The organism is Candidatus Cloacimonadota bacterium (assembly GCA_020532085.1).
Lineage (GTDB): Bacteria > Cloacimonadota > Cloacimonadia > Cloacimonadales > Cloacimonadaceae > Syntrophosphaera.
The window spans coordinates 1-57,671 of record JAJBAV010000005.1 but is presented as its reverse complement, the minus strand read 5'-3'; the positions used below and the strand labels follow the sequence as shown (position 1 = coordinate 57,671).

Here is a 57,671-nt window from a genome sequence, read left to right as displayed (position 1 = left end):
CGGTTTCGAGCGGGTGTTCGTGGCCACGGAACCTGCTGTGCGGCCATGATCTCCTTTCGTGACGGCTACCACCGCTCGCTGGCGCTCTCGCTGCTGCTCCACGCGCTGTTGCTGGTTTTTCTGGCCATGTATGTGATCAAGCCCATGCTGGCACCCCGCTGGTATGAGTTCGAGCTGGCGCCGCCGGAGCTGCTGCCAAATGCTTTGGACACCACGCCCGGTCCCGGCGCAGCGCAGCCCCAACCCCAGGGCACAACCCTGAAGCCAACCATCTCCAAGCCAGAGCAGCCCAAAGCTCAGCCCAGCCAGCCGGAAAAGCCGACCGTCAGCACACCCCAAACCCAACCGCCAGCACGGAGCGAACTGCTGGAAACTCCAGCTGTGGCTTCCACCACCCCCGCCAAACCGGCCGCCCTGCCCAACAATCCTCTCAATCCTCTGCGCGGGATACCCACAAACCGCCCTGGAGGGGCAGTTTCCGGAGGTAGTGTGAACTACTCGCTCAGCGGAGGAGGTGTGCGGTTTCAACTGCCGGAGGGCTACAAACACGATCTGGGCGCCGCGGGCAGGGTGATCATCACTTTCAAACTGGACCAAAACGCACGCCCCGTGCTAAGTAGTGTGGAAAGCACTGAGCAAACCGGGCCCCGCTATTTCGACGCCGCCAAAAAGATGCTGCGTGACGGCAAATTCAGCTATACCGGTGCGCCCAGTCCTGGTGTGGAATACACCCTCACCGTCAATTTTCTCTAACATGGACGGTTTCCCTCTGTTTTCCACGAATTTCAAGGCACCCCAATTGATGGGCATCCTGAATGTTACCACCGATTCCTTTTCTGATGGAGGAAAGTTTGCCGATCCCGAACAGGCTTTGACCCAAGCCCAAATACTGGTGGATGCAGGCGCGGGCATTCTGGATGTCGGGGGTGAATCCACCCGTCCCGGAGCGCTGCCAGTTCCGGTATCTGAGGAACTGCGGCGCGTGCTGCCGGTGCTCTTGAAAGTAAGGGAAAAGTGGCCGCACCTGCCCGTCTCCGTGGACACCCGCAACAGCGCGGTGGCAGAGGCGGCAATAGATCTGGGGGCCACTTACATCAACGACATTTCAGCCCTCAGCCACGATCCGCGCATGGCGGAGATTGTAGCGGCCCGGCCAAAGGTGAAACTGGTGCTCATGCACATGCGTGGCCAGCCGGAAACGATGCAGGCCGATCCCGTTTACGCCAACCTGCTGGCTGAGATCAGCTCCTTTTTCGCGCAGCGGATAGAATTCGCCGTCACACGCGGAATAGACCGCGCCAACATCATACTCGATCCTGGGATCGGGTTTGGCAAAACCGCGGAACACAATTTCCGCCTGCTGGCCCATCTGGGCGAATTCCGCAAACACGGCTTGCCCCTGTTGCTGGGAGTGTCCCGCAAGCGTTTCATCGCCTCCGTGGATGCATCCGGACCCCAGGAAAGGATCGGCGGGACCCTCGCCGCCGCTGTGCTGGCGGCCTGGCAGGGCGTGGACATCCTGCGGGTGCATGACGTGCGTGAACACCGCCAGTTTTTTGCTGTTTTGCAAGCGATCGGCAGGGAGGCCGGCCCATGGAAGTTCTAATCCCCACTTTCTCTGATCTGGTGGACATCTTCATCATCGCGTTCCTGTTTTACCAAGGGCTCAGCGTTCTGCGCCGCGGTGGAGGCTGGCACGTCCTGGCGGCCATAATCGCCCTGGTGCTGCTGTCAACGGTGGCTGAAGCCCTGAACCTGAGGATGGTAACCTCACTGCTGAACGCCGTGCGCAACTTCTGGGTGCTGGGCCTCGTTATCATCTTCCAGCCGGAAATCCGCGCGCTGCTGGCCAAGATCAACCTTTCCCGCGAACTCAACCTCAGCCTGCGGAAAAAGGAAAGCAACTCCTTTTACATGCCGCTCATCGACGCCATCTCATCGATGTCCTTCAGGAAAACCGGCGCTCTCATAGTGATCGAAAACCGGCGCAAACTAAGCGAGTATATCAACAGCGGTGAACTCATCGATGCCACCATGTCTCTGCGCCTCATCCTCACCATATTCAATCCCCGTTCCGCGCTCCACGATGGGGCCATCATCATACGCGGAGACAGGATCATGGCCGCCAAGGTGGTGCTGCCTCTGTCCAAAAGATCCGACCACGCCAAAAGATTTGGCACCCGCCACCTGGCCGGCATTGGCATCACGGAAGTCACCGATGCCCTCGCCATCATCGTTTCGGAGCAAACATCCCAGATCTCCGTGGCCCGCAACGGTGAGATCCAGGTGAACGTGGCTTACGAAGAATTACTCCAGATCATCACCGACGCTACATCCTAGCAAGGAGCATCATGGCTACAGGACCAATCCTCATCGGCATCACGGGCAACATCGGCAGCGGCAAGAGCGCTTTTTGCAGGCTGCTGGCGGAACAGGGCTTCGAAGTGATCTTTTCCGACGAGATCGCCCAACGGCAACTGGACGATCCGGAATGTTTGGCGCAAATAATCAGCCGTTGGGGAAGCGAGGTGGTTTCAGACGGCAAAGCCGATCGGAAAAAAATTGCCTCCATTGTCTTCGGCAATAAACCGGAGCTGGAATTTTTGAACAGCCTGGTGCATCCAAGGGCCCTCACCGCCCTGCAAAACATCGTGGACAACGCCGAGCAAAAATACCTCTTTTTCGAAGTGCCGCTGCTCTTCGAGGCAGGGATGCAGCATTGTTTTGACTATATTGTTCTGGTGCAGGCCAGCCGTGAGAAACGCCTGCAGCGCCTGCTCAAGAAAGGAAATGAAACCCGCGCCCAGATAGAAGCCCGCATGGACGCCCAAATCGAAGACCTCGCCAAGATCCCCCTCTGCAACTTGGTAATCGACAACAAAGGCTCTCTCAACGCCCTCAAGGCCAGCGTTAAGGAATTCATGAGCCGCCTCGATTCCATCCGTCACAAAGACAAGATCCCTTTTTCCAGTTAGGTCCATTTGAGGCAGCGGAGTTCAAATCCGCCCAAACCAATATTTAACTGATAAATGTCTGTATGTGTCAGCGGGAAGCGGATCCGACCCCGGAAGAGGTTACCAGCCTGCCATCCACTGATCCACCAGGCGGGGCAGGATCTCGCCTGCCCGACCTTGGTGAAATTCATCGAAGAAATCCAGTCTCTCGGTGGGATTGAGGTTCACCGCGATGGTTTTCGCCCCCAAATAGCGGGCTGTCTGCACAAAACCGGCAGCGGGATAGACCACGCCGCTGGTTCCCACCATAAGGAAGACATCGCAGTTTTGCAGCAAGGTGTCTATCTCCTGCAACCGGTAAGGCACTTCACCGAACCACACAATATCCGGCCGCAACTTCCCTGAACATTTGGGGCAGGCGGGGAGTTCGGGGCTGAGGTCAACTTCCTCCTGGTAAAAGCGGATGCCGCACTTGGTGCAAAGGCAGCTGCGGAGAGCGCCGTGCATTTCGATCACGCGGTTGTTGCCGGCCGCGGAGTGAAGTCCGTCCACGTTCTGGGTGATGAGGTGAAAATTGCCCCCCAGCCATTCCTCCAGCCTTGCCAGGGCCAGATGCCCTGGATTGGGAGCGGCCTGTTGGGCTTGTTCCCAACGTGCTTTGTAGAAACGCCAGACCATTTGCGGATCGCGCCGCCAGGCCTCGGGAGTGGCCACATACTCCATGCGGTGGTTTTCCCAAAGCCCATCGCTGTCGCGAAAGGTTCTGAGCCCCGATTCGGCGCTGATCCCTGCTCCGGTTAGTACCAGCAGTCTGGTGTCCGGCGTTACCTTGATCATTTCATCAACATCATCTTGCGGGTGAGTTCGCGGTTACCGTCACTCAGCCGGTAAAGATAAACACCGCTGGAAACGGGGTTGCCGGTGGTGTCGCGGCCGTTCCAAACGGCGCTGTGTGCTCCGGCGGGAAGATCGGAATTGACCAGGGAACGCACTTTCTGACCGCGCAGGTTGAAGATGTCCAGATTCACAGATGCGGCCTCAGGCAAATCGAAACGGATGGTCGTGGTGGGGTTGAAAGGATTGGGATAGTTCCCGTGGAGCCTGAACACGAGGCTTTGAACCAAGTCTTCGGAAGCGGTGTCGAAATCGCTTTCCACATAGACGTCATCTATGTACCAGCCTTCACCGCTCACATAGCCATCGGAACCGAACACGAAACGGAATTTGGCCAAGCCGGTGAAGTTGGCGATGTCAAACTCAGCCTGGGTCCAGTCGAAACTGCCGGAGTAGACGTTGGTGTTGGCCGGGAAAGGCGAAGCGTTGTTGTTGTAGATGCGGTGCGAGTAGCCGCCGACGGGAGAGATCTGGGTCCAGGGCCCTCCATCCACCGAGATCTCAACCATGCCGCCATCCCAGGCGTAGATGGGGTCGCTGTGGGCCTCGGCATCCATCCAGTGGTGGAAGAAAAGACGTCCGTTCTGGCCCAGCGGGATCTCCGGGCTTTCCAGGGCACCATAGGCGGAGCCGGAATAATCCGCGGATCCGGGACCACCGAACTTCATCGACCAGCTACCGTCAGCGGTGTGGTTGCGCTGGTTTTCACGGTGCCACTGGTTCACGAAGCTGGTAAGAGGGGCCAGGCTGGTCCAGCCGTTGGAGTCGTTCTCGAAAGAGTACTGCTGGTTGCCAATATAGAGCACGAAATTTCCTTCCAGAGTGTTGCCGTTTTCCGCACCGAGCATATAGCCAATGTTCACGGAACTGCCGATGGGGGCGTTCGGGGAGATCAGCGCGCTGAAAGCGTTTTCATAGAGGGTGAAGCTGTCCGGACCCACCGGAGTGAGAATGGCCTCAAAGGCGGAAAGAGTTACATTGGGGTCGTCGCAGAAGATGATGATCATGGGGTTGAAGGCGTGGCCGGAACCGCTGTTGCTCACGATCATGTTCAAAGCGGGATTGTCGCCAGGCATTATCTGGGGATTGGCGTTCACGAACTGGTAGGTGTCCAAATGCAGGTCGGGAGCGTTCAGGACGAGGGCGGCGGGGGTGGAGGAGACATAGGAGTCGAAGTTCGCTTCAAAGCTCAGATAGGCGATCTGGTGGTCGGGATAATTTCCCTGGATCCTGACCTGGAAAAAACCGTTGATGGCAGTGGAATCCGAGGCCGCGAGGGGGTTGAAGCCATAGGAGCTGCTGAGCACATGGAGATTGGGGGAGTTGCTGATCAGGTTAAGGGTGCCGGGCTCGGTTTGGTCCACCATGCCCACGTTTTTCAGGGTCACATTAAGGTCGATGACTTCGCCGGTGTGGTAGAGTCCGTCGGCGTCACCATACTGCACCTGGGTGGCCACAATGTAAGGCTGGTTGCTGGCCTGGACAGTGATCACACCATGGTAGGCGATGAAATCGGCCGCGACAATGCTGACAGCGAAATCGCCGGGGGTGAGGCTGGCATCGAGATTGATGCCGATGAGGCCAGTGGCGTCGGCAGTGGCTTCACAGAGGATGTCGTTGCCGCTTTTCAGGCGCAGGGTGGCGCCCGGAGCGTTGGTTTGCACCTGATAGTTGTTGAGGCCAACGGTCCAGTAGGTGGGAAGCTGGACGCTCATTTGCTGCGGGGTGTCGCCCCAGACCATCAGGCCGGGATCGCCCAGCAGGTTTGTTTCGTAGGTAACCCAATACATCACGGGGGAGTTCTGGATGTAGGGGATGTTGTCAATTTTGGCATCCACCAGGGTGAAGCCGAGTTCGCGGATGTTTTCTCCGAAGATGGCGTCGATGTACTGGCGGTTGATCTTCTGGGAAGCGCCATCGGTGGATCCCTGCATTCCCCATCCGTAACGGGAGTGGGCGATCATGGCCACGGCCGCAGTGGGTAAGGAGGTGAATTTTTCGGTGATGCAGTCGGCGGTGTAGTCGCCGTAATTGGTGTCGCGGTTGTCGAAGGACCCGGCGTAGCAGCCCTGGGTGAAGATGATGGAGAGGTTGTGGTTGAGGCCGTCGTTGGTGATGCTGGTGGCGGTAACGTTGTTATTGGACATCCTCATGGTATAGGTGGTGGCGGAATGGCCGAGGTGGTTCACGAGGTTGGGACCGTTGCTTAGCAAAGGCCGGAGCTGGCTCCCGGTCCAGGATTCAGCTGCGCCGTAGGTGCGGTCATACATGGTGCTGATGTTCCAGGAAGTGGGCACTCCCACGGTGGTGTAGCCGTTGGCGGAACTGCCGCCTATCATTTCGTCCATGTAGTCGCCGCCCCAGGTGGGACCGTCCCAGAGCCATTCGCCCACAAAGAGGGCTGTGGTGGCTTCGGAGATCACAGGCTCATTGAGGTAGTGCTGGGTTTTGGTGATGAAATTGGCGATCTCGGCATCGGAATTGTAGCAAACGCGGCCGAGGGAAAGTTCCGGCACCAGGTCGGTTTCCATGTGTTCGCCCCAGTAGCTGTCGCCGTCGTTGTTCCAGTTTCCGTCTAGGCAGCTGTAATACATGTCCGCGGGGATGTCGTTATCCACCTGGCTGCCGCTGCCCATGTTCACATAGAAGCCGCGATGGGGTATCACGTCGGTATCCCCGGCCAGCAGAACGTGCTTCAGGGGATTGGTGTTGTAGATGTCAATTATATAGTTGCGGATCTTTTCCTGGGTGTCGGCCCCGGCAGTTTGCGAGGTGATCTCCTGCACGGATTTCAACAGCACGTTCTGGCCGCGTTCTTCATACAGGGTTTGGAAGGGCTGCCACTGGGCCAGTTTGGCTTCATCGTATATCACGAGGTAATCCCAGCCGGTGGTGCGGTGGTCATAACGGGGCAGCGCGTCAGCGTTGTCCACTGCTTTCAGCAGATACCCGAAGGTGGCAAAGTCCTGCTTCAAAAGCTGCAAAGAAGCCGCGGCGCGTGCTGTGGTTGTGGTTTTCACCCGCAGGCTCAGCTGGCGGTAAAAGATCAGTTCGTTGTTCAGGGGATCGTAGCTGAAAGGGCAAATCGCGCTGAAATTGACTGGATGACCAGCCAGGAACTGGGTGTTGAGGCCATTGTGCGGGGTGGCCGGATAGGGGTTGGCGCTTCCGTAAATGGTTTGGTCCGGGGCCTGTCTGGGATGGATCACCGGGCTGGACAGCGGGTATTGCGGCTGCAGCGGGGCCACCGGAAAAGTGAGGGCCAGAGTCTGGGGGGAGCTAAGCTCCACCTGGATGTCCACGGCTTCTTCACCCGCGGGGAGCAGGATCTTGGTGCCAAACCACGGCAGGTCCGGGCTGCCGGGAGTTCCCCAACTCTGCGCTCCATCCAGTTTCAGATGACTGTATTCTGTGGAGGTCGTGAGTTCAGGCTCGTTCAAAGTGTAAGAATAAACCACATCTGCGGCGAGGGCCGCAAGGCCTGCCACCAGGATCAGGGTTAAAAGTAGATGCTTCATATCCGCCAACTTGTTTAGATTTATTTACGGTTAAAGGCATGCAAGCGTCATTCCAAAGCTTGATATTTTTGTCCATCAGAAGCTGAGCTGAAGATTCTGCTTGACTATTATCCGCCATATTGGTAAAAGGAAACAAATACATTTTCCCGGGAGGAAAAATGGCCATCAACAAGAAACAAAAGACCGCCATCGGTGGCGTGATAGGGGCTGTGTTATTGGCCGGATTGGGCTATCTGGGAATAAACGGGTTGGGCACCCCCAACCAGTTCACATCGCCCACGGGCCAGCTTCTCACCACTGAAAACCTGCTCAGCAACGTCACCGGGCAAAACCAAACGGTCTATGTGACCAAGTCCGGCGATAAGTACCATCTGGAAGGATGCCGCCATCTCCGCCTGCGCTCCAAGATCCCGATTTCGATAGCCAATGCCATCGAGGAAGGTTATGAACCCTGCAAAACCTGCAAACCAGACCAGGAGATAAACTACAACCCCCTTCCCAGCTACCCCCAATCCACTGTGCCACAAGGAAACACCACTCCGCCGCAAGATCAAAAACCCTCAAGCTCCACCCGCAAAAATTCCGAACCGATAGTTGACGACCCGGATTGAACAATCAGTTAACTGCTCAGAATATGGGGTTGAGTGATCAACCCCGTTTTTTTCTGAAACCTTATCCCGGCTTCCATAATGAAACGGACATTGGCAGCACATTTTCATTGACAGGGAATTCCGGCCGGGGTTATTTGGAGCCAGGTGTCCTGATCGCTGTTTTAAGGCACTTTCTGAACCTTGGCGCAAGGCTTGGGTTGTTGCCCGGCGTTTGACGGGAGACGGGAGAATTGAACAATGAAACACATTTATGTCGTTACGGGTGCGGCAGGTCATTTGGGCAGCCACGTGGTGAAGGAGTTGCTGGACCGCAGCGAGGAAGTTCGCGCTTTTGTGCTGCCCTGGGAGAAGGTGCCATCCTACGTTGACCACAACCGCCATCTGCTTACCCGTTTCGCAGGCGACGTGCGTTATCCCCAAACCCTGGACCAGCTGTTCGAATCCGACGAACCGGCGGAGTTCACTTTGATCCACTGCGCGGGGCTCATCACGATCAGTCTGGGAAAGGATCCCCGGGTTTACGCCGTGAATGTGGAAGGCACGGCCAACGTGATTGCCACCTGCCGCAAACACGATGTTCGCAGGCTTGTCTATGTGAGTTCCGTGCATGCCATTCCGCTGCTGCCGCGGGGGCAGGTTATGCGGGAGGTTTCCTTTTTCAGTCCCGACCGGGTTATAGGTTACTATGCCAAAACCAAAGCCCTGGCCACCCAGCAGGTCCTCGAGGCAGCCAGATCCGGCTTGGACGCCCTGGTGGTGCATCCTTCCGGGATCATTGGGCCAAACGCCCAGCAATCAGGGAACATCGCCCAGATGATCAGCGCTTTTCTGAAAGGCAGCTTCCGCGCCGTGATCAAGGGCGGATACGATTTTGTGGACGTGCGGGACGTGGCGTCTGGGATCATTGCGGCAGCGGACAAGGGCAAGGCCGGCGAGTGCTACATTCTTTCCAACCGATGGATCGGCATGGGTGAACTGCTGGACGAGCTGGCCGAGTGCAGCGGACGCCCCAAACCCCGGATCCATCTGCCGCTCTGGGTCGCCAAGGCAGTGGCCCCCTGCGCGGAGCTATACTACAAACTGGCCCGCAAAGCACCGTTTTTCACTCTCTATTCGCTGCATACGATCTCCAACAACAGCCTTTATTCAAACGCCAAGGCCGTGGCGGAACTCTCTTTCAAAACGAGGTCGCTCAACGAAACTGCCAGAGATATCGTGAAAACCATGGCGGGGAGCCTGACCAGGAAGAGATAACCTTCGCTTCCGGCGCAGCATTTCCGGCAGTGACCTTGTGTCCGTGCTGATTTCAATCTGGACCACCACAGGCATCGCCTTTTTGCCACCTGTCCCCTGCGGAGGAGCGAAGTGGTGCCCCTTTGGCCATTAAGGCCATTTCCCGGGGCCCGGACGCGCCTCCCGCCTAATAGCCGCGTTTGATGCGATGATCAGGCGGGGAGCGTGGGAGGGGAATGGAAGCGAGCGCTCAAGGCGTGGCTGACAGGACATGGCGGTGGGTAAGCATTGCTGTCGCCTCCAGGCTTTACCCTCCCGGTTTGGAAGTGAGCCCAAAAAAAATCAACGGGCAGGGCAAGGTACCTGGATCTGGTCAAGCTGCCCTGCCCGGATGGCGATTGATCAAGCCGCCCAGGGCGGAGCCGCAAAAGTCAGTTTTGAACAAAAGTCTTGACGTTTTAACCGGACTCAGATGTTTGGTTTGAAACGTCTAAAAAAGGTATCAGCGCGGCCACGACAGGGAGGCTGAGCCCTCAAACCCGTGGTGCAGCCGCGCAGAAACCAGCCTATTATTGTATTAGGGAGCATAGATCAATGAAAAAGTACTCCTGGTTGACACCCGTGTCCATACTGATCTTCGTATTGGTGACACTGGTCTTCCTGTCTCCGCTGGTGGTCCCCGAGGGCATCAGTTGGCCGATAAAACAGAGACTGAACCTCGGCTTGGACCTCAAGGGCGGCACCCAGATCGTTCTGGGGGTCAACACCGACGAACTGCCTGAAGATGAAAAGGCTGATGCTGTGAAAAACAACATCGAGATCATCCGCAACCGCATAGACCAGTTTGGCGTGGCCGAGCCCACCATCCAGAAAACCGGCGAAAACCAGATCCTGGTTCAGCTTCCCGGTGAAGATGACCAGGTGGAAGCCGAGAAACTGGTCACCAAATCCGCCGTGCTGGAATTCAAGCTGGTGGCCAAGCCTGAGGACGCGGAAAGATTCCTCAATCAGTTGGACGGCATCATGCAGGCCAACCTGTCCCGTTTCCCCGTTTTGGCCAAACTTGACGCCGAAGACAGGAAACTGGACACTGAGGCTTCCGCCGCCACCGACACCACTGAAACAGGGGAACCTGCCCAGGCGGGGATTTTCAAATCCCTAATCACCACTGCCGAAAATGAGTACGTGGTACGCCATGACGATCTGGAAATCGTGCGCGCCATCCTGGCCGACAGCGTTTATGCCGGCTTGAAGCCCAAAGGCTATGACCTGGTTTTGGAAAGCGTGGACGAGCAGAAACGCCTGGCCAAGGAACCCACTGTGGTCTATGTTCTGAAATCCAACGCCGAGGTGAAGGGTACGGACGTGGACGGCGCCAGCATGGAGATCGGCTCCACCGACAGCCCCAATCCCCAAATGGCCGGCAAACCCTATATCTCACTTACTTTCACCCGCAAGGGCGCCCGGCAATTTGCCAACGTCACAGGCGACAACATTCAGGAAAGGCTGGCCATCGTGGTTGACAACGCCGTTTATTCGGCACCCGTGATCCAGGACCGGATCCCGGACGGGAAGGCAACCATCACCGGCATATTCAGCACTGAGGAAGCTCGATCCCTGGCGATCCTTCTGAACAACAAGAGCCTCAGCGCGCCCATCGAACCGCAGTATTCCAAAAAAGTATCCGCCACCTTGGGTTCCGACAGCGTTAGGAGCGGCCTTCTGGCTGGGTTGATCGGCATCATTGCCGTGGCCATCTTCATGCTGATCTATTACAAGCTGTGTGGCTTGGTCGCGGATTTTGTGCTGATCTTCAACGTGGGCTTCATTCTGGCCATGCTCACCGCTTTCGGTGGAACCCTCACCCTGCCGGGTATAGCTGGTATCATCCTCACCATAGGCATGGCGGTGGACGCCAACGTTCTGATCTTTGAACGCATCCGTGAGGAACTGGATGCCGGCAAAACCCCGCGTTCCGCGGCTGATGCCGGGTTCAAACGCGCCACCGTGACCATCTGGGACGCCAATCTCACCACCCTCATCGCGGCCTTTGTGCTCTATCAATTCGGCACCGGCCCCATCCGTGGTTTCGCCCTCACCCTCACCATTGGTATCGTGGGTTCCATCTTCAGCGCCATCGTGTTCACGCGCTTCATCATGGATAAGACGATGCTGGCCGGAAACCGGAAAACCCTGAGTATCTGAGGAGAGAAAGATGAGACTGTTTAAAAATACCAACATACCTTTCGTGCAGAACCGCAAGGTTTTCTACGTGATCTCCGCCCTCTTGGTGCTTGCCGCCATCGCGGGCATCATTGTGAAGGGCTTCAACCTCAGCACGGATTTCAAGGGCGGCGTTTCCGTGATCGTGAACATGCAGCCCAAGAAAGCCGGCGTGAATGCCCTGGACATCGACCAGCTGCGCAAAGTGATCAGCGATGGCGGCTTCAAGCAAGCTGAGATCCAATACATCGGTGAACGCGACGACGCCACTTTCCAGATCAAAGTGGGCGGCAAAGACGCCAACAAGATCAAGGACGAACTCACCGACCTGCTATCCACCCAGCTAAGCGCTTACACGGAAGGCCGGGACATGCAAAAAGACGTGTTCCAGGAATTCAACACCGTGGGCGCCAAGGCCGGCGCTGAAATGGGCAGCAAGGCCATTCTGGCCGTCGTGGTTGCCCTGCTGCTCATGATCATCTACATCTGGATACGCTTCGAGTTCACTTTCGGCCTGATGGCTATCCTGGCCCTGTTCCACGACGTGATCATCATCGTGGGCATCTTCTCCTGGACCGGCAAGGAGTTCACGATGTCGATCGTGGCAGCGCTGCTGACCATCGTGGGTTACTCGATCAACGATACGATCGTGATCTTCGACCGCATCCGTGAAGACCTCAAGATCTACCGCAAGGACCCCGTGCCCGTGATCTTCAACCGCTCGATAAACGAAACCCTCAGCCGCACCGTGATCACCTCCGGTACCACCTTGCTCACCGCTCTCGCCCTCTACATCTTCGGCGGCCCGGTGATCCACGACTTTGCCTTCGCCATGAGCCTGGGCATCATCTTCGGCACCTATTCCTCGATCTTCGTGGCCAGCAACCTTGTTCTGGATGCCATCAAGAGCACGCATCAGGAAAAGCAATCCATCAAGAAACTCACCAAAAGATAGAAGCCTTAACGCAATAGGAAACAGAAAGCCGCCTCCCCGGCGGCTTTTTGTTCGGGGTGGAAAACCTGATCTTCTAAAAGAATGCCTGCCTATGGAAGAAAATTTGCATTGACAGCTGGGCGGGGGTTTTCAGCATGGTCGTTAAAGCGAATTCAGGTGTAATTTATGAAACATGGAATAATTGGTATCATATGCCTGCTGATGGCGTTCTCCACCCTTTGCGGAGACGACATCAAGGACAACCAGAAGAAACTGGACAAGATCCAGAGGGACCTGCAGGCTGCCCAGAAAAAGATCGAACAGAACGAGCGCACCAAGAAGAAGAACGAGACAGAGATCAGTAACAGCCGCCGGGCCAAGCAAAAGACAGACGCGGAGTTGAGCAGGACCAGAGAGGTGGCCCGCGAGAAACTGCAGGCCCTGAACTCTGTGAGAACCGAACTTCGCACGGTTGAAGAACAGATCCGCGACCTTCGGGCGGCCCAGATATCCCAGCTGGACAAAATGGTACGGGTTGCCCGCCGCAACAAAAGCCTGAAAATGGTCCACAAGGACGAGCACTGCCTGGCCATCTTGGCATCCCAAACCCGAAACACGTTGCTCACCCTGGGTGATATGCAAAGTGAACTTACTTACGAGCAGAATCGGAAAGGTCAGGAATACAGCCTAGCCAACAGCGAGTTTCAGAACAAATCCTCCTCCAGCCAGACCCTGGCCGCCAACGTCAAGAATCTGGAAGCCCAGCAATCCAGGCTCAGCAAGGAACAAAAGAATCTGCAAAATCAGATCGCCAAATTGAAAAAGGACGCCTCCAGGCTTGAAGGGCTGATCGCCAGCCTGGCCTCCAAACCCAAGCCCAAGGACCAGGAACCCGCATCGTACAAATTCAGCGCCCGCACCATCGCCTGGCCGCTGAAAGGGCGCATCATCCGCAGCTATGGCCAGGAAACCCGGGCTTACGGCACCTCGGTGGTGAGCAACGGGATCGACATCGCCACGCCCGAATACACCACCGTCGCGGCGGCAGATGCTGGTGTGGTCATATATTCCGGTGCCTACGGCGGACAGGGCAAGCTGTTGATCATCGACCACAAGAACGGATTTTACACTGTTTATGCCTACAACAACGATTTGCTGGTATCCACCGGCACCAACGTGAAGAAAGGCCAGGCCGTCGCCAAATCCGGCATGACCGGCTCGGCCAGCGAACCCTCGCTGCACTTTGAAGTGCGCAAAGACGGCAAGGCGGTTAATCCGCTGTCATATCTGGAATAGGAAAGAGGAGGCGGTACTTGGTCCTGTTGAAACAACCTTCCCTGCGGAAACTGGAAAAGCTGATCCGCGGCGGTGATCTTAAGAACAAGACCATCCTTCATTTCACGGGTGGGATGTATGGCATAGGCTGCACGGTATCGTCTCTCGAGGCGATCGACAGGATCCTGAAGCTGAAGGGACGCTCGGACCTGAAGGGGCTAATCGTCCTGATCCCGCACCTGGAATGGTTCGCGGATGAGGGGGTGGCTGTCCCCGAGAGGATCCTGCCCCTGCTGGAACAGTATTGGCCCGGAAACCTCACCGTGGTGTTCAAATGTGATGACGACAGGTTCAAACATCTGGCCGTGGACGGCAAAGTGGCCTTCCGGGTGCCGGATGACGCCTTGCTGCGTTTGGTGATCGAGCTCCTGGATGAGCCTATCATCAGCACCAGCGTGAACATCGCCAGCCTGCCTCCGGAGAACGATCTCAAGCGCCTAACCGGGATGTACGCGAATTGGTTCGACTACGGCTTTGTGCCCTCTGGGGTGAGTGTTGAATACGACGCCCAGCCCTCCACCATAGTGGAATACGTCACCAGCCGGGAAAGCCTGAACCAGAGCGGCTTGGATGAGCTCAGGTGCCTGCGGGAGGGTTCCATACCTTTTTACGGGATCAAGAAGTCCTTCGCCGTGCCCACCATCCTCTTCGTTTGCACGGCCAACATCTGCCGCAGCCCCATCGCGGAAAAGCTTTTCAACCACTACGTCCGGGAAGCCGGCCTCAACTACATCGGCGATTCCTGCGGCCTCTTTCCCGGCGGCGAGCCCATTTCGGCGGGATCGCTGCAACTGCTGTTGGAAAAGGGCATCCTGGAAGCCCAGGAGCATTACTCCAAGCAGTTCACGCCAGACATGATCAGCGGCAGCCGCCTGGTGCTCACCATGGAGGAACGCCAGCGGGATTTCCTGCGCGGCAACGCCCCCAACAGCAGCGCCAAGATCCTCACCCTGAACGAATATCTGGGCGAACCGGGTGACATCGGCGATCCCTACGGTTCCGGGATCGACACTTACCGCAAAACCTTTGAGATCATCGACGACCGGATCAGACGCCTGATCCCCAAACTGCGCACCCAAGCCAACCCGGCGGGATGACATGGAAGTTCAGATAACCAGCGAACTGATCGCCCAACACGGCCTTTCAGCAGATGAATACGCCAGGATCCGAACCATCCTGGGCCGCGCTCCCAGCTACGTGGAACTGGGCATTTTCAGTGTGATGTGGAGCGAACACGCCAGCTACAAGAATTCCATCAAACTCATCAAAACCCTGCCCCGGGAAGGAAAGTTCCTGCTGGCCAAAGCCGGGGAGGAAAACGCTGGGGTGGTGGACATCGGCGATGGTCTGGCAGTTTGCTTCAAGATCGAAAGCCACAACCATCCCTCCGCCCTGGAACCCTATCACGGCGCGGCCACTGGCGTGGGCGGCATTCTGCGCGACATTTTCACCATGGGCGCCAGGCCGATCGCGGCGCTGAATTCCCTGCGCTTTGGCGACCCCCGATCTCCCCGCACCCGACATCTGATCCGCGAAGTGGTGCGCGGCATCGCCGATTACGGCAACTGTTTCGGCGTTCCCACTGTGGGCGGGGAAGTGTTTTTTGATGAAGCCTACGAAGGCAACCCGCTGGTGAACGCCATGGCTGTGGGCCTGCTGCGTCACGAGGATCTGGCCCGTTCCGCCGCCTCCGGGATCGGCAACCTGGTGGTCTATGTGGGCGCCAAAACCGGACGCGACGGCATTCACGGCGCCACTTTCGCCTCCGTGGACCTCAGCGAGGAATCCGCCGAAATGCGCACCGCTGTTCAGGTGGGCGATCCCTTTTACGAAAAACTCCTGCTGGAAGCCACCCTGGAGGTGATCCAGGCCGGTTTGGTGGTTGGGATCCAGGATATGGGCGCCGCCGGGCTCACCTGCTCCAGCTCCGAAATGGCCGGCAAAGGCGGAGTGGGCATCGAGCTTGACCTCGAGCACGTACCGATCCGCGAAAGCGGCATCACTCCCTACGAGATCATGCTCTCGGAATCCCAGGAACGGATGCTGCTGATCGTGGAGCCCGCTGATCTCGAAGCGGTGCTGGACATCTTTCACAAATGGGATCTCGACGCCAGCGTGATCGGCCTGGTTACCGCGGATAAACTTTTGCGGGTGCGCCTCAGGGGCGAGGTCCTGGCCGAAATACCCGCCGAAACCCTTGTTTTGGGATGCAGCGCGCCAGTTTACGAACGCGAGCAAAAAGCCCCCATACGTCCACCGGACCCAGATCCAGGCAGCTATCCTCAACCTGCGGACCCGGGCAATGTCTTGCTGAACCTTCTCAAAGAGCCAAGCATAGCCTCCAAACGCGAGATTTATTCCCAATACGACCACATGGTGCAGATCGGCACCCGGGTGGAGCCGGGCAGCGACGCCGCGGTGATCGCCATCAAAGGCACGCGCAAAGCCATCGCGCTGGCCACGGACTGCAACGCCCGCCATTGCTGGCTGGATCCTTTCGAAGGGGCCAAAGGCGCTGTGGCTGAAGCCGCCAGGAACGTTGCCTGCAGCGGTGGCCGCCCGATTGCCGTGACCAATTGCCTCAATTTTGGCAATCCCTACAACCCCGAAGTCTACTGGTCCTTCTCTGAAGCCATCCGGGGCATGGGGGAGGCCTGCCGGGCCCTGGAAACCCCCGTAACCGGAGGCAACGTCTCTTTCTACAACCAAAATCCCGCCGGCGCCGTCTATCCCACTCCCGTGATCGGCATGCTGGGCCTGCTGGATGACATCGGCCACGCCACCACCCAGTGGTTCAAGCGCCCCGGCGACCTGATCGCCCTGCTGGGCCAGCCCTGTTCTTCGTGCGGTGGCTCCCAATATCTGAAAACCCTGTTTGGCCAGGTGGCCGGACCCGCTCCCCGGGTGGATCTGGTGGCCGAAAAGAGGATCATCGAGCTGCTGCTGGAACTCATTGCCGGCAAAAACCTCGCTTCCGCCCACGATGTTTCCGAAGGCGGCCTGCTGGTTTGCCTGGCGGAAAGCTGCTTCCAGCCCGAAAAACTCTTGGGAGCGCGGATCCAATTCAAACTATCCCATCCCGCCGAGGCCGAATATTTCGGCGAAAGCCACGGCCGGGCCGTCATCAGCTTCGCCCCTGCCAAACTGCAGGCGGTCGAAGCACTCTGTCGTAAACACGCCACGCCCCTGCTGCCGCTGGGGGAAGTGGCTTCCGGCCGCGAATTCACGGTCAACCAACATCTCAGCCTGGATACGGAGGACCTGTACCGGGCCTGGACGAACGGGCTAAAACTAAACTAAGGAGAAGGAGATGAAAATGAGTTTCCTCTTTGGTCACATTTTCTGGGGCATTTTGCTGCTGTTGTGGGGAATTTCCCTGATCCTCAAAGGCTTCAACATCGTTGACCTGCCTTTGGTGAAGATCTTCATCGCCGTCATCATCATCCTCTTCGGGCTCCGTTTGCTTTTCGGGGACTGGAGTTCGCACCACAAGGACGGCTCGCGCGTGAGTTTCGTTACCGCGGGAAGCGACGAATACACCAGTGTGTTCGGCTCCCAAACAGTCGATCTCACCGGCCTGGATCCCGATTCTCCGCCCCTGGAGATCACCGCCGTGTTCGGCTCTTCCTATGTGAAGCTGCCCAACGACATCGATTTCAAGATCCATCCCACCGCCGTGTTCGGCTCCGCCATCGTTCCCACTCTGGCCTCGCCGGCCCAACCTCCGCTCGGCACCGTCAAGATCGAAGCCAACGCGGTTTTCGGCAAGATCGAATTTGTCTATAAGGAACCCAAACGCGATCACCTGCGCGCCAAAGCCTCCGCGGATTCAACTCAGGGAGCGCCAACTGACAGCCTCTAAGAAAGTGCTGGCCGCCCTTCCGGCCATCCTGTTACTCAGCATCGCGACGCTGCCCGGGAAGGGGCTGGGCTATGTGTTCAGCGGCGGCGGAGCGAGAGGTTTTGCCCAGTTGGGCATGATCAAGGTCCTCGAGGAAGAGGGGATCTATCCGGATCACGTGATGGGCTCCAGCGTGGGTTCCGTCCTGGGAGGGCTCTACGCTTTGGGTTACACGGCCGCGGAGGTGGAATCCCTGATGGTCACTCTGGACATGGCCGACATCATCAATGAGAATCAGGCTCGTCCGGATCTGCATCCCGGAGCCAGGCGCTGGCCCAGTTACGGCAATCTGCGCCTCGCGCTAAGCCCCAAAGGAATGCCGAGGGCTCCGGCGGGAGCCATCACCGGGGCCAAGATCGATCTCGGCTTGGCCGGACTCTTCATGCCAGCCGCCGCCTACCGCGATTTTTCCCGGTTGCCGGTTAACTTTGCTGGACTCACCATCGACATGCACACCGGCGAGCTGGTGATCCACCGCGAAGGTTCACTGGCCCAGGCCGTGCGCGGAGCCGCGTCGATCCCTGCCGTGATCTCGCCTTTCACATACGATGGGCGCACCCACATCGACGGCGGCCTGCTGCAAAACCTGCCCGTGCCTCAGGTGATCGACCTCGGCGCGGACAAGATCCTCGCCCTGAAGATCAACACCTCCATGCGGGGGGCCGATCCCAAGGACTTGTACAGCATCCTGAACCACATCATCAACATAGCCATGCACACCAGCATCGACGCCAATGTTGAGCTCTGCGACCTCATACTGGAGCCTGACCTCACCGGGATCGGGAACCTGGCCTACCCCAAAGCCCATGCCATCACGCAGATCGGAGAGGATTACGCCCGCGCCAACATCGATGTGATCCGGGCTTTTCGCGATTCCCTGCTGGCTGAGGGCTATGTGTTCACCAAGCCGGAGCGGATCACCGAACTCACCTCGGTGCCGGTGACAGAGATCGTTACCCGCGGGAACAGCCGCGTGCTTACAGACAAGATCATCACCTGGTCCGGGCTGCGCGAAGACACGGAGTACCTGCCCAAAGAGATCTTGGACGCCTGCAGCCGGGTTTGGAATTCGCAGAAATTCCACACCGTCTATCCCGTGCTGGAGCCTCTGGACAGCGGTTACCGCCTGGTCCTCTATGTTAGCGAACGCGAACCGCGCTACCTGCACATCAACACCAGCTATTCATCCGACGAGAAATTCTGCCTGGGCGCGGCAGCGGAATTCAACGACCTGATCCTGCCCAATTCCAGATTGCTGGGCGGTTTCACCCTCGGAGGCAGGAACGAACTCAATCTTGACTTTGTGAAGGATTTCGGCGACTTCCATGCCCCCTACCTGCGCCTCCATCCCTGGCTTCGCCAGAGCCGCGTTTACCGCTATGATGCAAGCGGCCAAAGGACCGCCAGCCTCGATTCCCTCGAATACGGGGTTGTGCCCGGGGTTGGCTTCTTCGCGGATAAACTCTTTAGCCTGGAGGCCTTTGGCTACTTTTCCCGCGCCAAAACAACCGGGGTTGTACCTGACGGTCTGCACGACAGCACCTGGCAAAACGATTCCGGGCTGGGTTTGAAGCTGTACCATGAAAGCCTGGACACGGATGTCTTTCCCCGCTCCGGAGCCCGCTTCTTCGCCAAGGCCGAGCTGTCCCCCTGGCCTGCCCTCAGTGCCAAAAACTACACCCGCCTCACCGCGAACCTGGATGTGTACGCGCCTTTGGCAAAGTACGTTTCACTCCGCGTCGGTTTTGCCTACGGCTCCCATTACGGCAGCTTTGCGGACAATTCCACGGACCTGATCAATTTCGGCGGTTCCGAGGGTTTCTCCGGATACCGAAAGGGCCAGGCCCCCTCGGCTGAATACAAGTACGGGACCCTCAGCGCGGTCTTTGAGCCGCTAACCAACCTCTTCCTGGAAACCGGCGCCCAAGCTCTCAACACAGCCGGAAACGCTGACTGGAGCCTCGACAACAGCCTCTTCTTCAGCTATTATGCCGGACTGGGCTACCGCTCTCCGGTGGGCCCTCTGGGAGTTAAACTCGCCCTGCGCGAAGACGGCAAAGCCAACTTCTTCTTCCATATCGGCTACACCACAGACCTGTTCTGGTTCTCGCGCAAATAGTCATAAATACTTTTTTTCGCCCGGACCCGCCCTTTACCCCAACCTACTCACATCCGAGTAGCATCCCGCTTAGTTCCCAATGGCTGGATGGGAACTAAGCGGGAAGTGAATGGGATGTGAATGGGAGAGGGGAAAGGGGGAGTCAGTTACGTAGTTTGACCGCTCCCGGCTTGGTAGTGGCAATTTTCTACTCCCCTGATCCAGGCTGATCAAGCAAGGCTCTTTGCAAACCGGGTGGGCCAGCCCGTGGCGTCAAGTAATGGCGGAGTTGTGAAGTTGCCGGCGACCTTGTGGAGCAGCGGAGCGCTTCCGTCTGGCTCAGAAGGCACCATCCCTGGTCCCGGGCGCGCCTCCCGCCTGATAGCCGCGTTTGATGCGAAGATCAGGCGGGAGGCGGGGGAGGGGGATGGACGCGAACGCTCAGGGCGTTACTGACAGGGCATTGCGGTGGGTGAAAAGGGCAACCCGTTATGAACTTATCCCGAAGGAACAATCCCGCCTATGGTCCTGCACCCCTCTGTCGAGGGGGTTTCTCCGGTCATCACCTACTCGGTTTGAAAGAGAGCCTCACTTTTTCTCCAGTTCCGAGATCTTGTCGCGCAGTTCGGCGGCGCGTTCGAAATCGAGGCGGGAAGCGGCGCGCTTCATCTCTTTCTTCAGCAGGTCCAGCAGCTTGTCGCGGTTGTCCAGTTCCAGATACTGGTAGAAATCCTCTTTGTCGGGTTTTTCCTCTTTGGGCTCATCTTTATCGATGGAGGCATAGCCTTCGGCGATGGCGGTGGACTGCATGATCTGGTCGATGGTTTTGCTGATGCTTTGAGGCGTGATGCCGTGTTCCTGGTTGTAGCTGAGCTGTTTGGCGCGGCGGCGGTTGGTCTCGTTCAGGGTGGTCTGGATAGCGTCGGTGATCTCGTCGGCGTAGAGCACCACCTTGCCGTCAACGTTGCGGGCGGCGCGTCCGGAGATCTGGATGAGGGAGCGGGCGGAGCGGAGGAAGCCGGTTTTATCGGCATCGAGGATTGCCACCAGCGAAACTTCGGGAAGGTCGAGGCCCTCGCGGAGGAGGTTCACGCCCACGATCACGTCGTATTCCCCGAGGCGGAGGGCGCGGATGATCTGGGCGCGTTCGATGGAATCGATGTCGCTGTGCAGGTATTTGGCCTTGATGCCGGCGTTCTGAAGGTAAACGCTGAGGTCCTCGCTCATGCGTTTGGTGAGGGTCATCACCAGCACTTTGTGGTTTTTGGCGATGCGCTGGCGGATCTGGGTGATGAGGTCGTCCACCTGGTTGCGGATGGGTTTGATCTCAATTTCGGGATCCAGCAGGCCGGTGGGGCGGATCACTTGTTCCACGATCTCGCCGCTGGTGAGTTCCAGTTCGTAATCTGCGGGAGTGGCCGAAACGAAGATCACGCTGCGCATATAGCTTTCAAACTCTTCGAAGCGCAGGGGACGGTTGTCGAAGGCGGAGGGCAGCCGGAAGCCGTAGTCAACAAGGTTTTTCTTGCGGGTGTAGTCGCCGCCGTACATGCCGTGCACCTGGGGGATGGAGACGTGGGATTCGTCGATGATGAAGAGGAAATCCTCGGGAAAGTAGTCCAGCAGGCAATTGGGGGGCTCTCCGGGTTTGGCCCCGGTGAGATGGCGGGTGTAGTTTTCGATGCCGGAGCAGAAGCCCAGTTCAGCCAGCATCTCGAGGTCGAACTTGGTGCGGGATTGCAGCCGGTCGGCCTCCACGTAGCGCTGATTGGCCAGATACCAGGCCACGCGTTCGTTCATCTCGTTTTCGATGGAGCCCAGGGCCTGGTTCAGCTTTTCCTGGCTCATGATGAAGTGGATGGCGGGATAGACGGGATATTGGGAAACCTCGCCCAGGCTCTGGTAGGAAATGGGATGCAGCTTTTCCAGGCGGTTGATCTCGTCACCGAAGAATTCCACCCGCAGGCAGTGTTCCAGATAGGCGGGATAGATATCCACAATGTCGCCCCGCACCCTGAAGGCGCCACGCTCGAAGGCGATGTCGTTGCGGCTGTAGTGGGCCGTCACCAGCTTGGCCAGCAGTTCCTCGCGGTCCATCTTCATCCCTGTTTCCAGGCGGATGAGGGCCTCGCGGTATTCCTCCGGCACGCCCAGCCCGTAGATGCAGGAAACAGAGGCCACGATGATCACGTCGCGCCGCTCCATCAGGCTCATGGTGGCGCGGAGGCGCAGCTTTTCGATCTGGGCGTTGATGTCGGAGTCTTTTTCGATGTAGATGTCCTTGCCGGGAATGTAGGCCTCGGGCTGATAGTAGTCGTAATAGCTGATGAAATACTCCACCGCGTTGTCCGGAAACAGCTGTTTCAGCTCGCCGTAGAGCTGGGCGGCGAGGGTTTTGTTGTGGGAAAGCACCAGCACGGGCCGGTCGAGCCGGGCGATCACATTGGCAATGGTGAAGGTCTTGCCGCTTCCGGTAACGCCGAGAAGCACCTGAAAGCGTTTTCCGGAGCGGATCCCAGCCTCAAGTTCGGCGATCGCTTCCGGCTGGTCGCCGCTGGGCTGGTAATCGGTCTGCAGTTTAAAGATTCCCATCTCTTGGGTCCTCATTTTGGGCTTGGTGAAAATTCCTCAAATCTTGGCGGATCAAGGCGTTCAACCTTTTCCGCGGCCTCCGGGTGGCTGCAGCCGGCAGTTTTTGCTTGACTTTTAGCTTTTCCCCGAAAGCGTGGACACCAGAATACAGGGACCCCTGTTTTTGTCGAGAAAATAAACACTGGAGAGATAAAATGGCCAACTTCGAAGACTTTCAGGTCAATTACGAGAATCTGCTCAAGCTCGGTTATGCCGTCGTGGACATCCGCTACAAGGAATACGACATCTGCAACGACAGCCAGAAGCTTGTCATCGCCAGGGTCGATGCCGACCGCGACGAGTTTTACCAGGACATGCTGAAACAGTACACCACTGTGGAATTCAAGCCTGGGGAGATCTACGAGATCTGGACCGATATCCTGATGCACAAAGTGAAAATGAGCAGAGTGCTCAACCGCGACATCGCCATCAAAGTGGCCGCTCTGGATTACATCGAGACAGTCTATAGCTCCAGATGATCCAACAGACCCTATTGCTGATCAAGCCCAACGCATTCAGGAACCACCATGTGGGGCACATCATTTCCATCCTGGAGGAAGCGGGATTCAAATTGCTGCGGATGAAGGAGTTTCAATTCACGCCTGCATCCGCGGCCGTTTTCTACGACATTCACAAAGGCAAGGAGTTTTTCGAACGCCTGGTGGCCTTCATGTGTTCCGCTCCCACCGTCGCCCTGCTTCTGGAAAAGGAAAATGCTGTGGAGGAGCTGAGGGAACTGATCGGCGAGGTTGACCCCGGCCTCCGCAAGCCGGGAACCATTCGTGACCTCTACGCCGAAGGGGTCACCGAAAACGCTGTCCACGCCTCGGACAGCCTGGCCAACGCGGAGCGGGAGACGGGTCTGATCTTCGGCTGAAAGCCGGTTTAAAGCAGTCTGAAAGCTTCGCTGGCCAACACCAGCTCTTTGATTTCAGCCGTGCTTTCCGCCCGGTTTATCTTCTGGCGCAATTCCGCGCTGCCGACCAATCCCTTCGTGTAAAAGCAAAGCTGCGAGCGCATTTCCTTGTTCACCACCCGTTCCGGTTTGTAGCGGAGCGCGAGGTCGATGTGGCTGAAGATGGTTTGCAAAAGCAGATCGCGGGTTGCAGGGCGGTAATCGCCTCCATCCCAGAGCTGGCGGATCTGGGCGAAGATCCAGGGCCGGCCCAAAGCCCCGCGGCCGATCATCACAGAATCGCAGTTTGTTTCAGCCAGCATTTTGGCCGCGTCCTCGGGGCTGTGGATATCCCCGTTGCCGATCAGGGGGACACTCAGATATTTCTTCAGTTCTGCGATGTGGGCCCAATCCGCCTGGCCGGAGAACATCTGGGCCTGGGTGCGGGCATGGAGGCAGAGAAAATCCGCGCCGGCCGCTTCGAGCAGCTGGCCGAATCCTAGGAAACTGAGACTGTCGGAGTTCCAGCCGCTGCGGAATTTCACTCCCAGCAGGCAGCTGCCACGCACTGCCGCGCTTACCTCTTTCACGATCGCTGAAGCCCTTGCGGGATCATTCATCAGGGCGGATCCGGCCCCACGTTTGACCACTTTTTTCACCGGGCAGCCCATATTGATGTCGATAAAATCCGGCTGGAAGCGCAGGCAGAATTCCGCGCCCCTGGCCAGCACCGCTGGCTCCGAGCCGAAGATCTGGATCCCGAAAGGCCGTTCAGCTTCTTCAAAGCGGATGAATTGCACGGTTTTTTGGGAATCACGGATGAGACCGTCGGCGCTCACCATTTCGCTCACCAGCACCTCGGCGCCGCCTTGCTTGCAGAGTTGGCGGAAAGCGCTGTCCGTGTAGCCGGCCAGGGGGGCCAGCCAGAGTTTGCGCTGGGTGAGTTCGGCGAGGCTGATCATGGTGGGAAGTGGCTCAGACGCGTTGGAAAAGCAGATAATGGGGTTCGAAACCCTGGCGGCGCTGTTCGATCTCGTACCAGGTGCTCACGTGGTCCTGGAGGCTGGGTGTGCTGAGGATCGGTTTGGGCTGCAGGGAAACGAATTCCGGCTGCCTTACCAGCAGGTCCGCGATCCAGTGGGCGTATTCCTCATGGTCGGTGGCCACGTGCAGCTGGGCCTCCGGCTCCATCACCGTGGCCAGGGCGGCCAGAAACTCCGGCTGGAAGAGGCGGCGCTTGAAATGCCGGCGTTTGGGCCAGGGGTCCGGATGCTGGATGTACACGCTCTGCACGGAAACCGGAGGCAACAGCTCCGCGATGCCGGCATCCACTCTCAGGCGGAGCAGCCGCACGTTGGCATGCCTTTCCGGGGAAAGCTTCTTGAGGATGTTGCGGATGCGTTTCTCGGCCAGTTCGAAGCCGAGGAAATTCCAGTCCGGATGCAGCGGCGCGTATTGGGAGAGGAATTCTCCCTTGCCGGAGCCGATCTCGATGTGCAGCGGATGGCGGTTGCCAAATACAGTTTCCGCGTCCAAGATGCCTTCCGGCGTTTCCAGAACGAAGAATTCCCGGTCTTCAAGCATCCTCATCCTCGTCAACGGGGCGGCTGGCCTGCAATTGCGCGAGCTCGGCACGCTGGATGGTCAGGTCCGCCAGGGAAAGCCCAAAGGCGATGAACACGAAGAGAAGCAAGCCGCTCACGTAGAAACCGCTCCAGTATCCTTTGCCGAACTCAGTTTTGGTAAGCCAGAAGAGCCCGCGGAAATAGAGCGCGATCAATCCCGCTCCCAGCAGGGAAGTGAGGATCATGCGCCATCGGATCAGCGCCCGGTGGAAAAAGATGAGTTTCACCATCAGGGTAAGCATCACGCCCAGGGCCAGGTTGATCAGGAAAAAGCTGGTGAGGGGCAGGCCGATGGTATCCTGAAACAGCAGCGCGAAGGCCAGGGCCAGCAGGATGACCGCCACCCAGGCCAGATGGCTGTTCAGATATTGATACAGCAAGGCCGCCGCTCCGCAGATCAGGGCCAGGTAGATGCCCAGTTCCAAACTTCCCGGCGTTCTCGTTTCCTTTTCCGGCAGCTGATCTTCCGGGCTAAGGATCACGACCGCATCCTCCGGTTTGTCGGTGGGAAGGGAACTCACGGTGGCGGAGTCCGGCTGGGTGGTGGTGCCGGAAAGCATGTAGCCCAAAACCGCGCCCAGCAGCGGAAACAGCAGGGCAAGCAGCATCACAGGCTTGAATTTTGCGTTGTTCATCGGGGCCTCGCGTAGATTTTTATTGACTTGTAGCAAAGGGACTATTTTGTGGCAAGCGGCGCTGGTGTCAATCACAAATGTGGCAAACGGCGTCTGAGCGCCTTTCCGGAGCTTGCTTGCGGGTTGGAAAGGTTCAGGATTTTGAAACTTATTGGAGAAATACAATGGGCCTCATCAGCAATTTGAGGAAAAAACTTGCCCGCACCAAAAGCGGTTTTCTGGGCAAGATCGCGGAAGCGGTAAGCCTGCGCGGCAAGGTGGACGACGAATTGATGGAGCAGATCGAGGAGATCCTGCTCAAATGCGACACCGGGGTGGAAATGACCGGTGTGATCATGGAACGCCTCACCGAACGCGTCAGGATCGACCGCATCACTGAAGCAGCCGAAGTTCAGACAGCCCTGCAGGAGATCATGGAAAGCATTCTGGTTCAGGATTACGCCGAAGCGGTGAGCCTCTTCGACGAGATCGACCGCAAGCCGTATATAATCGTGTTCGTGGGCGTGAACGGAGTGGGGAAGACCACCAGCATCGGCAAGATCGCCGACGCCCTGGGCAAAGCCGGGAAACATGTGATGGTGATAGCTGGTGACACTTTTCGCGCGGCGGCCATTGAACAGCTGGCCATCTGGACCGAGCGCGCCGGGGCCACTCTGATCAGGTCTCAGCAGGATGCCGATCCGGCCTCCGTGATCTACGACGGCATCTCCTCCGCCCTCGCCAAAAGCTATGACGTGGTGCTCATCGACACCGCCGGACGCCAGCACACGCGGGAAAACCTGATGAAGGAACTTACCAAGATCGACCGCACCATCAAGAAGCTGATCCCGGAAGCCCCACATCAGGCCTTGCTGGTGGTGGACGCCACCACCGGCCAGAACGCGATCTCGCAGGCCACCAAATTCCACCAGGCGATGGCGCTCACCGGCCTGGTGCTCAGCAAATACGACGGCACTTCCAAAGGCGGCATCATCTTTAACCTGAAACACAATCTGGACCTGCCGGTGCGCTTCATCGGCGTGGGTGAAGGCATCGGCGACCTGGAGGTTTTCGATGTGAACGCCTTTGTCCAGGCCTTTTTCAGCAATTCCGAAGAAACAGGAGAAAACGCATGAAGACCAAAGCCCTCAAGATCCTCAATCCAATTCTGCTGCTGCTCTTGCTGCTGGTTCTGATCGGCCTCTCGGGTTATCTCATCACAGAACTCGATCCCTGGTATAAACTGCACTTGATCAGCGGCATCCTCTTCCTGGCCGGCGGCCTTCTCCACCTGATCCTGAACTGGGGCTGGGTGCGCGCCACCTATTTGAGGAAAAGCGCGAAGAAATGAGCCTTCTGGCCCCGGAACAGGTAAGCTTGGCCTATGAACGCCTGCGCGAACTGATCGCGGACCCGGCGGAGCTGAAGCACAAGCTGGTGCTGGTGCGCCAACTTATGGAGGGGGTTTACAAAAAGCTCAGCGCCGAAAGCCAGCTCAGTTTCAGCGGTTTGTTTGCCCGGATGCAGTTTGTGCACGAAAGGCTGGAGGCCACATCCGAGCTTTCCGCCCAACTCAACCAACTTCGCATCGCCTGCAACAAAGCCGCGCACGAAGAGGACTACCGGGTGAGCCAGAGCACCTGGTCCAGCGCGCTGCACGCCATCCGCGAACTGCTGCTGTGGCTGGCTCCGGACCTGCGGGATGGCGAGACGGACGCCTGGCTGGAACAGCATGGCGCGGAACCCTTCCGGATCGGGGTCCATGTGCCCAAACACAGCTTCCAATGTGTGGCGCAGAGCTGGGAACTGATCCGCAAGGCGGATCGGGTGGGCGGGCTCAAGATCATCGCCACCGGGGATGACGGCGCAGATTGCACCATCTGGCTGAATGACCTCGGAGGCGACGGCAGGCAGTGGAGCGTGCTGAACAAGGTGCTTTGGCGCTTCTGCACCCTCAACTGTCTGAACCTTTCGCCGATCAACGGCCGCCCGCAGTGGTTCCAGAGCAATCCTACCACCCAGATCGTGGTGGAGCCGGATTTTCTGATCGACGCCAGTTCCGTGGCGGATTGCTTCACCCAGAAAGGTTCGCGCCCGGAATTCAGCATCCTCACCCGCATGGTCAAGGAACCGGCCACCGCTAAAATGGCTTTGGGGATCATGGTGAACAGCATCCTCGACGACCTCGTCTTCGCCCCGGATGCTGAATATCAGGACCTTTTCCGCCTCAGCATGGCGCGCCAGCCGATCAGCCTGGTGTCCCTGGGCATCGATGACGCGCAAAACATCTACAAAAACATCCGTGACAACCACTTTCCCGTCATCCGCGCCTTCGCCCGCTCCCTGCAAAAGGAATCCGTGCAGCTGGAACCCACCTATATCTGCCCCAACCACGGGCTGCAGGGCCGGCTGGACATTTTGCACGAACGAGACGGAAAACGCCACATCGTGGAGCTGAAAAGCGGCTCCCCTCCGCGCGAAAACGTCTGGCTGCAGCAGCAGATGCAGGTGGTGGCCTACAATCTGATCATCCGCGACTGCGGCGGCCAGATCCCCCAGGGCTACAGCAGCATCCTCTATTCCGCGGCGAAGGAAAAGCCCCTGCGCCACGTGGTGAGCACCGCGCAGTTGGAACAGGACCTCATCATGTGCCGCAACCGCATGGTGGGCATCATGCACAACCTGGCCCTGGACCCCAATTTCTTTTTCAAATGGCTGCGCAAGAGCCAGTTCAGCGCGGAGCCGGCCTTCCTGCAGGAAAAGATCGGCAACATCGTGAAAATGCTCAACTCACTCCAGGAATACGAATACCAGTGGTTCCTGGAGCAGCTGCGCCTGTTGGTGAGCGAGATCTGGCATGAAAAGACCGGAGGCCTGGGCCCGGACAGCATCTACGGCCACAACGCCCTTTGGCAGGAAAGCCGCGGGGTGAAGCAGGAGCACTATCGGGTGCTCGGTGACCTCAGGATCGAGGACCTGAGCGTAAACCGTCTGCGCTTCAAACTTTCCGGCAACGGAGCGATCACAGACTTCCGCTCCGGGGACATCGTTGTGCTTTACCGCCAGGACCTCAGCGTGGACCGTCAGGAGATCCTGCGCGGCAAGATAGTCAGCATCGGCGAAGACTACCTGGAAGCTTCCGTGCGTGGAGGATTGCGGCAGATCGATGCCCGCTACGCGGACCATCTCTGGGCCCTGGAACACGACATCCTGGAAACATCGCTCTACAGCCCGCTGCATTCGATCGTCAGCTTCCTTCAGGCGAGTCCGGAAAGGCGCTCCCTCTTGCTGGGCCTCTCCCAGCCCCGCCACGACGATATCCCGGAGCTCGCAGACGATCCCCTGGAGCAGGTGATCCAAAGGATGTTCGCCGCCCGCGATTACCACATCGTGCAAGGCCCTCCCGGCACCGGCAAGACCTCCGGTCTGCTCACCCGCTATATCCACAAGCTTTACAACGAGACAGAGCTGACCGTTCTGATCCTCAGCTTCACGAACCGGGCCGTGGATGAGATCTGCCAGAACCTGCGCAAACACGATATCAAATTCATCCGCACCGGCCAGTCGGAAGAGGTGGAAGCGGAACTGCTGGACAACCTCATCGAGGGCAAGAGGTTCCATGAAGTTTCCGAGGTGCTGAAATCCTGCCGCGTCTGGGTGGCCACGGTGCAAAGCTGCAACGCCTGGATCAGCGATCTGCTCAGGGTGGTAAACATCGATGAACTGGTGATCGACGAAGCCTCGCAGATAATGGAAAACTCCATCCTGGGCATCATCGCCAGGATCGGCAAGACCATCCTGATTGGCGACCAGAACCAGCTTCCTCCCATCACCCGGCAGTCCGGCGAAGGTTTTTCTTTCACGCACGAACAGCTCTCCGGGCTCTGTTACGATTCCTACGGCCAATCGCTGATGGAGCGGCTGGACCGGGTTTGCAAAGCCAAAGGCTGGCTGGATTCCACCACCATGCTGCATCAACACTACCGCATGCACGACGAGATCGCGGACCTCATCCAGCCCTATTACAATGGCCGGCTGATCTCCACGCAGGCCAGGCAGAAAGAGCCCTTGCCCGTCAGCGGCAACCCTCTGCTGGATAGCCGGCTGGTCTGGATCGAGTTTCCGCCTTCGCGCTTCGCCTGGTACGATCCCCTGCAGGTGGATTGCGTTTTGAAGCTCATCCGGCTGCTCACTGACAATGGCTCGCTGAGCGATCCCGCCTCGGAATTGGGCATTGTGGCACCCTTTCGGGCCATGATCCACGCCCTGCGCAAGGAACTGCCGGAAGCTTTGAAAAACCTCACCATCGACACCGTGGAGCGTTTCCAGGGCTCTGAACGCAGGAACATCATCATCACTCTGCCCCTGCACAGCGCCGAGGTGCTGCGCAACGTGGAGGCTCTGTCCGCAGACGGCAGGGTGGACCGCAAATTAAACGTGGCCATGAGCCGCGCCCAGGAACGCCTTTTCGTGCTGGGCTGTCCCGCCATCTGCGCCAACTCGGCCCACTACAAGTTTTTGATGGACAGGATCCACGCTTCCGGCAGGGTGTTCCAATATACCTATTTTTAAGGAGATACCATGAATAAACCACCTCAACAGCAAGGCCAGATCAACATCAAGATCGACGAAAAGGTAGGCGAGGGCACCTACGCCAACTTCTTCGTGATCACCAATTCCCCCTCCGAGTTCATCATCGACTTCGGCCGCATCCTGCCAGGCATTCCGGACGCCAGGATCTACACCCGCGTGGTCTGCACACCCCAGCACTGCAAGCAGCTGCTCAATCTGCTGGAGAAGAACATCGAGGGTTACGAAAAGCAGTTCGGAGAGATCAAGGTGCAGGGCCTGCCGGAAAACAAACCCGTGGGCTTCAAGACCGGCGACGAACCCAAATAAGCCTTCCGGACCGGGCATTCGAACGGGGGTTTGAAAATATTCCTTGCCAATTTGCCGGCGGGGAAAAACAAGGTATTCAGCAACAGACCTGAGATGAGGGATACGTTCCGGCATCAAGGGCGGACAAGTTGTCTCCCCTGAAGCCAGCATAGTATCTTCATCCCCGTCAAATATTTCGCCAGGAGAAACGCATGGAACTTCAGCGCCACATCGTCACCATCGTGGTGGAGGATATCGAAGCGGCCTTCAATCCCGTTTCAGAGCTCATCCACAAGTTCGCCCCCCACGTGCTGATGCGGCTTGGCTATCCCATGCGCGACCGCAATGTTTCCGTGATCTTCCTGGTGATGGAAGCCGACCTCGACACCCTGGGCTCCTTTTCCGGCAAACTTGGCCAGATCAGGTCCGTGCGGGTGAAAACCATGACTTTGAAGATATGATATGGAGTATAAGATGAACATCAGCACCGAAGGGGTGAAATCCTTCATCCCCACCGCCAGGATCGATCAACTGATCGAAACCCAGAAGCACGCGCCCGAATCCCGCATCCGCGAGATCATTGCCAAATCCCTGGACAAAAACAGGCTGGAACCCGAAGAGACGGCAGCGCTGCTCAGCGTTACCGACCCCGAACTGAAACAGTTGATCCTGGAAGGGGCCCACGAACTGAAAGAACGCATCTACGGCAACCGCATCGTGCTCTTCGCGCCGCTCTACGTGGGCAACGAGTGCGTGAACGACTGTGTCTATTGCGGCTTCCGCATCTCGAACAAGGAATGCCTGCGCGCCACCCTCAGCCACGAGCAGCTGGTTCGTGAAACCCAATCCTTGGTGGAAACCGGCCACAAACGCCTGATCATGGTTTACGGCGAGCACCCCAAATATTCGCCCGAATACATCGCTGACACTGTGCAGACCGTTTACGCCACCAAATACAAGAAAGGCGAGATCCGCCGCGTGAACATCAACGCCGCGCCGCTGGACATCGAGGGCTTCCGCACCGTGAAATCCGTGGGCATCGGCACCTACCAGATCTTTCAGGAAACCTACCACGAGGAAACCTACCGGAAGCTGCATCCCAGCGGACCCAAGAGCAGTTTCCTCTGGCGCCTGGACGGCCTCGACCGCGCCATGAAAGCCGGCATCGACGACCTCGGCATCGGCGCCCTGATGGGCCTCTATAACTGGAAATTCGAGGTGCTGGGCCTGCTCTACCACACCATCCACCTGGAAGAAACCTTCGGGGTGGGACCGCACACCATCTCCTTTCCGCGCATCGAACCCGCCAACGGCACCGAATTCACGGAAAGGCCGCCCCATCAGGTTTCGGACGAGGATTTCAAGCACCTGGTGGCCGTGATCCGGCTTAGCGTGCCCTACACCGGCATGATCCTCACCGCGCGCGAACCCATCGCCGTACGTAATGAGATCCTGCGCTACGGCGTTTCCCAGATCGACGCCGGTTCCAGCATCGGCGTGGGCGACTACTCCGCCCATGACGAAGAATCCAAAAAGAAAAGCCAGTTCGTGCTGGGCGACACCCGCAGCCTGGACGACGTGATCTTTGAACTCGCCCAAGGCGGCTACATCCCCTCATTCTGCACCAGCTGCTACCGCGCCGGGCGTACCGGCGAACACTTCATGGAATTCGCCATCCCCGGCTTCGTGAAGCGCTTCTGCACCCCCAACGCCCTGCTCACATTCGCCGAATACCTCTACGATTTCTCCTCCGAACGCACCCTCCAGGCCGGTCTGGAACTGATCGCCAGGGAACTTGGCAAGATCGAGGATGAAAACATGCGCGCCTCTGTGACCGCCAAACTGGAGGAGATGAAACAAGGCAGGCGGGATCTGTATTTTTAGGATCGGCCTGCAATAATAGATTGGTCGGCTCCCAATATCAATACGGTATCAATACGGAATCATTACGGATGAAATCCGTATTGATTCCGTATTGATACCGTATTGATATTGGGAGCCGAGTGGATAAAACGGCTCAGTTGCGCGCGACGATCCGGTAGAACTTCCTCGCGTCTGCAGTTGAGATGGTGAACTCCACAGTGCCGTCTCCAGGGTTGGGATCGATGATGTGATCCCACTGAAGGGTGAACCCGCCATAAGGGTCGTCGGAAACGTAGATCCCGTAGCTGCTGGCATTGAGGGCTTCGTTCCAGTGGAGCAGCGCCTCGCCTGATTGGATGGGTTCCAGCCACACATTCTGAGGGATCGCGGGAAGGCCAGCGGCCTGGATGGTGATGGTTCTGCCCCAGGTATCGGTGACGGAGTAATAAGGCTGCCAGGCGCCCAAAACGTCATCGCTGGTGATCGGAATGCTGATCTGGGTACCGGTGAAGCTGCTAAGCGAACCGTTTAGAAACCATTGGTTGACATAAAAACCTGCATCCAGGTAAAACAGGTCTGGTGCCAGGGACCCGCCGCGATTGATGGTTTGGTTCCCAGGGCCGTTGATATAGACCCGGTAGCAGTTGAAGAGACCGGATTGTACGATGTCTCCCCAGCAGTTCAAAGTCAGTCTAAAATTTGAGGGATTATCGCCGATAGATCCTGTATTGGTTATGTTTCCCTGCACCGTAAGGTTTCTGCTGGACTCTGGGTAGTTTTGGATGTAGCCGTTGTTAACCAGGTCTCCTGCCACCGTGATATCTGAGGCCAGGGTGAGGGTGCCGGCGTTGGTGATGGACTGGAAAGCGACGTTGGTGATGGTGCCTTCGCTCATATCGATCACGTTTCCCGCCACGCTTTGGATGGTAGCATCCCGGAGGTTCCCGGTGATGATATGAAGCCCACTGGGCGCGGAATCCAGGACCAGGGTGGCAAGGTTGAGATCCAACGAGCAGTTCTGGAACCAGAGATCACCCACCGCCAGTATTGTTGAAGCGCTGTTGGTATCGATGAAATTCACCTTTGGCAGGGATGGTCCTGGGGGAAATGTATGCTTTGCGCTGAAGCGGAGCTGATGTTTGTGGTCTGTGCAGCCCAAATGCCATCATTTTGGATGGTGCCATCCACATTCACGGTCAGTAAAAAAACATCGGGATGGTTACGCAGGGTTCCGTAGTTGGCGAAGTCGCCAGATATTGAAAGGGCTGTGCTTGTATTATCCGCGTTTTGGAGGATCCCGTGATTTACCGCATCGGTGAGCGAGCAGCCAGCCCGGAAGCTGATTTCTCCCTGGATGGCGAGATCTGACAGCGCGCAATAGTACATATAGCCGTTGCGAGAGTTGTTCCACAACAAATCGTTGGTTCCGTCGCCGCTGATATTTGCCCGTTGGAGGATAACGTTGGTGAAAGCAAGGTCCGCGCTTTCCGCCAGCACGAGGTTGTAGTTGGAAGTGGTGGAACTCCAGTTAAAGTTGGCATTGTCGGACGCGTGCGAAGAAGAAACGGCGAAATCCGTGTCGATGTAGAGTGTGGCGCCCGCAGGCACGGTGATGTTCAGATATGGCGCCAGGCTGTAGCCCGGGCTTTGGGCCAGATGATGGCCTGGGCTGCCGGTGAAATTGAAGGTCTGTGGCTGGCATAGCCCAGCCTGGCTGAAGTTTCCGGCGAGGTTAACGGTTATATGGCGGTTTTGGTAGGTGTCGCAAAGGATCTTGCCATCATTCAGAAGAGCCAGGTTGCCACCGATGTTGACGGTCCCATATTCATCGTAGCCGTTCCTGAGCTCAGCCCCGGAACCGTCCACGGTCAGGTTGTGGCAGGCTACAGCTCCTGCGACCGTTACTGGGCCAATAATGAAAACATCATCATCGGCATCCGGAATGGGTATGGTGATTTCATCACCCCAAGTGGACCAAGCGCTCCAGCTTCCGCCCGCGGCGGTGGAATGATAAACGTCCGCGCCCAAGATCCCGATCGATCCGAGCAGCGCCAACAAGACGAAAAATCTGACTGTCTGCATGACTCTCACCTCCAGTGAAATTGCTGTCGATTCATTCTCACAGGATCAAGTTGATATTGTCAAGCTTTAAAATTTGAATATCCGTCACAAATTTCGGAAGAGCACGGTCATCAGAGGGGTTGATGTGCCGCCGCATTTCGTTTTTGCCTCAGAAAGCTCCACGAAACTTCCCAAGCGAAGGGCAGTTAATTCCGGTTGCGAAAATCGTTCATGCCAAACCTATCCCGGGATGTCAACCGGACCGATACATAGATATGCGCCGATGAGCGTGATCAGGGAGCGCTTCCGGACAATCGAAAAAATCCTTGACATGGATCGTGAAGTGTAAAATAAATGAAATTGGCCGTGTGGCTTGGCATAGATTGTGAATCACGGGAACGAAAAGACGTTCCCAACCAGGCTGAGACTTAGAATGTCTTGGTTATTCGTCAAACATTTGTAGATCAACCTGGGTTTCAAGCGCTGGTGAGCTGGCTTGTTTCGCGGCACGAGCTTGCCTGGTTCAAGTTTTGGCGTGTAAGGGGGATTTATGCGCTGCTTGTTCGTTGTTTTGCTGTTGGCATCTGTTCTCGCGCTGGGCGCGGGCACTTACTACAGCCGTGGCAATTTGCCGATCGACGAAACCAGTTCCTGGCGCAGCAACCGGGACGGAAGCGGATCTTCACCGAGCGGTTTTTTGCTGACTGCCCATGATTTCATTGTCCAGGACGGCGACAGCATGGATGCCGAGGGCACCTGGACCCTGCATTACAATTCCACCGTGCTGATCGAGACCGGAGGCAAGATCACGTCCGGATCCTACAATCACGACATTTTCCTTTCCCTGCAGGCCGGAGCGACGTATGAAGTCACTCATTTCACCTATGGCTCTCTAGAGATCGGCACCCTGGACCCGGCAAGTACTTTCATCTTCAATAAAAACGCCGGACTATCCATTTATGATGACATCACTTTCGGAAACGTGACCGTCAGAGCTGGTTCTGTGGGTGTTGCGGGAACCAATGGCCTGACCCTGAACGGCAATCTCAAGGTCGAAACAGGGGCAATTTTCAGTGGCGGCACAAACTCGAGCCTTACCAACAGCATCGGTTCGATCGAGATCGACGGCGGAACCTTTTACGGCAGTTCCGGCTCTGCCGGCATCACCTACAACATCGCGGGGGACGTGGTAATCAACAGCGGAACCTTTTACTCCACCTACCTCACCGGCACGGAAGACCTGCCTGCAAATCTGTACTACATCGGCGGCAGTTTCGAAAACAACGGGACCTATTACGCGCGCAACCGAGCCGCGGGCGGGTATCCCAGTTATTATTTCTCCGGTTGTTACGAAGCCCTCAAATTCGCCAATAGCGGCACCGAAAGCCAATGCAACCACTATATCAGGCTGGAGAGCAATGCCCACTACACTCTGGCCGGCGACCTGTACATGTATGATTACCGAACCTTTTCAGTACAGGGCTATCTGGACGCCGGAACCTGCTCGGTGCGTTCCTCAAGCACGAACGATGCCTCCATATCGATATCCGGACATGTGAAAACAGCCCATCCCGGAGGCTTGTTCGGCTACGGATACGGCACATTCTGCATCCTGCACGCGAGTTCTTTGGCGATGGGCCCGGAAAGCACGATCGAATACTGGACCAACGGCAGCCAAACGTTTTCCCCGCACGGGCAGTACAAAAATGTGGCCCTGTTGGGAGGAGGGGTGGTTACCCTCACCGGGGAGGCGACCATATCCACATCGTTGCTGGTGGACAGCAGCCTGGCCATACATGGGACCCTGAACGTGAACGGAAGCCTGAACGGGATCTGCGGCATCTCCGGCTCCGGGACCCTCGTGATCGGAGGCAACGGCGAGGCCTTGTATCTTTTGACGACTGACATCAACAACCTGACCGTAAACCGCAGCGCCGGCTGTAACCTGGCAGGCAATCTGACAGTGTCCAATCTGACAATCACGCTTGGCAACCTGTGTGTGGGGGCAAACACTCTGACCCTGAATCAGAATTTAAACTGCTACAGCGGGACACTTGTCACGGACCCGGCTTCGACCCTGGTGATCAACGATAACAACAGCGGAATCTACCTTCCTGCCCTGAGCGTGGGGACTTTTCTGCTTAACCGGGCCTCCTATCAAACCAATCTGAACGGCAATCTGACCGTTTACACCGCGCTGGTGCTGCAATCCGGCTCATTGAACATTTCCACCCACACCCTGACCCTGTATGGCAGTTTCAGCCGCGTCAACGGATCGATCTATGCTCATAACGGCACTGTGGCAATTGGTCCTGGAGACACCGATTTAAACTGGTATTCCTCTAACATCAACAGCATGAACCTGAACCGGCCGGGGAAAAGGCTCAATCTAACCACTTACCTGCATATCAACAATCTGAACGTGGTTGCGGGGGTGTTTGATTTCTCGGAACAGAACCTTGGCATCAATACTCTTGCCCTGTCCAGCAGTGACCAGTTTATTGGCAACAGCAATTCCGAACTGTCTGTGGACGCTTCCGGAATGGTTGTACTGCCCCCCTTGGATATATATCGTCTGGATGTGTCCGGCTACGGCTGCCAGGTTTCTGATCCTACTTCTGTTCAAGATCTCTACCTCTACGGGACATTGGATCTGGGTGAAGGGGCCAGCCTGACGGTCGAACAAACCCTGTCCGGCGGATACGGCGGCCAGCTTAACGGCGCGAATGGCTCGAACTTGTACTACAATGGAAGCAACGCCCAGCCGACAACTGTGCCCCGGATTCTGGCAGGAAACGTGTTCTTCAACCGCGACGGAACAACCAACATCTACGGTTTGTGGCAGATTCGGAACTCGCTGCACCTCATTCAGGGCACGCTGAACATTCCCGCAGACACTTTCCTGAATTTCTTCGCAAACGCGGCGATTTACCGCTCCAATGGTTATCTGGACAACTCGGGTTTTGTGGTTTGCGACGGAACTATCGACATCATCTATGAAACCGGGCTAACCACCGGAGACGAAATTCCTGCCGACACAGCAGTCCTGAATGACCTGTCCATCCCCGCAGACCAAGTCATCACTGCTGACCGGGACATTCACCTGAACGGCAGTCTGAACCTGGGACAAGGCAGCACGCTGGAACTGGAGGATCATACTCTTTATCTTTCCGATTCTGCCGCCGTAATCTGCGGCGCCGATGCCTGGATCTTCGGCAGGGCGGAACAAAACATCGGGGCCACCGGCTTCCACGTGCCCGCTTTGGGATTGGTGATCGAGCCCGGCCCAGAGGTCAGCGGATTCGCGGTTACCCATGCCGCGGCTTCACAGACCCTGCCCTGCGGAAGCAGCATCAACCGGAGCTGGCAGCTGGAAGGCACTTTTTCCGGAAGCCAGGACCTTACTTTGATCTGGGCTTCCTCTGCTGACAATGCACTTGATTTCTCCACTGCCGAAGCCTTGGTCCTCGTGCAGCCGGAAGCGCTCTGGACCCCGGTTTGCCCCACGGCGGATGTATCTCTGCTGGATCCCCGCCAACTCAGCGTGACCACGGAGCACTTTTCAGATTGGACTGTTTCCACTGCCGACCTCCTGACAATATCGGTGCAGGGTCTTTCCATCAATCAGAACCACGATACAGGCCAAACCGAATTGACCTGGACCCATATCTTTGGGGTGGATCATTTTAAGGTCTATCGCAGCAGTTGTCCCGAAGGACCTTTTGACACGCTGGCAGGAACTTCAGAAACCACATCCTTCGCCGAAGCGCAGTATGGAGACCGCGTTTTCTACAGGGTAAGAGCTGAATATTAGAAGGAAGCGACCTTAGACCAAGCTTTGACTTGCTCGTCAATGCGATAAATGAAAACCCGCGCCCTCAGGGAACGCGAGTGGTAAAAGGTTGTTGCTGGCCGTGAGTCAGCAGGGGATCCGAAACCGGGTTCAGGCTTCGGGTTCCACCTCTTCGACGGCTTCCTCGCCTTCCTCTTCGGTTTTGGCGTAGATGTCGATGTTGATGGCGCCTTTGCCCATTTCAGGGTAGAAATCGTCGATGTATTCGCGCACGGTGGTTTCGATGTCCGTGTGCTTGTCCAGGATATCCTGGCTGAAGCCAAGCTTGATGCTCAGCATGTTCAGGGCTTGGTTGATGCTCATTTTGGGCTTTTCGCCGTACACATTGTTGAGGAATTCGGGCAGGGATTTGGCCAGTTTGCTGAGGCCGTTGACCCGTTTGTAAGCTTTTAAACCAAAGTGGGCGGCAAGGGCTACACCACCCAAAACCAACGCCTTTTTAAAGAATTTGTTCATGATCGTCTCTCCTTGCTGCTTTATTTATAGATGGATTTGATCTTTCCCCAGCTCCGGTTCTGCACTGAAACGGGTTGCTGGACCTGCAGGCCGCCGGCAGACAGGGGATTGAGCAGATACTCCCCGTAGCTGAAAGTGACCAGGCCTGTGATCTGGGCATATTGGGTGCCGACGGCGGGGGCGGAGGCCTTGCCGCCAAAGCTCTGCAGCACGATGCCGCAATGTCCGCTGCCGTCGCTGACGGTGAAGCGGCCGTTCCTGGCTTTGCCGCCGGTGACGGAGGTGTTGACCAGACGGACGAATACGCCTTCATAGGCTTCGGCTTCCATGGCGCTGGCCAGCTGGCCGGAGCTGATCACCACCGGGCTGGGCAGGGTGCGGTTGCTGTCCAGGACCTTCAGGGAACTGAGATCACGCAGGCAGGTCATGCCAAAGTTTTCGGCGACTTCAGCGCTGAGGCGCAGGTAGCTGCCAACGGCGGGACGGTGACGGCTGTCCAGAACATAGATGCCCCGCCAGGCGCCGCTGAGCTTCTCGGAGAGGAAAAACCCCTCGCCGCGGTAGCCCGTGGCGGTTACGATCCCTTCCAGGGTGACCTGTTTTCCCAGCCAGGGAGAGGGATAGGAATCATCCACGCCCCGGGAGGCGGTGTACTGGACGTCGTATATGGTGAGGGCCGCAGCCCCCAGGCAGAGGCTGAGCAACAAGCACGTCAGCCAGATCATTCTGTTCATTTTGACCTCTGTTAGCCAATTTGTATCCGCTTGAAAAATTGTCAAGTTAAATCAGGCCTTGTTTTGAAATCCAAGCGCGGAAGAAAACGCTTTGCCTCAGGACTAAGCAATTACCGTTCCGCATCCCGCGGCTTCTTTGCAGTCCATACATTTCATTTGACAAATCCCTGCCTTTAAAATTCCCTGCGCGGCAACGAGGTAATGAAATTGAAAACCGAGATAGTGATAAAAGGCGCATCAGAGCACAATCTGAAGAACATCGACCTGGCTTTTCCCCGCAACCAGCTGGTGGTGTTCACCGGCGTTTCCGGATCCGGCAAATCCTCCCTGGCTTTTGACACGCTTTACGCCGAGGGTCAGCGCCGCTATGTGGAGTCCCTTTCCGCCTACGCGCGGCAGTTCCTGGGCCAGATGGAAAAACCCCGCGTGGATTACATCGAGGGGCTTTCTCCGGCGATCGCCATCGAGCAGAAATCCGCCAGCAAGAACCCGCGCTCCACGGTGGGCACGGTTACCGAGATCTACGATTACCTGAGGGTGCTGTTCGCGCGGGTGGGCAAGCAATATTGCCACATTTGCGGCGACCCGGTGGGTTCGCAGACCGTGGACCAGATGATCGAACACCTGATGCAGAAACCCTCCGGCACCAAGCTGCAGATCCTGGCCCCGCTGGCCCAGGGCCGGAAAGGCGAACACAAGGAACAATTGGATGAACTGCGCCAGGAAGGTTTCGTGCGGGTGCTGATCAACGGCCAGCTGCGAAATCTGGACGAAGACATCGTTCTGGACAAAAAGAGCAAGCACGACATCGACGTGGTGATCGACCGCGTGGTGATCAAACCGGGGGCCGAATCCCGGCTGGCGGACTCGCTGGAGCTGGCGCTGAAGCTCACAGACGGGCTGGTGAAGATCGATTTCACGGACGAAAATGAGGTCCAGCTGCTTTCCTCCACCAATTCCTGCGCGCGCTGCAACATCGGTTTCGAAGAGCTTTCGCCCCAGCATTTTTCCTTCAACAGCCCCATCGGCGCCTGTCCGCTCTGCAACGGACTGGGCTACAAACTGGAATTCGATCCGGACCTCGTGGTGCCGGATCCCGAACTGACCATCATGGAAGGCGCTGTATCGCCCTGGGGCAGGCTGGAAATCAAACAGGACAGCTGGACCCTGAACACGGTGCGCAATCTGGCCAAGGCTTACGATTTCTCACTCTCCACTCCCTGGTACAAGCTTCCGGACATCGTGAAGCAGCTCGTCCTCTACGGTTCCAAGGGCAAGAAATTCAAGATCGCCTGGGCCAATGAACGCGGCTCCGGCAACTTCATGATGCGTCACGAGGGCGTGATCCCGACCTTGGAACGGCGCATGCACGAAACCACCTCCGAGGACATGCGGCGCTATTACATGCAATACATCAGCGACAAACCCTGCCCGGAATGCGGGGGCAAAAAGCTAAAACCCAGTTCCCTGGCCGTGCGGGTGGGGGAGATGAACATCGGCACGGTTACCGAATTCAGCGTGCGGGAGGCCGTTGACTTTTTCAACCGGCTCCAGCTCAGCGGCAATCAGCTGCTGATCGCCGAGGAGATCCTCAAAGAGATCAAAAACCGGCTGGGCTTCCTGGCCAGCGTGGGCCTGCACTATCTCAATCTGGACCGGCGTTCGCCCACCCTCTCCGGCGGCGAGAGCCAGCGCATCCGCCTGGCCAGCCAGATCGGCAGCCAGCTGGTGGGGGTGATGTACATTTTGGACGAACCCAGCATCGGCCTGCATCAGCGCGACAACAACAAGTTGATCCAGATGCTGGTCCAACTGCGCGACCTGGGCAATACCGTGATCGTGGTGGAACACGATGAAGACACCATCCGCAGCGCTGACCGGGTGGTGGATTTTGGCCCCAAGGCCGGCATCCACGGCGGGGAGATCGTGGCCGCGGGCAACGTGGAGGACGTGGTGAATAATCCACGCTCTCTCACCGGTGCCTATCTGAGCGGCAGAATGAGCATTCCCATCCCGGAAACACGCGTGAAAACCGACTCCCGGATGATCGCCATCCGCGGCGCGAAGCAGAACAACTTGAAAAACATCGATGTGGAGATACCTCTGGGGATGTTCGTCTGTATAACCGGAGTATCCGGCAGCGGTAAGAGCTCGCTGATCAACCAGACCCTGTATCCACATCTGCAAAACCACTTTTACCGCAGCACCCACAAGGTGGGGAAGATGTCTGCCATCACGGGCTTGGAGCACATCGACAAGGTGATCTGCATCGATCAGGACCCCATCGGCCGCACCCCGCGTTCCAATCCCAGCACCTACATCAAGCTTTTCGACCCCATCCGCCAGCTCTACAGCAAGCTGCCGGCTTCCAAGGTGCGGGGGTACACGGCCGGACGTTTTTCCTTCAACGTACGCGGCGGACGCTGCGAAGCCTGCCAGGGCGCTGGTGTGAACCAGATCGAGATGCACTTCATGGCCGATATCTACGTAACCTGCGACGTATGCAAAGGCAAACGCTACAATCAGGAAACGCTCTCCATCCGCTACAAAGGCAAAAACATCGCCGAGGTGCTGGACATGGACGTGCAGGAAGCTTTCGAGTTTTTCGAGAACGTGCCCTCCATCCATCCCAAACTGGATACACTGATGGAGGTGGGGCTGGATTACGTGAAACTCGGCCAGCCTTCGACCACTCTCTCCGGAGGCGAAGCGCAGCGTATCAAGCTGGCCCGCGAACTGAGCAAGGTGAGCACCGGCAGCACCCTCTATCTGCTGGATGAACCCACCACCGGCCTACATTTCGACGATATCAACCGCCTGCTGAAAGTGCTCACAAAACTGGTGCGCATGGGCAACACGGTGGTGGTGATCGAACACAACCTCGATGTGATCAAAACCGCCGACTGGATAATCGACTTGGGTCCGGAAGGAGGCGAAGCCGGAGGTTACGTGGTGGCGACAGGCACCCCGGAAGAGCTGATGCAAAATCCAAAATCCTTCACGGGGCAATACCTCAAAACCCACTACCTGCGCGAAGCCCAGCTGGAAAGAAAGCCAAAGAAAGCCCCGCGAAAATCCGGCGCAAAGAAAAGCAAGGCCTGAGTCCAGGCCGAACCTTGAAACATGCCTGAGATCAGTTTTCAATACCAAGCCCCCACGGCGGGCAAACATCTGGTTGGATTGGCCGGGGATTTCACCGGCTGGGCGATCCTCGACCTGATCGACCTCGGTGGTATCTACATCCTCAAACTGCCCGTGGAACCGGGAAGCCATCGCTATAAACTGATCGTGGACGGCAACTGGATGCCGGACCCGGCCAATCCCATGCGCGAGCCGGATCCCTTTGGGGGTGAGAATTCCGTGCTGAACGTGGCCACTGAGGGCCCGCCCCGCCTAAGCTGGCACCAGGTGCGGGATGATCCGGCCTGTCTGGATGTACGTCGGGACCAGTATCTGGAGCTAAACCGCCTGTCGGACGGGGAATTTGAGCTGCGTTTCAGCTGGCATCCCGGGCTGGAAGCGCAATTCAGGGCTGTCATCGCAGGCAGGGAGCATGAACTTAAGCCTGTGGGCGTCAGCGGCAATCAAGCCGTTTGGCATTGCCTGTTCCAGACGTCCCGGCCCAGCGTGGAAGTGCTGATCCGGGGCGAAACGGAAGATTTCAGCCTCGGCTATGGCGCGGAAGGCTTTTCTTTTGATCCGGACAAGCTTACACCCCGTCTGATCGAACTGTCCAGCCTGCCGGTCTTCGCCGTTCCGGATTGGGTGCGCGACGCGGTGATCTACCAGATATTCCCAGACCGCTTCTGCAATGGCGATCCCAGCAACGATCCCGACTTCAGGGAGGATTACTATGCCGACTGCCGAACGCCGCCACCGGAGGGTGAACTGCTGCCTCCGCAACGCGAATACTTCCATCTGGTGCGGGACTGGCATGACATCAGCGGCCTGAAACAGAGTCCCTGGCTGGAAGAGGGAAAGCCGGACTGGTGGTCCTTCTACGGTGGTGACATCGCCGGAGTGCGGCAGAAACTGCCCTACCTTGGCGATCTGGGCATCAACGTGATCTATTTCAACCCGCTCTGGCAGGCGAGATCGAACCACAAGTACGATGCCGCTGATTTCAAGCGGGTCGATCCGCATTTCGGCACGGATGATGAACTGCGGGACCTTGTTAAAGCGGCCCACGCGGCGGGGATCAGGGTGATCCTGGACGTGGCTTTCAATCACACCGGCGAGGATTTTTGGGCCTTTCGCGATGGCGTGGACAAAGGCCCGGATTCGCGATATTGGAATTGGTACGACTGGCATAAATGGCCGTTGCCGGAGCCGCTGCCGCCGGATTTCAAGCCCAAAGAGCATTACCAGTGCTGGTGGGGCATCAAAGACATGCCGGACCTCAATTTCGACCTCAGCCGCGCCCATCCGGCCGAAAACTACGTCAAAGACATCGGCCAGGCCGTTCCCAATCAGCCCTTGGTGGACCATTTGCTGGATTGCGCGCGCTGGTGGCTGCTGGAGATGGGGATCGACGGTTTTCGCCTCGACGTTCCCGATGAAGTTCCCTACTGGTTTTGGGAGCTGTTTCGCGGCCGGGTTAAAGAGCTGAAACCGGAGGCTTGGATCGTTGGCGAGATCTGGCAAAGCGCGCGGGGCTGGGTGAACCATCGCTATTTCGATTCGGTGATGAACTACGCCCATTTCAAGGACCCCGTGATCGAGTTTTTCCTTCTGGGCATCACAAACCGCAAAAGCTTTTGTGACCGCGTTTCCGCCGGACTGGCGGAATATCCAACGCAGTCCGCGGGCGCGATGATGAACCTGCTGGGTAGCCACGACACCGTGCGGATCATGGAACTGGCCGGAGGCGACCTCGGCCGGTTGAAACAGGCGCTGCTGTTCCAGATGACCTTTGTGGGCGCGCCGCACATCTATTACGGCGACGAGATCGCCATGGCGGGAGGCCGCGACCCGGACAACCGCCGGCCCTTCAACTGGGATTGGGAACAGGATGACAAAGCCCGTGAGTTGCGGGAATTTTACCAGAAGTTGATCCGTCTCCGGCGGTCGGACAATCTCTTCACGGAGGGGGATTTCGCTTTTCTGGATGTTCCGGACGGGCTGCTGGCCTGGAAGCGTTGCCATGCCACGGCCAGCGTCTGCGTGGTGCTGAATCTTTCCACCGTGACGCGGGAATACCGGCCGGCTCCAAACGCGGAGTTGATCTTCAGCCTGGGCGGGGCAAACGCATCCCAGACAGGCTGGCATCTGCAGCCCGGAACTGGCGTGGTTTGGCGCTTGGAGACTGAAAGCGGGGGAGCAGCCGATGTTTTGGATTGACATAATGCGGAGCGGGCAAAAAGATGGCGAAAAGGATTAAAGAGCTTGATATGAACAAGAACATACTACTTGGCGTGAGCGGTGGCATCGCCGCTTACAAGGCGATCGAACTGGCCAGCCTGCTAAGCAAGGCGGGATTCAGCGTGAAGACCGTTTTAACTGATAACGCCCAGAACTTCGTCGCGGGAATAAACTTTGCCGCCATCACCCACGGCAGCGCCCACAGTTCGCTGTTTGAGGACGCGGACCCCATCCCGCACATTACCCTGGCGGACTGGGCGGACCTCATCGTGGTGGCACCCGCCACGGCCAACATCGTGGCCAAAGCCGCGCGCGGCCTTGCCGACGACTTGCTTTCCACCACCCTGCTGGCGCACACCAAACCTGTCCTCTACGTTCCCGCGATGAATGTGAACATGTATGAAAACCCTGCCACCCAGGCCAATCTGCAGACCCTGCGCGAACGGGGCCAGCACATCCTGGAACCCGTCACCGGCTTGCTCGCCTGTGGTTATGAAGGCAAGGGCAAATATCCCCCCAACTCTGAGGTCCTCTGCGCCATCCGCTGCTTTCTGGAGTATCCTGAGGATCTGTCCGGGACCAGCGTTATGGTCTCCGCCGGCGCCACCGCCGAACCGATCGATCCCATGCGCATGATCACCAACCGGTCCAGCGGCAGGATGGGCCTGGCCATCGCCCGGGCTTTCGCGCTGAGGGGGGCCAAAGTGACTCTGGTCCACGGTTTGATGGACGAAAAACCACCCTACTATCTGCATCAGGCCATCTTCGCGCCCACGGTGCAACTGATGCACGACGCCGTGCTCAAGTCCGCCAAGGGCTGCCAGATCATCGTCAAATGCGCCGCCGTATCGGACTTCAAGCCGCTCAAAGCCGCTTCCCGCAAGATCAAGAAAGGCGGCAACCTCAATCTGGAACTGGTGCCCACCCCGGATATCCTGGCCCAGCTGGGAAAGCTGAAAACCAAGAAACAGATGCTGGTGGGCTTCGCCGCGGAAACCGACAATTTGGTGGCCAACGCCAGGGAGAAACTGCAGCGCAAGAATCTGGACCTCATCTGCGTGAATCACCTGGATACTGCCGGGGCTGATCAGACCACCCTTTCAGTCATCAGCGCGAATGATGCCAAAAACGCCAGGCCCCCGGTACTGAGCGGCGACAAGTTCGAGGTCGCGCTGCGCCTGGTGGAGCGGATAATCAAGCCATGAACCGGCTGTTGATCATCACCGGCGCCAACGGACAGGTGGGCTCTCATCTCGCCCGGTCCTGGGCGGAATCGCGCCTGCCGTTGCTGCTGTTGGTGCACTCAGGATCCGAACGTTTGGAGGACCTGCGCTCCAAGCCGGGGATCTTGATCAAAACCTGCGATCTACTGGACCCTGACGCCCTGAGCTCTTCCCTGGAAGAGGCTTGTGTGGCCTTGAACGCCGTTCGGGCCTCTCTTGTGCACACAGCCGCGGTGCGCAGTTACGACGCCAAAACTTTGGCCGAGGGCGAACCTGAAGTTTGGCAGGAAGTGTTCAACACCAATGTGAACATGACCTGCAATGTTCTCAGGGCATGCCTTCCAGGCATGCTTCAAGAAAGATTCGGGCGGATCGTGCTGTTCGGCTCGAATGTGGCGCTCACCGGCCTAAACCGCGGTTCGGCTTACGCGGCGGCCAAAGCCGCGATCGTGAACCTGGCGCGCAGCGTGGCTTTGGAAACCGCTCCGGACAACGTTTTGATCAACGCCATCTCGCCGGCCCCGGTGGAGACAGACCTTGAGAGTGACTATGAAGGTGAATACCTGGCCTTCCGCCAGCGCTATTTCGCTGCTTACCGCGCGGCCAGCCCCACCGGAAAGCTGATCTCCCTGGATGAGATTCGCCACCTCGCAGAATTGTTATTGAGCCCCGAACTAGCAAACTTGAACGGACAGAACATCCTATTGGACGGGGGAATGTCTGCTCCCCTGCTAAATCCCCAGGGCATGGGCAGTTGAGCGCCTCCCGCCCAATGGCCGCCAAACTTGCGGGGATCTGACGAGAGGTTTGCGAGGGACGCGTCATGACAGATTTACTTGATATTGATGCCTACAACTACCAACTGCCGCCGGAATTGATCGCCCAGCATCCCCTTGAGAAACGCGACAGCTCTCGCCTGATGCGGGTGGAGCGGGCAACGGGGAACATTGTCCACGGCGAATTTGCGGACATCCTGGATCTGCTGGCCCCCGGAGAAGTTCTGGTGGTGAACTCCAGCAAGGTGATCCCCGCCCGCCTCCACGGGGAGAAAGCCACCGGCGCGCGGATCGAGGTCCTTCTCTTGCACAGGTTGGACGGAGCGCGCTGGAAGTGCATGGTCCATCCCGGCAAACGGCTCAAAACAGCTCAGTGGCTGCAGTTTTCACCCTATCTGAAAGGCTGGATGTCGCTCGCGGATGAAGACGGTTTACGGGAGATCGAGTTTGAGGGACCGGATACATACTGGCAGGAGATCGAGCGGATCGGACATGTTCCTTTGCCTCCATACATCAAGCGTCCGGACGCATCCAGCGACCGCGGCGACTATCAAACCGTCTATGCCCAAGCCCCAGGCTCAGTGGCCGCTCCAACCGCCGGCCTGCATTTCAGCTCCGAACTGCTGGAAGCCCTGAAATTTAAAGGGGTGCGGGTGGTGGAGGTGATCCTCCACGTGGGGATGGGAACCTTTCTGCCGGTGAAATGCCAGCGCATAGACGCCCACAAGATGCACAGCGAGTTCTGCACCCTACCCGGGGAAACCGCAGCCGCAATCAACGCTGCCAAAGCGGAAGGGCGGCGCGTGATCGCCGTGGGCAGCACTTCGGTGCGCACGCTGGAGAGTTTCTGGAACGGGACCTGCCTGGAAAGTGGCTCGCACTGGACCAACATTTTCATCTATCCGGGCCGCGAGATCCAGGTCGCGGATGCCCTCATCACAAATTTCCATCTGCCCAAATCCTCGCTGCTGATGATGATCTCCGCCTTTGCCGGCTACGAACTGGTCCGGCGCGCGTACCAGCTCGCGGTGGAGGAAAGATACCGGTTTTTCAGCTACGGCGACGCGATGTACATCTCATGATCACGAAGGTTTTTTACGATACGCTGGACAGCAGCAAACTGGAACACGCCAGGCTGGCCGCCACCGGATCGGACAGCGACCTCTGGATCATACGTGCCGCAAGCCAAACCGCTGGGGTAGGCCGGGGCAAGAACACCTGGCACTCACCCCCGGGCGGGCTCTGGTTCAGTTTCGACTTTTTCCATTCCCGGGCGGTGCCTTCTTTCCCCCTCTATGTGGGGTTTTGCCTGCACAAACTGCTGACCAGGTCTTTCGGGCTCAGCCAGCTCAGCGTGAAGTGGCCCAACGATATCTATCTGGAGGACAAGAAACTGGCTGGCATCCTCTGCCAGCAGTGGCAAAATCCCCCCCGCTACCTGATCAGCCTGGGGTTGAACACCAACCTCGAACCAGATGATGTGTTACTTGAATTGAACGCTGCTAATTTATCTTCATACATAAAGATGCCTGTGTCCAATGATTGTCTTGCCGACTTGCTTGTGCGCAGCGTTAGCCACCATTCCGGCCTGCTGGCTTCGCCCCAAACTTACATCAACTACTGCGCGGCAAGGTTGCATGGCCTGGGCCGGGAAGCTGAGGTGGAAAATGGCAACGAAACCCTGCTTGGCCGGATTGCTGGACTCACGGACGCAGGATTTTTGCTTTTGGACGGTATGGATGGTGTAAGGATGACAGTCACCCACGGCAGCCTGAAAATCCTCTGACGGCTTGCCCCGGCAGCTTTTCCTTGACAGATAAGGCCGCTGAAAATGCTTAGCGACAAAGAAAAATATAATTTCCGGGAGGAATAAATGAACAAGTGGATAATAATCGTCCTCGCCGCGATGCTCGGCCTCTACGCCTGTGCCGGCACCAAGACCGTCACCGAGGCCGTGCCCAAGGCTGAGATCACCACCAAAGTGGCGATCCTGCCTCTCAAGGCGCTGGACAGCCCCAGCCGTTACATCACCAAGATCCTCACTGTGAGAGATCTTGACCTCACTTTTGACAAATATGCCAACTACACTCTTCTGGACATGGAAGAGACGGAACTGCATTTCCGCGAGACCGGCTATAACGATGTGGAAGAACTTGAAAAGGAAGAGATGGTGGAGATTTCCAAAAACCTCTCTTCCGAAGTGATCGTGATGGGCAGCGTGAGCGAAAACCGCCCCGGCCTATACGGCATCACAATGCGCATGTACAGCACCCTTTCCGGCGAGCTCAAACAGGTCAGCTTCAACGTTGGCAAAGACAAAACCTCCCGCTGGCAGGCCCTCGATGAAGGCATGATGAAGGAGCTTGACGGCTTCGTCTCCGGCGAGATGGACAAGATCTTCAACATCGCCACCAGCTATTACAACAACGGCAACTACATGGAGGCCGAAAAATCGCTCAAACAGGTGGTCGCTCTCAAACCGGACAAGGTGGATGCCTACATCTACCTTGGCAACACTTACCTGAAAACCGAACGCAACGACCTTGCCGAGGCCACCTTCGTGAAGGGCTTTGAAGCGGATCCCAAGAACCTCACCATCATGCGCGCGCTGAACGACATCTATGAAAAGACCAACCAGACCGCCAAGCGCATCACCCTGATGGAAGGCTTCGCCGAAGCCAACAACGACGCCGAAACCTGGCTGGCCGTGGGCAACCTTTACGACCAGCAGGGCAACGCGGTTAAGGCCAAAGCCGCCTTCCAGAAAGCCCTCGCCATCGATCCGGAATACTCCGCGGCCAACGTCCGCCTGGCTTTCATGCTCTACGATGAGGGTAATTACGCAGAATCCATCCCCATGCTGGAAAAAGCCTTTGAATTGGCCCCCGACAACGATATCATCAGCAGCCGCCTGGCCACAGCCTATCAGAAAAGCGGACGCATCCAAGACGCCATCGCCAGATACGAAGGCCTGATCAAAAACGATCCCAACAACGTGAACGCCTATCTGAACCTGGTGAACCTCTACCGCACCGACAACAAGGATAGCAAGGCGATCGAAACCATCAACGCCCTCAAGAAGATCGACCCCAACAATCCCTATGTCTACCTGAACCTGGCTGCCATCTACCTGTCCCAGAACAAATACAACGACGCGGAAACCAACGCCAACCTCACCATCTCCAAGGATGCAGGTCTGTATCAGCCCTACGTGATCCTGGCTTCGGTTTTCCAATCCAGGGGCACCGACGCCTACAACAGCTATCTGGACCTTGACCGCCAAGCTTCAGCCGCTGTGGGCAAAAAAGCCACCGACCTCAGAAAGAAGCGTGACGCCGCCAAAGGCAACGCCCAGTCGCTGCTTGGCAAAGCCCGTGACAACCTTAACAGCGCGAGAAGCAGGGCCAGCGAATCCTCCGCGATCAACGACATCAACGCCCGGCTTGGCCGCGTGAACGACCTCATCAGCAAACTGTGACCTTGGTCACATTCTGATATCTGGACGCCCGGACTTCCCGGGCGTCCTGCTTTTTTGCCGGAAGTGTCAGGATACATGGGGAAGAGGCGGCAGGCCAACCTGACGTAAGGATTTCCAAGACCGCTGCATGACAGCCGGGAAAAAAGAACTGGACAAATCGGCGGCTCCCAAAAAACTGACTCAAAATTCCATAGGAGAATGAAATGGCACTTAAACCTGAGGCCAAAACGGCTATCATGGCAGAGTTTAAACTCCATGAATCAGACACCGGCTCGCCTGAAGTTCAGGTTGCTCTCATCACCCGGCGGATCAACGACATCACGGTCCACCTGAAAGAGCACTCGAAGGACTTCAGCACCAGACGCGGGCTGTTGAAACTGATCGGGCAGAGAAGGCGCTTGCTCGATTACCTCAAGCGGAAAGACATCAACCGCTACCGAGAGTTGATCAAAGCGCTGAAGATCCGCAGATAGATTCCGCCAAAAATAGGATGAGGTGGATTCTCACAAGTTTTATTGGCGGGATCCACCTTCCTCTTTTCTGAACGTCCGGAACAGGTCCGGACACGAGACATCAACCTCCAGGGGAGTACGAGCAATACGCTGAGAGCGGCCCGGGTTTTCAGCCTATTGCTTCTTCTCCCTCGGAACAACCAGGAGAAGTAAATGCACAACTTCAACATTATCAAACGCGAACTCGATTTCTGCGGCCGCCCGCTTTACGTGGAAACCGGCAGAATGGCCAAACAGGCCAACGGTAGCGTGTTCATCCGTTACGGGGGCAGCGCTGTCCTCGTTACCGCCACCATGAGCAAGGACCCGGTGGAAAACCAGGATTTCTTCCCGCTCACAGTGGATTACATCGAAAAAATGTACGCCAGCGGCAAGATCCCCGGCGGCTTTTTCAAACGTGAAGCCCGCCCCACCACCGATGCCACCCTCTCCGCCCGCGTGATCGACCGCAGCATCCGGCCCCTCTTTCCAGACGGATTCCGAAACCAGGTGCACGTGGTGCTGAACGTTCTCGCCTACGACGGTGAGACCGATCCCTCCGCCCTGGGCATCTTCGGCGCTTCGCTGGCCCTCACTCTTTCAGACATCCCCTTCCACGGTCCCATCGCGGGCGTGAAAGTGGGCCTCATCGATGATCAGATCGTGGTGAACCCATATCAGAGCCAGATGAACGGCAGTTCCAAGCTGGATCTGGATGTTGCCGCCTCAGCCACTTCGGTGGTGATGGTGGAATCCTCGGCTTTGGAGCTGAGTGAAGAAACCATCCTGGACGCCGTTTACACCGGCCATGAAGAGATCAAGAAACTCTGCGCCCTCCAGGCCGACATGGCCGCTGAGATCGGAAAAGCCAAGGTCGAAGTGAAGTTGCTGGAAGTCCCGGCCGACATCATGGGCAGGGTGGAAGCCGTCTATGGCAGCCGCATCGCTGAAGCCGCCGTGATCCTGGGCAAGCAGGAACGCCAGGACGCCTTCGACGCCGCCGAGGCCGAGATGCTGGAAAAGTATCAGGCTGAGGACCCGGAAGGCTTTGAAGAGAACGAAAAATGGTATAAGGACGCCTTTGAAGAGCTGATCCGCCGCTATGTGCGGCAGTCCATCCTGGACAAACACCACCGCGTGGATGGCCGGGGTTTGGATGACATCCGCGAGATCACCTGCGAGATCGACGTACTGCCGGTCGTGCACGGTTCCGCGTTGTTCACCCGGGGCGAAACCCAGTCCCTGGGCACCATCACCCTCGGTGGCGGCAGCGACGAACAGGTGATCGACGGCCTCGAGATCGAGTACAAGAAATACTTTTACCTGCACTACAACTTCCCGCCTTTCAGCGTGGGCGAAGCCGGCAGAATGGGCCCGGTGGGACGCCGCGAACTGGGACATGGAAACCTGGCTGAACGCGCCCTGAAAGCCGTTTTGCCGGATCGCGAGGCCTTCCCCTACACCATGCGCATCGTGGCCGACACCCTGGAATCCAACGGTTCCTCGTCCCAAGCCTCGATCTGCAGCGGCTGCCTGGCCATGATGGCCGCGGGCGTTCCGATCAAGGCGCCGGTGGCCGGCATTGCCAACGGCTTGATCATGGATGGTGACAAATATGTGATCCTCACCGACATCATGGGCCTGGAGGACCATCTGGGCGACATGGATTTCAAGTGCGCCGGCACCCGTGAAGGCATCACCGCCATGCAGATGGACATCAAGGTGGAAGGCATCACCCGCGACATCATGCGGATTGCCCTGGAAAAGGCCCATGCCGCGCGTTTCAGGATCCTGGACATCATGGGCGAATGCATCGCCGAGCCCAGGGAAGACCTGGCTCCCACCGCTCCGCGCATTGAAGCCTTCAAGGTTCCCATCGACAAGATCGGCGAGATCATCGGGCCGAGCGGCAAGATGATCAAATCGATCATCGAAGCCTGCCAGGTGGAGATCGACATCAACGACGACGGCACCGTGCGCATCCTTTCCCCGAACAAGGATTCGATCATGAAAGCCAAAGAGATCATCAAAGGCATCGCGATCGATCCCGAAGTGGGCGAGGAATTTGAAGGTCCGGTCACCCGGATCGAGCCCTACGGCGTGTTCGTGAAGATCCTTGGCGGCGCCAAGGAAGGCATGGTCCACGTTTCCCAGATGCACCACAGCCGCATCGGACATCCGGAAGACATGGTCAAAATGGGCGACATCGTCCACGTGAAGAGCCTGGGCATGGATAAAGGCAAGCTGTCTCTCACCATGAAAGGAGTGGCCGGCAATCCCGAGCCCGATCCCAACGCTCCCAAACACGACCGTCCTCCAAGGCGTGACGACCGGGGCGGCGATCGCCGCAGTTCCGGACGCGGCGGCGGCGGATTCCACAGAAGATAACTGATCATAACGTGCCGGATCCACACAACGCTGGGTCCGGCACTAATTTTATCAAGAGGATGGATGACATGGAATATTCCGTAGCGGATATCGCTCTGGCCTCTTTTGGCCGCAAAGAAATCGAACTGGCCGAGATCGAGATGCCTGGGCTGATGGCCCTGCGCCAGAAATTCAGCGGCAGGAAACCCCTCCAGGGGGCCCAGATCACCGGCAGCCTGCACATGACGGTGCAAACAGCCGTACTGATTGAAACCCTGGTGGAACTGGGGGCCCGGGTCCGCTGGGCCAGTTGCAACATCTTTTCCACCCAGGACCACGCGGCGGCGGCCATCGCTGCCTGCGGGATCCCCGTTTTCGCCTGGAAGGGCGAGACCCTGCGGGAATACTGGCAATGCACGCTGAAAGCGCTCTCATGGCCTGAGGGCGGCCCCGACCTCATCGTGGACGATGGGGGAGACGCCACCCTGATGGTGCACGAAGGCTTCAGGCTGGAAAACGAGTTCGCGTCCTCCGGGGCTTTGCCCGAGGCGAACGCCGAATCCGCCGAACTGCGGCTGGTGCAGGAACTGCTGATCGCCGGACTCCAAAACGATCCCCAGAAGTGGCACCGGGTGGCCCAGAACCTCAAAGGCGCAAGCGAAGAGACCACCACCGGGGTCAACCGGCTCTACCAGAAACTGGCGGCGGGTGAATTGCTCTTCCCGGCTTTCAACGTGAACGACTCGGTGACCAAATCCAAATTTGACAATCTCTACGGCTGCCGCGAATCCTTGGCCGACGGCATCAAGCGCGGCACCGACGTGATGGTGGCCGGCAAGGTGGTGATGGTGTGCGGCTATGGCGACGTGGGCAAGGGCTGCGCCCAATCGATGCGCGGTTTCGGCGCCCGGGTGATCGTAGGCGAGATCGATCCCATCTGCGCGCTGCAGGCGGCCATGGAAGGCTTTGAAGTGAACACCGTGGACAACATGCTGGAAGAGGCGGACATCTTTGTAACCGCCACCGGCAATTGCGACGTGATCCGCGTGGACCACATGCTCAAGATGAAAAACCACGCCATTGTTTGCAACATCGGCCATTTCGACAACGAGATCCAAGTGGACAAGCTTTACTCAATGGAAGGCGTTGTGCGTGAAACGGTGAAACCCCAGGTGGACCAGATCCATCTGCCCAATGGCAAAGCGATCATCCTACTCTCAGAAGGCCGCCTGGTAAATCTCGGCAACGCCACCGGCCATCCCTCCTTCGTGATGAGCTGTTCCTTCACCAATCAGGTGCTGGCGCAGCTGGAACTCTGGCAAAATGACCACGAGACCGGTGTTTACATCCTGCCCAAGGCCCTCGACGAAGAGGTGGCCAGATTGCATCTGGACAAGCTGGGAGTGCGGCTCACCCATCTGAGCAAACACCAGGCCCAGTACATCAACGTTCCCATCGAAGGCCCTTACAAGCCCGACCATTACAGATACTGACCCGGAATGGCCACCCACACCCCGGTTTTGATCGACGAGCTCTTCGGAGAGCTGGCCCCCGCCCCGGACGGCCAGCGCTGGGAAGTGATCCACACCAAACCGCGCTGTGAAAAGAAACTGGCCGAATACGCCCGGCGCAGCGGCATCACCTACTATCTGCCCCAGATGGATAGCAAACGCGTCTATCAGCGCAGAATTGTCAACTTCACCAAGCCCATGTTTCCCAGCTATCTCTTCGTTGTGCTAGATCCCCGCCAGCGCCAGACCCTGCTCATCTCCGGCTACACGGTGTCCTTCATCCGCGTTTCCCGCCAGGACCAGCTGCTGCAGGAACTGAAGAACCTCAAGCTCAGCCGCTCCCCAGAGATCGAGTTGGAAAACACCCTCTGGCTTTCGGAAGGCTTGCAGGTGGAGATCACGTCGGGAGCGCTCAAAGGCGTCACCGGTGTGGTGGAAAGCCATGCCAGGCTCGACGAGGTGCGCCTCCAGGTGCAGATCCTGCGGCAGGCCGTGCTGGTGAAGATCGATCCGCGCGACGTGAAGATCCTGGGCGAATACTCGATTGTGGAGGAAGAAAGATGAAGATTTTGATCACTGGAGGGGCCGGGTTCATCGGCTCCCACGTGGCGGATGCCTGTCTGGAAGCGGGGCATCAGGTGGTTGTGGTCGACGATCTGTCCAGCGGCGACCGCGCCAATCTGGATCCCTTGGTGAAGTTTTACCAGCTCGATATCCGCGATCCCGCCCTGGCGGAGGTCTTCGCGGCCGAACGGCCGGATGTGGTGAACCATCACGCCGCCCAGGTGAGCGTGCCCCGCTCAATAACGGAGCCGCAGCTCGATGCCGAGATCAACCTGCTGGGCCTCATCAACGTCCTTGAAAACTGCGTGAAGCATCACATCAGGAAAGTGGTCTTTATCTCTTCCGGGGGAGCTATTTACGGAGAAGCGGAAGAGTATCCCACCACGGAAAATTACCTGCCTCAGCCTCTCTCGGTTTATGCCATCAACAAACTGGCCGGAGAAAACTATCTGCGCTTCTATCGGCACCAGTACGGACTGGAATACACCATCCTGCGCTATGCCAACGTGTTTGGCCCCCGTCAGGCCGCCCAGGGCGAAGCGGGCGTGGTTTCCATTTTTGTGGAAAAGCTGCTCGCGGATTCCGCTCCCACCCTCTATGCCTATCCGGATGCGCCCGAGGGCATGATCCGCGACTACGTTTACGTGAAAGACGTGGTCCGGGCCAATCTGGCCGCCCTCGAACGCGGCGCCAACGACGCTTTCAACATCGGCACCTGCGTGGAGACCACCACCTCGCAGCTGTATAAAACCATCCTCTGGCAACTGGGCAAGGAGATCCAGCCCCAGAGCGGCCCCGCCCGCAAAGGTGATCTGCGCCGTTCCATGCTGGACAGTTCCAAAGCCTTCAAAGAGCTTGGCTGGAGCCCCATCTACGCGCTGGAGGACGGGATCAAGGAAACCGTGGCTTGGTTCAGGAAAAGGAAGGAACAAGCATGAATTTGGCAGTGATTGGTTCGGGCTACGTGGGCCTGGTTACCGGAGCCTGTTTCGCGGATATGGGCAATCACGTTATCTGCGTGGACAACGACGCGGCCAAGATCTCCCGGCTGCAAAACCACGAGATCCCCATCTATGAACCGGGGCTGCAGGAACTGGTGGCCTCAAACAGTGCCGCTGGCCGGCTGAGTTTCACCACCGACATCGCCGGGGCTGTGGCGGCCTCAAGCGTGATCTTCATAGCCGTGGGCACACCGCCGGATCAGGACGGTTCAGCCGATCTGCAATACGTTTTGGCTGTGGCGCGGGACATCGCCCGCAGCATGGCGGAATACAAGATCGTGGTCAACAAATCCACGGTCCCGGTGGGCACCGCCGACCTCGTGGCCAACACCATCAGGGAAGTTCAGGCCCAGCGCGAGGTGGAAATCCCCTTCGCGGTGGTCTCCAATCCAGAATTTCTGAAGGAAGGCGCCGCCATCGCCGATTTCATGGGTCCGGACCGCGTGGTGATAGGCGCCGACGACCCCCAAGCCGGGGAAGTGCTGCGTGAACTCTATCTGCCCTTCAACCGCACGCACGAACGCATCATCATCATGAGCGTCCGCTCCGCGGAAATGACCAAATACGCTGCCAATGCCATGCTGGCCACCAAGATATCCTTCATGAACGAACTCGCCCGCCTCTGCGAGGCCCTCGGAGCCGACATCGGCGAGGTGCGCAACGGCATCGGTTCCGACAGCCGCATTGGTTACAAGTTCATCTATCCCGGCGTGGGCTACGGCGGTTCCTGCTTTCCCAAGGATGTTCGCGCTCTCATCCAGATGCACCGCCAGGCAGGGCTTCAGCCCCTCATCGCCGAGGCTGTGGAAGAGATCAACCGGGGGCAGAAACTAGTTCTGGTGCACAAGATCAAGCGCATGTTCGGCGAAAACCTGGCCGGAAAGACCTTCGCCCTCTGGGGTCTGGCTTTCAAACCCAAAACCGACGACATGCGCGAAGCTCCAGCCGTGGTGATCATCAACGCCCTCATCGAAGCCGGGGCGAGGGTCCGGGCTTACGATCCCGCCGCCATGGAAGAGGCCAGGCGCATCTTCGGCGATCGCGATGGCCTCAGCTTTGGCCAGGACCAGTATTCCATTCTGGAAGGCGCCGACGCCCTCATCCTGGTCACCGAATGGCACCAGTTCCGCTACCCGGATCTTGAACAGGTGAAACAAGCCCTCAGAAACCCCGTCCTCTTCGACGGCCGCAACCAGTTCGAACCCTCTCACCTGCGCGAACAGGGCATCACCTACATCTCCATCGGACGCGAATAAGCTTGACTCCGGACCGTTTCCAGGCCTCCGCTGCTGCGGGGGCCATTTTTTTGCTCTCTTTCAAACCGGGTGGGGGTTAGGGGGATCAGCCCCGCAGGGGCAACACTCCAAGCCTGGCAGAGATTTGTGCCGCCTCCGGGGGGCTAGTTTGCACATTTGGACGCCAAACCCAGGGTTCCGCTGCGCTTCACTCTGGGCTAAGTTGTTATACAAATTCCATGTTGACAAATCATATATGTTGCTTATTTTGTCTCCAGAATCTAAATTCTGGAGGCGAGATGCCACGACCAAAAGACCAATCGTTGCAGGAGGTATTCCTGAAAGCGGAGCAG

The 57,671-nt window shown here is 57.6% G+C and carries 46 protein-coding genes (1 of these 46 running past the window's edge); 36 read left to right on the top strand and 10 right to left on the bottom strand.

The window, feature by feature from the left end; translation table 11 throughout:
- The 5 genes in view from LHW45_02485 to coaE are tightly spaced (at most 11 nt apart) and all read left to right on the top strand, a layout consistent with a single transcriptional unit that may run on beyond the window.
- A protein-coding gene (locus LHW45_02485; GenBank protein ID MCB5284445.1) for a biopolymer transporter ExbD crosses the window boundary here: on the top strand, positions 1-49 show its final stretch. 356 nt of this gene lie to the left of the window's left edge; only the last 49 of its 405 coding nucleotides appear in the window; its start codon lies off the left edge, out of view; the stop codon is at positions 47-49.
- Positions 46-753, top strand: coding sequence for a hypothetical protein (locus tag LHW45_02480; GenBank protein MCB5284444.1), 708 nt, complete (start codon positions 46-48; stop codon positions 751-753). Before LHW45_02485 ends, LHW45_02480 begins: the two co-directional genes overlap by 4 nt.
- 1 nt (position 754) lies before the next feature.
- Positions 755-1,606 carry a dihydropteroate synthase gene (folP, locus tag LHW45_02475; GenBank protein ID MCB5284443.1) on the top strand — a complete coding sequence of 284 codons (852 nt, stop codon included), beginning with the start codon at positions 755-757 and terminating at the stop codon, positions 1,604-1,606.
- The gene (gene cdaA, locus LHW45_02470; GenBank protein ID MCB5284442.1) at positions 1,594-2,340 is read left to right on the top strand and encodes a diadenylate cyclase CdaA; all 747 of its coding nucleotides are present in this window, start codon (positions 1,594-1,596) and stop codon (positions 2,338-2,340) included. The genes folP and cdaA overlap by 13 nt, the downstream gene beginning before the upstream one ends.
- Positions 2,341-2,351: 11 nt before the next feature.
- On the top strand, positions 2,352-2,975 hold the full coding sequence (gene coaE / locus LHW45_02465) for a dephospho-CoA kinase (GenBank protein ID MCB5284441.1): 624 nt from the start codon (positions 2,352-2,354) through the stop codon (positions 2,973-2,975).
- Between the two features lie 99 nt (positions 2,976-3,074).
- Here the strand turns inward: coaE and LHW45_02460 are convergent, their stop codons facing one another.
- Positions 3,075-3,791 (bottom strand): NAD-dependent deacylase, encoded by a 717-nt coding sequence (locus LHW45_02460; protein ID MCB5284440.1) that lies wholly within the window; start codon positions 3,789-3,791, stop codon positions 3,075-3,077.
- A complete protein-coding gene (locus LHW45_02455) occupies positions 3,788-7,366 on the bottom strand; it encodes a C25 family cysteine peptidase (GenBank protein ID MCB5284439.1) in 3,579 nt (1,192 codons plus the stop codon). The genes LHW45_02460 and LHW45_02455 overlap by 4 nt, the downstream gene beginning before the upstream one ends.
- 158 nt (positions 7,367-7,524) lie before the next feature.
- On the opposite strand from LHW45_02455, the gene LHW45_02450 reads away from it, so the two are divergent.
- From LHW45_02450 to LHW45_02410, 9 genes are all read left to right on the top strand, one after another.
- Positions 7,525-7,977 (top strand): hypothetical protein, encoded by a 453-nt coding sequence (locus LHW45_02450; protein ID MCB5284438.1) that lies wholly within the window; start codon positions 7,525-7,527, stop codon positions 7,975-7,977.
- A gap of 237 nt (positions 7,978-8,214) precedes the next feature.
- Positions 8,215-9,231, top strand: coding sequence for an NAD-dependent epimerase/dehydratase family protein (locus LHW45_02445; GenBank protein ID MCB5284437.1), 1,017 nt, complete (start codon positions 8,215-8,217; stop codon positions 9,229-9,231).
- Between the two features lie 573 nt (positions 9,232-9,804).
- Positions 9,805-11,415, top strand: coding sequence for a protein translocase subunit SecD (gene secD / locus LHW45_02440; GenBank protein MCB5284436.1), 1,611 nt, complete (start codon positions 9,805-9,807; stop codon positions 11,413-11,415).
- Positions 11,416-11,425: 10 nt separating this feature from the next.
- Positions 11,426-12,388, top strand: coding sequence for a protein translocase subunit SecF (gene secF, locus LHW45_02435; GenBank protein ID MCB5284435.1), 963 nt, complete (start codon positions 11,426-11,428; stop codon positions 12,386-12,388).
- A 165-nt stretch (positions 12,389-12,553) separates the two neighbouring features.
- Positions 12,554-13,663, top strand: a complete 1,110-nt coding sequence (locus tag LHW45_02430; protein MCB5284434.1) for a peptidoglycan DD-metalloendopeptidase family protein — start codon at positions 12,554-12,556, stop codon at positions 13,661-13,663.
- Positions 13,664-13,680: 17 nt separating this feature from the next.
- Positions 13,681-14,799: a Sua5/YciO/YrdC/YwlC family protein gene (locus LHW45_02425; GenBank protein MCB5284433.1), complete on the top strand. Its 1,119-nt coding sequence runs from the start codon at positions 13,681-13,683 to the stop codon at positions 14,797-14,799.
- Position 14,800: 1 nt separating this feature from the next.
- Positions 14,801-17,002, top strand: coding sequence for a phosphoribosylformylglycinamidine synthase subunit PurL (gene purL, locus LHW45_02420; protein ID MCB5284432.1), 2,202 nt, complete (start codon positions 14,801-14,803; stop codon positions 17,000-17,002).
- A 10-nt stretch (positions 17,003-17,012) separates the two neighbouring features.
- The gene (locus tag LHW45_02415; GenBank protein MCB5284431.1) at positions 17,013-17,564 is read left to right on the top strand and encodes a cell wall-active antibiotics response protein; all 552 of its coding nucleotides are present in this window, start codon (positions 17,013-17,015) and stop codon (positions 17,562-17,564) included.
- Positions 17,565-17,568: 4 nt separating this feature from the next.
- Positions 17,569-19,722: a patatin-like phospholipase family protein gene (locus tag LHW45_02410; GenBank protein ID MCB5284430.1), complete on the top strand. Its 2,154-nt coding sequence runs from the start codon at positions 17,569-17,571 to the stop codon at positions 19,720-19,722.
- A 567-nt stretch (positions 19,723-20,289) separates the two neighbouring features.
- Here the strand turns inward: LHW45_02410 and uvrB are convergent.
- Positions 20,290-22,293 carry an excinuclease ABC subunit UvrB gene (gene uvrB / locus LHW45_02405; GenBank protein ID MCB5284429.1) on the bottom strand — a complete coding sequence of 668 codons (2,004 nt, stop codon included), beginning with the start codon at positions 22,291-22,293 and terminating at the stop codon, positions 20,290-20,292.
- A gap of 194 nt (positions 22,294-22,487) precedes the next feature.
- Here uvrB and LHW45_02400 point away from each other — a divergent pair, with 194 nt between their 5' ends.
- Positions 22,488-22,811, top strand: a complete 324-nt coding sequence (locus LHW45_02400) for a hypothetical protein (GenBank protein ID MCB5284428.1) — start codon at positions 22,488-22,490, stop codon at positions 22,809-22,811.
- The gene (locus tag LHW45_02395) at positions 22,808-23,209 is read left to right on the top strand and encodes a nucleoside-diphosphate kinase (GenBank protein ID MCB5284427.1); all 402 of its coding nucleotides are present in this window, start codon (positions 22,808-22,810) and stop codon (positions 23,207-23,209) included. The genes LHW45_02400 and LHW45_02395 overlap by 4 nt, the downstream gene beginning before the upstream one ends.
- An 8-nt stretch (positions 23,210-23,217) precedes the next feature.
- Here LHW45_02395 and dusB read toward each other — a convergent pair whose 3' ends face one another.
- Genes dusB through LHW45_02380 form a run of 3 tightly spaced genes read right to left on the bottom strand, consistent with a single transcriptional unit; the run spans position 23,218 to position 25,487 of the window.
- The gene (dusB, locus tag LHW45_02390) at positions 23,218-24,189 is read right to left on the bottom strand and encodes a tRNA dihydrouridine synthase DusB (GenBank protein ID MCB5284426.1); all 972 of its coding nucleotides are present in this window, start codon (positions 24,187-24,189) and stop codon (positions 23,218-23,220) included.
- A gap of 13 nt (positions 24,190-24,202) precedes the next feature.
- Positions 24,203-24,811, bottom strand: a complete 609-nt coding sequence (gene trmB / locus LHW45_02385) for a tRNA (guanosine(46)-N7)-methyltransferase TrmB (GenBank protein ID MCB5284425.1) — start codon at positions 24,809-24,811, stop codon at positions 24,203-24,205.
- Positions 24,804-25,487 carry a hypothetical protein gene (locus LHW45_02380; GenBank protein MCB5284424.1) on the bottom strand — a complete coding sequence of 228 codons (684 nt, stop codon included), beginning with the start codon at positions 25,485-25,487 and terminating at the stop codon, positions 24,804-24,806. The genes trmB and LHW45_02380 overlap by 8 nt, the downstream gene beginning before the upstream one ends.
- A 164-nt stretch (positions 25,488-25,651) precedes the next feature.
- Between LHW45_02380 and ftsY the strand changes: the two genes are divergently transcribed.
- The 6 genes from ftsY (at position 25,652) to hydG (ending at position 32,228) form a co-directional block, all read left to right on the top strand.
- The gene (gene ftsY, locus LHW45_02375; protein MCB5284423.1) at positions 25,652-26,602 is read left to right on the top strand and encodes a signal recognition particle-docking protein FtsY; all 951 of its coding nucleotides are present in this window, start codon (positions 25,652-25,654) and stop codon (positions 26,600-26,602) included.
- Positions 26,599-26,817: a DUF4405 domain-containing protein gene (locus LHW45_02370; GenBank protein ID MCB5284422.1), complete on the top strand. Its 219-nt coding sequence runs from the start codon at positions 26,599-26,601 to the stop codon at positions 26,815-26,817. Before ftsY ends, LHW45_02370 begins: the two co-directional genes overlap by 4 nt.
- Positions 26,814-30,038, top strand: a complete 3,225-nt coding sequence (locus tag LHW45_02365) for an ATP-dependent helicase (GenBank protein MCB5284421.1) — start codon at positions 26,814-26,816, stop codon at positions 30,036-30,038. The genes LHW45_02370 and LHW45_02365 overlap by 4 nt, the downstream gene beginning before the upstream one ends.
- Before the next feature lie 9 nt (positions 30,039-30,047).
- The gene (locus LHW45_02360; protein MCB5284420.1) at positions 30,048-30,365 is read left to right on the top strand and encodes a DUF3467 domain-containing protein; all 318 of its coding nucleotides are present in this window, start codon (positions 30,048-30,050) and stop codon (positions 30,363-30,365) included.
- 191 nt (positions 30,366-30,556) lie between these two features.
- Positions 30,557-30,805: an iron-only hydrogenase system regulator gene (locus LHW45_02355; GenBank protein MCB5284419.1), complete on the top strand. Its 249-nt coding sequence runs from the start codon at positions 30,557-30,559 to the stop codon at positions 30,803-30,805.
- A 13-nt stretch (positions 30,806-30,818) separates the two neighbouring features.
- The gene (gene hydG / locus LHW45_02350) at positions 30,819-32,228 is read left to right on the top strand and encodes a [FeFe] hydrogenase H-cluster radical SAM maturase HydG (protein ID MCB5284418.1); all 1,410 of its coding nucleotides are present in this window, start codon (positions 30,819-30,821) and stop codon (positions 32,226-32,228) included.
- 133 nt (positions 32,229-32,361) lie between these two features.
- Here the strand turns inward: hydG and LHW45_02345 are convergent, their stop codons facing one another.
- Positions 32,362-33,288: a hypothetical protein gene (locus LHW45_02345; GenBank protein MCB5284417.1), complete on the bottom strand. Its 927-nt coding sequence runs from the start codon at positions 33,286-33,288 to the stop codon at positions 32,362-32,364.
- Positions 33,285-34,289, bottom strand: coding sequence for a hypothetical protein (locus LHW45_02340; GenBank protein ID MCB5284416.1), 1,005 nt, complete (start codon positions 34,287-34,289; stop codon positions 33,285-33,287). The genes LHW45_02345 and LHW45_02340 overlap by 4 nt, the downstream gene beginning before the upstream one ends.
- A gap of 529 nt (positions 34,290-34,818) precedes the next feature.
- Between LHW45_02340 and LHW45_02335 the strand changes: the two genes are divergently transcribed.
- Entirely contained in the window at positions 34,819-38,082 is a 3,264-nt protein-coding gene (locus LHW45_02335) for a hypothetical protein (protein ID MCB5284415.1), read from the top strand.
- Positions 38,083-38,211: 129 nt separating this feature from the next.
- Here the strand turns inward: LHW45_02335 and LHW45_02330 are convergent, their stop codons facing one another.
- The gene (locus LHW45_02330) at positions 38,212-38,577 is read right to left on the bottom strand and encodes a hypothetical protein (protein ID MCB5284414.1); all 366 of its coding nucleotides are present in this window, start codon (positions 38,575-38,577) and stop codon (positions 38,212-38,214) included.
- 20 nt (positions 38,578-38,597) lie between these two features.
- On the bottom strand, positions 38,598-39,311 hold the full coding sequence (locus LHW45_02325; GenBank protein ID MCB5284413.1) for a hypothetical protein: 714 nt from the start codon (positions 39,309-39,311) through the stop codon (positions 38,598-38,600).
- A gap of 201 nt (positions 39,312-39,512) precedes the next feature.
- Here LHW45_02325 and uvrA point away from each other — a divergent pair, with 201 nt between their 5' ends.
- The 13 genes from uvrA (at position 39,513) to LHW45_02260 (ending at position 57,339) form a co-directional block, all read left to right on the top strand.
- Entirely contained in the window at positions 39,513-42,413 is a 2,901-nt protein-coding gene (uvrA, locus tag LHW45_02320) for an excinuclease ABC subunit UvrA (protein MCB5284412.1), read from the top strand.
- Positions 42,414-42,434: 21 nt separating this feature from the next.
- The gene (locus tag LHW45_02315) at positions 42,435-44,651 is read left to right on the top strand and encodes a DUF3459 domain-containing protein (GenBank protein ID MCB5284411.1); all 2,217 of its coding nucleotides are present in this window, start codon (positions 42,435-42,437) and stop codon (positions 44,649-44,651) included.
- 50 nt (positions 44,652-44,701) lie between these two features.
- Positions 44,702-45,877 (top strand): bifunctional phosphopantothenoylcysteine decarboxylase/phosphopantothenate--cysteine ligase CoaBC, encoded by a 1,176-nt coding sequence (gene coaBC / locus LHW45_02310; protein ID MCB5284410.1) that lies wholly within the window; start codon positions 44,702-44,704, stop codon positions 45,875-45,877.
- A complete protein-coding gene (locus tag LHW45_02305; protein ID MCB5284409.1) occupies positions 45,874-46,653 on the top strand; it encodes an SDR family oxidoreductase in 780 nt (259 codons plus the stop codon). The genes coaBC and LHW45_02305 overlap by 4 nt, the downstream gene beginning before the upstream one ends.
- Positions 46,654-46,718: 65 nt before the next feature.
- A complete protein-coding gene (gene queA / locus LHW45_02300) occupies positions 46,719-47,753 on the top strand; it encodes a tRNA preQ1(34) S-adenosylmethionine ribosyltransferase-isomerase QueA (protein MCB5284408.1) in 1,035 nt (344 codons plus the stop codon).
- Positions 47,750-48,457 (top strand): biotin--[acetyl-CoA-carboxylase] ligase, encoded by a 708-nt coding sequence (locus LHW45_02295; protein MCB5284407.1) that lies wholly within the window; start codon positions 47,750-47,752, stop codon positions 48,455-48,457. The genes queA and LHW45_02295 overlap by 4 nt, the downstream gene beginning before the upstream one ends.
- Before the next feature lie 87 nt (positions 48,458-48,544).
- A complete protein-coding gene (locus tag LHW45_02290; GenBank protein ID MCB5284406.1) occupies positions 48,545-50,149 on the top strand; it encodes a tetratricopeptide repeat protein in 1,605 nt (534 codons plus the stop codon).
- A 203-nt stretch (positions 50,150-50,352) separates the two neighbouring features.
- Positions 50,353-50,622 carry a 30S ribosomal protein S15 gene (gene rpsO / locus LHW45_02285; GenBank protein MCB5284405.1) on the top strand — a complete coding sequence of 90 codons (270 nt, stop codon included), beginning with the start codon at positions 50,353-50,355 and terminating at the stop codon, positions 50,620-50,622.
- Positions 50,623-50,814: 192 nt separating this feature from the next.
- Positions 50,815-53,028 (top strand): polyribonucleotide nucleotidyltransferase, encoded by a 2,214-nt coding sequence (pnp, locus tag LHW45_02280; protein MCB5284404.1) that lies wholly within the window; start codon positions 50,815-50,817, stop codon positions 53,026-53,028.
- 59 nt (positions 53,029-53,087) lie between these two features.
- A complete protein-coding gene (gene ahcY / locus LHW45_02275; protein MCB5284403.1) occupies positions 53,088-54,500 on the top strand; it encodes an adenosylhomocysteinase in 1,413 nt (470 codons plus the stop codon).
- Positions 54,501-54,506: 6 nt separating this feature from the next.
- The gene (locus tag LHW45_02270; GenBank protein ID MCB5284402.1) at positions 54,507-55,082 is read left to right on the top strand and encodes a hypothetical protein; all 576 of its coding nucleotides are present in this window, start codon (positions 54,507-54,509) and stop codon (positions 55,080-55,082) included.
- On the top strand, positions 55,079-56,020 hold the full coding sequence (locus tag LHW45_02265; GenBank protein ID MCB5284401.1) for an NAD-dependent epimerase/dehydratase family protein: 942 nt from the start codon (positions 55,079-55,081) through the stop codon (positions 56,018-56,020). Before LHW45_02270 ends, LHW45_02265 begins: the two co-directional genes overlap by 4 nt.
- On the top strand, positions 56,017-57,339 hold the full coding sequence (locus LHW45_02260; protein MCB5284400.1) for a UDP-glucose/GDP-mannose dehydrogenase family protein: 1,323 nt from the start codon (positions 56,017-56,019) through the stop codon (positions 57,337-57,339). Before LHW45_02265 ends, LHW45_02260 begins: the two co-directional genes overlap by 4 nt.
- Positions 57,340-57,671 lie beyond the last annotated feature (332 nt).

Coding starts and splice junctions, on each gene's coding strand:
- LHW45_02480 (MCB5284444.1), top strand. CDS start 46: ATGATCTCCTTTCGTGACGGCTACCACCGCTCGCTGGCGCTCTCGCTG.
- folP (MCB5284443.1), top strand. CDS start 755: ATGGACGGTTTCCCTCTGTTTTCCACGAATTTCAAGGCACCCCAATTG.
- cdaA (MCB5284442.1), top strand. CDS start 1,594: ATGGAAGTTCTAATCCCCACTTTCTCTGATCTGGTGGACATCTTCATC.
- coaE (MCB5284441.1), top strand. CDS start 2,352: ATGGCTACAGGACCAATCCTCATCGGCATCACGGGCAACATCGGCAGC.
- LHW45_02460 (MCB5284440.1), bottom strand. CDS start 3,791: ATGATCAAGGTAACGCCGGACACCAGACTGCTGGTACTAACCGGAGCA.
- LHW45_02455 (MCB5284439.1), bottom strand. CDS start 7,366: ATGAAGCATCTACTTTTAACCCTGATCCTGGTGGCAGGCCTTGCGGCC.
- LHW45_02450 (MCB5284438.1), top strand. CDS start 7,525: ATGGCCATCAACAAGAAACAAAAGACCGCCATCGGTGGCGTGATAGGG.
- LHW45_02445 (MCB5284437.1), top strand. CDS start 8,215: ATGAAACACATTTATGTCGTTACGGGTGCGGCAGGTCATTTGGGCAGC.
- secD (MCB5284436.1), top strand. CDS start 9,805: ATGAAAAAGTACTCCTGGTTGACACCCGTGTCCATACTGATCTTCGTA.
- secF (MCB5284435.1), top strand. CDS start 11,426: ATGAGACTGTTTAAAAATACCAACATACCTTTCGTGCAGAACCGCAAG.
- LHW45_02430 (MCB5284434.1), top strand. CDS start 12,554: ATGAAACATGGAATAATTGGTATCATATGCCTGCTGATGGCGTTCTCC.
- purL (MCB5284432.1), top strand. CDS start 14,801: ATGGAAGTTCAGATAACCAGCGAACTGATCGCCCAACACGGCCTTTCA.
- LHW45_02415 (MCB5284431.1), top strand. CDS start 17,013: ATGAAAATGAGTTTCCTCTTTGGTCACATTTTCTGGGGCATTTTGCTG.
- uvrB (MCB5284429.1), bottom strand. CDS start 22,293: ATGGGAATCTTTAAACTGCAGACCGATTACCAGCCCAGCGGCGACCAG.
- LHW45_02400 (MCB5284428.1), top strand. CDS start 22,488: ATGGCCAACTTCGAAGACTTTCAGGTCAATTACGAGAATCTGCTCAAG.
- LHW45_02395 (MCB5284427.1), top strand. CDS start 22,808: ATGATCCAACAGACCCTATTGCTGATCAAGCCCAACGCATTCAGGAAC.
- dusB (MCB5284426.1), bottom strand. CDS start 24,189: ATGATCAGCCTCGCCGAACTCACCCAGCGCAAACTCTGGCTGGCCCCC.
- trmB (MCB5284425.1), bottom strand. CDS start 24,811: ATGCTTGAAGACCGGGAATTCTTCGTTCTGGAAACGCCGGAAGGCATC.
- LHW45_02380 (MCB5284424.1), bottom strand. CDS start 25,487: ATGAACAACGCAAAATTCAAGCCTGTGATGCTGCTTGCCCTGCTGTTT.
- ftsY (MCB5284423.1), top strand. CDS start 25,652: ATGGGCCTCATCAGCAATTTGAGGAAAAAACTTGCCCGCACCAAAAGC.
- LHW45_02370 (MCB5284422.1), top strand. CDS start 26,599: ATGAAGACCAAAGCCCTCAAGATCCTCAATCCAATTCTGCTGCTGCTC.
- LHW45_02365 (MCB5284421.1), top strand. CDS start 26,814: ATGAGCCTTCTGGCCCCGGAACAGGTAAGCTTGGCCTATGAACGCCTG.
- LHW45_02360 (MCB5284420.1), top strand. CDS start 30,048: ATGAATAAACCACCTCAACAGCAAGGCCAGATCAACATCAAGATCGAC.
- LHW45_02355 (MCB5284419.1), top strand. CDS start 30,557: ATGGAACTTCAGCGCCACATCGTCACCATCGTGGTGGAGGATATCGAA.
- hydG (MCB5284418.1), top strand. CDS start 30,819: ATGAACATCAGCACCGAAGGGGTGAAATCCTTCATCCCCACCGCCAGG.
- LHW45_02340 (MCB5284416.1), bottom strand. CDS start 34,289: ATGCAGACAGTCAGATTTTTCGTCTTGTTGGCGCTGCTCGGATCGATC.
- LHW45_02335 (MCB5284415.1), top strand. CDS start 34,819: ATGCGCTGCTTGTTCGTTGTTTTGCTGTTGGCATCTGTTCTCGCGCTG.
- LHW45_02330 (MCB5284414.1), bottom strand. CDS start 38,577: ATGAACAAATTCTTTAAAAAGGCGTTGGTTTTGGGTGGTGTAGCCCTT.
- LHW45_02325 (MCB5284413.1), bottom strand. CDS start 39,311: ATGAACAGAATGATCTGGCTGACGTGCTTGTTGCTCAGCCTCTGCCTG.
- uvrA (MCB5284412.1), top strand. CDS start 39,513: ATGAAATTGAAAACCGAGATAGTGATAAAAGGCGCATCAGAGCACAAT.
- LHW45_02315 (MCB5284411.1), top strand. CDS start 42,435: ATGCCTGAGATCAGTTTTCAATACCAAGCCCCCACGGCGGGCAAACAT.
- coaBC (MCB5284410.1), top strand. CDS start 44,702: ATGAACAAGAACATACTACTTGGCGTGAGCGGTGGCATCGCCGCTTAC.
- LHW45_02305 (MCB5284409.1), top strand. CDS start 45,874: ATGAACCGGCTGTTGATCATCACCGGCGCCAACGGACAGGTGGGCTCT.
- queA (MCB5284408.1), top strand. CDS start 46,719: ATGACAGATTTACTTGATATTGATGCCTACAACTACCAACTGCCGCCG.
- LHW45_02295 (MCB5284407.1), top strand. CDS start 47,750: ATGATCACGAAGGTTTTTTACGATACGCTGGACAGCAGCAAACTGGAA.
- LHW45_02290 (MCB5284406.1), top strand. CDS start 48,545: ATGAACAAGTGGATAATAATCGTCCTCGCCGCGATGCTCGGCCTCTAC.
- rpsO (MCB5284405.1), top strand. CDS start 50,353: ATGGCACTTAAACCTGAGGCCAAAACGGCTATCATGGCAGAGTTTAAA.
- pnp (MCB5284404.1), top strand. CDS start 50,815: ATGCACAACTTCAACATTATCAAACGCGAACTCGATTTCTGCGGCCGC.
- ahcY (MCB5284403.1), top strand. CDS start 53,088: ATGGATGACATGGAATATTCCGTAGCGGATATCGCTCTGGCCTCTTTT.
- LHW45_02270 (MCB5284402.1), top strand. CDS start 54,507: ATGGCCACCCACACCCCGGTTTTGATCGACGAGCTCTTCGGAGAGCTG.
- LHW45_02265 (MCB5284401.1), top strand. CDS start 55,079: ATGAAGATTTTGATCACTGGAGGGGCCGGGTTCATCGGCTCCCACGTG.
- LHW45_02260 (MCB5284400.1), top strand. CDS start 56,017: ATGAATTTGGCAGTGATTGGTTCGGGCTACGTGGGCCTGGTTACCGGA.